The sequence below is a fragment of the Lysobacter hankyongensis genome (genome assembly GCF_039543145.1).
Taxonomy (GTDB): domain Bacteria; phylum Pseudomonadota; class Gammaproteobacteria; order Xanthomonadales; family Xanthomonadaceae; genus Lysobacter_I; species Lysobacter_I hankyongensis.
The window spans coordinates 285776-330867 of the sequence record NZ_BAABJE010000017.1 but is presented as its reverse complement, the minus strand read 5'-3'; the positions used below and the strand labels follow the sequence as shown (position 1 = coordinate 330867).

The 45092-nt window shown below is 67.8% G+C and carries 41 protein-coding genes and 1 pseudogene (1 of these 42 cut by a window edge); 30 read left to right on the top strand and 12 right to left on the bottom strand.

Translation table 11 applies throughout. From position 1 onward, the window contains the following. Nucleotides 1-278: 278 nt before the first annotated feature. Both ABD974_RS16620 and ABD974_RS16615 read right to left on the bottom strand, forming a co-directional pair. Nucleotides 279-827, bottom strand: a complete 549-nt coding sequence (locus ABD974_RS16620; protein WP_345304449.1) for an SRPBCC family protein — start codon at nucleotides 825-827, stop codon at nucleotides 279-281. Further along, entirely contained in the window at nucleotides 824-1189 is a 366-nt protein-coding gene (locus ABD974_RS16615; protein WP_345304448.1) for an ArsR/SmtB family transcription factor, read from the bottom strand. Before ABD974_RS16615 ends, ABD974_RS16620 begins: the two co-directional genes overlap by 4 nt. 344 nt (nucleotides 1190-1533) lie before the next feature. Between ABD974_RS16615 and mraZ the strand changes: the two genes are divergently transcribed. The 15 genes from mraZ to lpxC all read left to right on the top strand — a co-directional run bounded on the left by mraZ (nucleotide 1534) and on the right by lpxC (nucleotide 18670). Continuing rightward, a complete protein-coding gene (mraZ, locus tag ABD974_RS16610) occupies nucleotides 1534-1980 on the top strand; it encodes a division/cell wall cluster transcriptional repressor MraZ (RefSeq protein WP_345304461.1) in 447 nt (148 codons plus the stop codon). Between the two features lie 71 nt (nucleotides 1981-2051). Then, nucleotides 2052-2954, top strand: a complete 903-nt coding sequence (gene rsmH, locus ABD974_RS16605; RefSeq protein WP_425562724.1) for a 16S rRNA (cytosine(1402)-N(4))-methyltransferase RsmH — start codon at nucleotides 2052-2054, stop codon at nucleotides 2952-2954. Beyond that, on the top strand, nucleotides 2951-3217 hold the full coding sequence (gene ftsL, locus ABD974_RS16600) for a cell division protein FtsL (protein WP_345304446.1): 267 nt from the start codon (nucleotides 2951-2953) through the stop codon (nucleotides 3215-3217). Before rsmH ends, ftsL begins: the two co-directional genes overlap by 4 nt. After that, the gene (locus tag ABD974_RS16595) at nucleotides 3214-5103 is read left to right on the top strand and encodes a peptidoglycan D,D-transpeptidase FtsI family protein (protein WP_345304445.1); all 1890 of its coding nucleotides are present in this window, start codon (nucleotides 3214-3216) and stop codon (nucleotides 5101-5103) included. The genes ftsL and ABD974_RS16595 overlap by 4 nt, the downstream gene beginning before the upstream one ends. An 8-nt stretch (nucleotides 5104-5111) precedes the next feature. Next, nucleotides 5112-6599: a UDP-N-acetylmuramoyl-L-alanyl-D-glutamate--2,6-diaminopimelate ligase gene (locus ABD974_RS16590; protein ID WP_345304460.1), complete on the top strand. Its 1488-nt coding sequence runs from the start codon at nucleotides 5112-5114 to the stop codon at nucleotides 6597-6599. Then, on the top strand, nucleotides 6590-8014 hold the full coding sequence (locus tag ABD974_RS16585) for a UDP-N-acetylmuramoyl-tripeptide--D-alanyl-D-alanine ligase (RefSeq protein ID WP_345304444.1): 1425 nt from the start codon (nucleotides 6590-6592) through the stop codon (nucleotides 8012-8014). Before ABD974_RS16590 ends, ABD974_RS16585 begins: the two co-directional genes overlap by 10 nt. Then, complete coding sequence (gene mraY / locus ABD974_RS16580; RefSeq protein ID WP_345304443.1) at nucleotides 8004-9101, top strand: phospho-N-acetylmuramoyl-pentapeptide-transferase; 1098 nt, start codon at nucleotides 8004-8006, stop codon at nucleotides 9099-9101. The genes ABD974_RS16585 and mraY overlap by 11 nt, the downstream gene beginning before the upstream one ends. After that, nucleotides 9101-10429 carry a putative lipid II flippase FtsW gene (ftsW, locus tag ABD974_RS16575; RefSeq protein WP_345304442.1) on the top strand — a complete coding sequence of 443 codons (1329 nt, stop codon included), beginning with the start codon at nucleotides 9101-9103 and terminating at the stop codon, nucleotides 10427-10429. Before mraY ends, ftsW begins: the two co-directional genes overlap by 1 nt. Next, on the top strand, nucleotides 10426-11526 hold the full coding sequence (murG, locus tag ABD974_RS16570) for an undecaprenyldiphospho-muramoylpentapeptide beta-N-acetylglucosaminyltransferase (protein WP_345304441.1): 1101 nt from the start codon (nucleotides 10426-10428) through the stop codon (nucleotides 11524-11526). Before ftsW ends, murG begins: the two co-directional genes overlap by 4 nt. Continuing rightward, nucleotides 11523-12971: a UDP-N-acetylmuramate--L-alanine ligase gene (murC, locus tag ABD974_RS16565; protein ID WP_345304440.1), complete on the top strand. Its 1449-nt coding sequence runs from the start codon at nucleotides 11523-11525 to the stop codon at nucleotides 12969-12971. The genes murG and murC overlap by 4 nt, the downstream gene beginning before the upstream one ends. Then, complete coding sequence (locus ABD974_RS16560; protein ID WP_345304439.1) at nucleotides 12968-13951, top strand: D-alanine--D-alanine ligase; 984 nt, start codon at nucleotides 12968-12970, stop codon at nucleotides 13949-13951. Before murC ends, ABD974_RS16560 begins: the two co-directional genes overlap by 4 nt. After that, nucleotides 13948-14688, top strand: coding sequence for a cell division protein FtsQ/DivIB (locus tag ABD974_RS16555; RefSeq protein ID WP_345304438.1), 741 nt, complete (start codon nucleotides 13948-13950; stop codon nucleotides 14686-14688). The genes ABD974_RS16560 and ABD974_RS16555 overlap by 4 nt, the downstream gene beginning before the upstream one ends. Continuing rightward, complete coding sequence (gene ftsA, locus ABD974_RS16550; protein ID WP_345304437.1) at nucleotides 14685-15920, top strand: cell division protein FtsA; 1236 nt, start codon at nucleotides 14685-14687, stop codon at nucleotides 15918-15920. The genes ABD974_RS16555 and ftsA overlap by 4 nt, the downstream gene beginning before the upstream one ends. Nucleotides 15921-16148: 228 nt before the next feature. Then, a complete protein-coding gene (gene ftsZ, locus ABD974_RS16545; RefSeq protein ID WP_345304436.1) occupies nucleotides 16149-17384 on the top strand; it encodes a cell division protein FtsZ in 1236 nt (411 codons plus the stop codon). A gap of 377 nt (nucleotides 17385-17761) precedes the next feature. Continuing rightward, a complete protein-coding gene (gene lpxC, locus ABD974_RS16540) occupies nucleotides 17762-18670 on the top strand; it encodes a UDP-3-O-acyl-N-acetylglucosamine deacetylase (RefSeq protein WP_345304435.1) in 909 nt (302 codons plus the stop codon). 205 nt (nucleotides 18671-18875) lie between these two features. Here the strand turns inward: lpxC and ABD974_RS16535 are convergent, their stop codons facing one another. After that, nucleotides 18876-19349: a DciA family protein gene (locus ABD974_RS16535; protein WP_345304459.1), complete on the bottom strand. Its 474-nt coding sequence runs from the start codon at nucleotides 19347-19349 to the stop codon at nucleotides 18876-18878. 145 nt (nucleotides 19350-19494) lie between these two features. Here ABD974_RS16535 and ABD974_RS16530 point away from each other — a divergent pair, with 145 nt between their 5' ends. The 5 genes from ABD974_RS16530 (at nucleotide 19495) to ABD974_RS16510 (ending at nucleotide 26769) form a co-directional block, all read left to right on the top strand. Continuing rightward, entirely contained in the window at nucleotides 19495-20358 is an 864-nt protein-coding gene (locus ABD974_RS16530; protein WP_425562723.1) for a M23 family metallopeptidase, read from the top strand. A 157-nt stretch (nucleotides 20359-20515) separates the two neighbouring features. Further along, nucleotides 20516-23239, top strand: coding sequence for a preprotein translocase subunit SecA (gene secA / locus ABD974_RS16525; RefSeq protein ID WP_345304434.1), 2724 nt, complete (start codon nucleotides 20516-20518; stop codon nucleotides 23237-23239). A 159-nt stretch (nucleotides 23240-23398) separates the two neighbouring features. After that, nucleotides 23399-24373 (top strand): Nudix family hydrolase, encoded by a 975-nt coding sequence (locus ABD974_RS16520; RefSeq protein WP_345304433.1) that lies wholly within the window; start codon nucleotides 23399-23401, stop codon nucleotides 24371-24373. Nucleotides 24374-24667: 294 nt separating this feature from the next. Next, nucleotides 24668-26158, top strand: coding sequence for a tyrosinase family protein (locus ABD974_RS16515; RefSeq protein ID WP_345304432.1), 1491 nt, complete (start codon nucleotides 24668-24670; stop codon nucleotides 26156-26158). Between the two features lie 116 nt (nucleotides 26159-26274). After that, a complete protein-coding gene (locus ABD974_RS16510; protein ID WP_345304431.1) occupies nucleotides 26275-26769 on the top strand; it encodes a hypothetical protein in 495 nt (164 codons plus the stop codon). 339 nt (nucleotides 26770-27108) lie between these two features. On the opposite strand, the gene ABD974_RS16505 is transcribed toward ABD974_RS16510, so the two are convergent. Continuing rightward, the gene (locus ABD974_RS16505; RefSeq protein ID WP_345304430.1) at nucleotides 27109-29106 is read right to left on the bottom strand and encodes a prolyl oligopeptidase family serine peptidase; all 1998 of its coding nucleotides are present in this window, start codon (nucleotides 29104-29106) and stop codon (nucleotides 27109-27111) included. A 161-nt stretch (nucleotides 29107-29267) separates the two neighbouring features. Between ABD974_RS16505 and ABD974_RS16500 the strand changes: the two genes are divergently transcribed. Together ABD974_RS16500 and ABD974_RS16495 are read left to right on the top strand one after the other, a co-directional pair. Further along, nucleotides 29268-30563, top strand: a complete 1296-nt coding sequence (locus ABD974_RS16500; RefSeq protein ID WP_345304429.1) for a hypothetical protein — start codon at nucleotides 29268-29270, stop codon at nucleotides 30561-30563. Between the two features lie 180 nt (nucleotides 30564-30743). Further along, nucleotides 30744-31856 (top strand): dipeptidase, encoded by a 1113-nt coding sequence (locus tag ABD974_RS16495; RefSeq protein ID WP_345304428.1) that lies wholly within the window; start codon nucleotides 30744-30746, stop codon nucleotides 31854-31856. A 69-nt stretch (nucleotides 31857-31925) separates the two neighbouring features. On the opposite strand, the gene ABD974_RS16490 is transcribed toward ABD974_RS16495, so the two are convergent. Then, nucleotides 31926-32495, bottom strand: a complete 570-nt coding sequence (locus ABD974_RS16490) for a hypothetical protein (RefSeq protein ID WP_345304427.1) — start codon at nucleotides 32493-32495, stop codon at nucleotides 31926-31928. A gap of 71 nt (nucleotides 32496-32566) precedes the next feature. After that, nucleotides 32567-34108, bottom strand: coding sequence for a thiol-activated cytolysin family protein (locus tag ABD974_RS16485; RefSeq protein WP_345304426.1), 1542 nt, complete (start codon nucleotides 34106-34108; stop codon nucleotides 32567-32569). A 179-nt stretch (nucleotides 34109-34287) separates the two neighbouring features. On the opposite strand from ABD974_RS16485, the gene ABD974_RS16480 reads away from it, so the two are divergent. Continuing rightward, a complete protein-coding gene (locus ABD974_RS16480; RefSeq protein ID WP_345304425.1) occupies nucleotides 34288-35145 on the top strand; it encodes a hypothetical protein in 858 nt (285 codons plus the stop codon). 28 nt (nucleotides 35146-35173) lie between these two features. On the opposite strand, the gene dnaG is transcribed toward ABD974_RS16480, so the two are convergent. Continuing rightward, on the bottom strand, nucleotides 35174-36841 hold the full coding sequence (gene dnaG, locus ABD974_RS16475; protein WP_345304457.1) for a DNA primase: 1668 nt from the start codon (nucleotides 36839-36841) through the stop codon (nucleotides 35174-35176). Between dnaG and ABD974_RS16470 the strand changes: the two genes are divergently transcribed. Further along, the gene (locus tag ABD974_RS16470; protein WP_345304424.1) at nucleotides 36753-38924 is read left to right on the top strand and encodes a S41 family peptidase; all 2172 of its coding nucleotides are present in this window, start codon (nucleotides 36753-36755) and stop codon (nucleotides 38922-38924) included. The two genes, dnaG and ABD974_RS16470, sit on opposite strands and share 89 nt — an antisense overlap. 119 nt (nucleotides 38925-39043) lie before the next feature. Here ABD974_RS16470 and ABD974_RS19535 read toward each other — a convergent pair. The 4 genes and pseudogenes from ABD974_RS19535 to rpsU all read right to left on the bottom strand — a co-directional run. Further along, a pseudogene (locus tag ABD974_RS19535) lies at nucleotides 39044-39142 on the bottom strand (SEC-C metal-binding domain-containing protein); the annotation flags it as partial. A 125-nt stretch (nucleotides 39143-39267) separates the two neighbouring features. After that, on the bottom strand, nucleotides 39268-39774 hold the full coding sequence (locus ABD974_RS16465; RefSeq protein WP_345304423.1) for a GNAT family N-acetyltransferase: 507 nt from the start codon (nucleotides 39772-39774) through the stop codon (nucleotides 39268-39270). 11 nt (nucleotides 39775-39785) lie between these two features. Next, nucleotides 39786-40232 (bottom strand): GatB/YqeY domain-containing protein, encoded by a 447-nt coding sequence (locus ABD974_RS16460; protein WP_345304422.1) that lies wholly within the window; start codon nucleotides 40230-40232, stop codon nucleotides 39786-39788. 172 nt (nucleotides 40233-40404) lie between these two features. Continuing rightward, nucleotides 40405-40620, bottom strand: coding sequence for a 30S ribosomal protein S21 (gene rpsU, locus ABD974_RS16455; RefSeq protein ID WP_345304421.1), 216 nt, complete (start codon nucleotides 40618-40620; stop codon nucleotides 40405-40407). 199 nt (nucleotides 40621-40819) lie between these two features. Between rpsU and tsaD the strand changes: the two genes are divergently transcribed. From tsaD to ABD974_RS16435, 4 genes are all read left to right on the top strand, one after another. Continuing rightward, nucleotides 40820-41848, top strand: coding sequence for a tRNA (adenosine(37)-N6)-threonylcarbamoyltransferase complex transferase subunit TsaD (tsaD, locus tag ABD974_RS16450; protein WP_345304420.1), 1029 nt, complete (start codon nucleotides 40820-40822; stop codon nucleotides 41846-41848). Between the two features lie 70 nt (nucleotides 41849-41918). Then, entirely contained in the window at nucleotides 41919-42272 is a 354-nt protein-coding gene (gene folB / locus ABD974_RS16445; RefSeq protein WP_345304419.1) for a dihydroneopterin aldolase, read from the top strand. A 14-nt stretch (nucleotides 42273-42286) separates the two neighbouring features. Beyond that, complete coding sequence (folK, locus tag ABD974_RS16440) at nucleotides 42287-42784, top strand: 2-amino-4-hydroxy-6-hydroxymethyldihydropteridine diphosphokinase (protein WP_345304418.1); 498 nt, start codon at nucleotides 42287-42289, stop codon at nucleotides 42782-42784. Nucleotides 42785-42940: 156 nt separating this feature from the next. Next, a complete protein-coding gene (locus tag ABD974_RS16435) occupies nucleotides 42941-43774 on the top strand; it encodes a DUF6159 family protein (protein ID WP_345304417.1) in 834 nt (277 codons plus the stop codon). Between the two features lie 76 nt (nucleotides 43775-43850). Here the strand turns inward: ABD974_RS16435 and ABD974_RS16430 are convergent, their stop codons facing one another. Next, on the bottom strand, nucleotides 43851-44591 hold the full coding sequence (locus ABD974_RS16430) for a pteridine reductase (RefSeq protein WP_345304416.1): 741 nt from the start codon (nucleotides 44589-44591) through the stop codon (nucleotides 43851-43853). A 98-nt stretch (nucleotides 44592-44689) separates the two neighbouring features. On the opposite strand from ABD974_RS16430, the gene ABD974_RS16425 reads away from it, so the two are divergent. Both ABD974_RS16425 and ABD974_RS16420 read left to right on the top strand, forming a co-directional pair. Further along, nucleotides 44690-44830, top strand: a complete 141-nt coding sequence (locus ABD974_RS16425; RefSeq protein WP_345304415.1) for a DUF3149 domain-containing protein — start codon at nucleotides 44690-44692, stop codon at nucleotides 44828-44830. A gap of 56 nt (nucleotides 44831-44886) precedes the next feature. Beyond that, on the top strand, nucleotides 44887-45092 hold the beginning of the coding sequence (locus ABD974_RS16420) for a class I SAM-dependent methyltransferase (RefSeq protein ID WP_345304414.1). The gene runs 979 nt beyond the window's last position; only the first 206 of its 1185 coding nucleotides appear in the window; its start codon is at nucleotides 44887-44889; its stop codon lies off the right edge, out of view.

The window sequence follows — 45092 nt, the reverse complement described above, 5'->3', positions numbered from 1 at the left end:
TTCGCGGTGCGCCGCACGGCCTCACGGGCGCAAGTCCAGAGGGAGACGATGCCGCGGCCCGTGCGCTCCGGGTAGGTTGCTTGAGCGTATCGGCGACGATGCGCCTAGAGGAATGACTGTCCACGACAGAACCCGGCTTATCGATCGGCTCTGCCTTGATTCTTCAACGTCTGGCCCGGGACTTCCGGGCCAGACGTTCTTCGCGGCGCGCCGCACGGCCTCACGGGCGCAAATCCAGAGGGAGACGATGCCGCGGGCCCGTGTGCTCCGCGGCCGGATTAATCGAGGCCGAGTTTCTCGGCGTATTCCGCTTCCAGCTGCGTGTGCGTGCGCCAGAACGGGCGTGGGGCGCGGCCGGCAAGCCGGTCTTCGAGAATGCCCAGATGCGTATGCCAGCCGCCGGCGACGCTGAGCAGTTCGTGCGCCTGCAGGCGGCGATGGATGAGCACGAGGCGGACCTTGTCGCCCTCGGCGGTGAGTTCGAAGCTCACTTCGGAATCCTCTTCCTCGATCTCGCCGGGCAGATCCGTCCACGTGTAACTCAGCCGGTGCGGTGGCTCGCAGCGGGTGATCCGGCCGAACATGCTGCCGGTGTTCTCGTAATCGCGATACTTCTCCGGCGCGGGGTCGTCGCCTTCGGCGAGTTCCGCGTTGCGGAAATGCAGGGCGACATCCCCGCCGGCGTCCGACGCCATCGGGCCTGCGGCCAGCCACTGCGCCCGCTTGTCGGATTCGGTGAGGAAGGCCCAGACGCGTTCGATCGGACCCGGCAGCAGACGTTCGAAACGGATCGTATCGTCGGCGATCAGGGTGCCATGGTCGTTCATCGCGGAAACTCCTTGTCGGTCGTGGCGGGCAGGTTCGCATCGGCGGCCAGCAATGCCTGAAGGGCATCGAGGCGGGTGTTCCAGAACGCGGCGTAGCGACGCAGCCAGGCATCGGCGTCGGCCAGCGGGGCGGCGTCGAGCGCGCAGCGGTGCGTGCGGCCCGAGACCGTGCGCTTCACCAGGCCGGCGCGTTCCAGGGTTTTGATGTGCTTCGAGGCCGCCGCCAGGCTGATCCGGTGCGGGGCGGCCAGCTCGCCCACGCTGCGTTCCCCCTGGCTGAGGTCGGCCAGCATCGCCCGGCGTGTCGGGTCGGCGAGGGCCTGGAAGACCCGGTCGAGATGCTGCGGCTGATATTCAATCATGTGGTTGAATATCGTGGGTGCTTCATCAATTGTCAACCAGTCGGTTGAATTTCATGCGCGAGCGCCCCAGGCACACCTGAAGCGTCCTTGCGGAGCCCGGGCCCGGGTCGTTCAAGGGCTGAAATCTCAAAATTTGAGACGAAACAGAGGGTTGTGGATAAACCTTGAACTATTCTGTGAACATTGCCGCAAGTCATTGACGCGCCTAGTGAAATTCGGTGCATAAAGTTGTTGACAACCCTGTGCGCCGCTCCTAATGTGGCGACTCGTGGGAAAACCGGGCAATTAGTGGTTTTTCCGAGTTGACCAAGCCCGCTGAAGACGGGCACAACCGGGCAGGCAACGTGTTTCAAGGTGAGACCGCCATCACGATCGACGACAAGGGCCGGCTGGCGATCCCGACCAGCTATCGGGACTTGATCGCGCGGGTGTGCGAGAGCCGGCTGGTCATCACCTACAACCCGTTCGAAGCCGGTTCGCTCTACCTCTACCCCCAGCCGGTCTGGGAGAAGGTGCGGGACCAGGTCAACGCGTTGCCGCGCACCAAGAGCGTCAGCCGCAGTCTGCAGCTGAAGCTGGTGGGTGCGGCCACGTTCGTCGAACCCGACGGCAGCGGCCGCATCGGCGTTCCGGCGAGCCACCGCAGCGCGGTGGGCATCGACAAGCGCGCCGTGCTGCTGGGCATGGGCGACAAGTTCGAATTGTGGAGCGAGCAGGCGCACCACGCGCAGATCCGCATGACGCTGAGCGATGCGGATCTCGGCGAGGCGATGCTCGATCTGCAGCTGTGACCGCGGGTGGCGCGGGTCCGGTGCCCGCCCACCTGCCGGTGCTGCATTCGCCAGTGCTGCATTTGCCGGTGATGTTCGTGCAGGTCATGGACGGGCTGCGGATTCGGAAGGATGGAACGTATCTCGATGGCACCTTCGGGCGTGGCGGTCATGCCCGTGGCGTGCTGGAACGCCTGAACGACGGAGGCCGATTGCTGCTGATGGACAAGGATCCCGAAGCGATCCGCGTCGCCGAACGCGAGTTCGGCGCGGACGCGCGCGTCGCGATCCATCGCGGCAGTTTCATCGATCTCGCGCACTGGGATCTGGCGCAGCAGGGCCTCGACGGCATCCTCTTCGACCTCGGTGTGTCCTCGCCGCAGCTGGACGTGGCCGAGCGCGGCTTCAGTTTCGGCAAGGACGGCCCGCTGGACATGCGCATGGACCCGGAGTCCGGCGAAAGCGCGGCGCAGTGGCTGGCGCGCGCCGACGAGCGCGAGATCGCCGATGTGCTGTGGACCTGGGGCGAAGAAAAGCAGAGCCGGCGCATCGCCCGCGCGATCGTCGCCCGTCGCGGCGCCGAACCGCTGACCCGGACGGCGCAGTTGGCCGAACTGATCGCCTCGGTAGTGCCGCGCGGCGCGCAGAAGATCCATCCCGCAACCCGCAGCTTCCAGGCGATCCGCATCTTCATCAACCGCGAACTCGACGACCTCGAACGCGGGCTCGACGCCGCCTACGCGGCGCTGAAGCCCGGCGGCCGGCTCGCGGTGATCAGCTTCCATTCGCTGGAAGACCGCATCGTCAAGCGTTTCATCGCCGCGCGCGCCAAGGCGCCGCCGACCAATCGCCGCATGCCGGTCGAGATCGCGTTCACGCCGACGCTGCGCATGATCGGCGACGCGCAGAAGGCGACCGAAGAGGAGACCGCCGCCAACCCGCGCGCGCGCAGCGCCGTGCTGCGCGTGGCCGAAAAGATCGGCGGTGACGCATGAGCCTGCGCGTGATCGTCGCCGTGCTGGTGCTGGCATCGCTGGTCTCCGCGATCGGTGTGGTCCATGCCCGCTATCGCCATCGCCAGTTGTTCATCGAGCTGTCGCGGCTGGAGAAGGCGCGCGACGCGCTCAACATCGAATTCAGCCGGCTGCAGTTGGAGCAGGCGACCTGGGCGGAAAGCAACCGCATCGACAAGGTCGCGCGCGAGCGTCTCGGCATGAAGACGCCGGAGCCGGGCGATATCGTGGTGCTGCGCCCATGAGTCGACTCCTCGAACGTTTGGCCGACTGGCGCAAGCGCGGCAACGATCGCCGCAGCCCGGGCTCGCGGGCGCGCGCGCAGTTCAACCTGCGCGGCCGGCTGATGCTGGTCTCCGGCGCGCTCGGCGTGTGCGCGCTGGCGCTGGTGGCGCGCGCGGTCGATCTGCAGCTGGTGCGCAACGAGTTCTACCAGAAGCAGGGCGACGAACGCTTCCTGCGCGAGATCGAGATTCCGACCAGCCGCGGCATGATCACCGATCGCAACGGCGAGCCGCTGGCGGTGTCGACGCCGGTGGAATCGATCACTGCCAATCCGAAGGAACTGCTGAAGTATCCGAACCGCGTACCGCAGCTGGCGGCGGCGCTGGGCGTCGACGCCGAGACGCTCGCCCGCAAGCTGACCCAGCGCGCCGACAAGGAGTTCGTGTATCTCAAGCGCCGCATCAATCCGGCCGAGGCACGCCGGATTCTGGCGCTGAACGTGCCGGGCGTGTCCTCGCAGCGCGAATATCGCCGCTTCTATCCGCAGGGCGAGGCGATCGCGCATGTGCTCGGCTTCACCAACATCGACGATCGTGGCCAGGAAGGCCTGGAACTGGCGTTCGACGAGACGCTGGCGGGCCGTCCCGGCGCGAAGCGCGTGATCCGCGACAACCGAGGCCGGATCGTCGAGGAAGTCGACCTGATCCGCCCGGCCGAGCCGGGGCAGAACATCACCCTCACCATCGATCGCCGGATCCAGTTCCTGGCCTATCGCGAGCTGAAGCGCGCGCTGCAGGAAACCCGCGCCGTCAGCGGTTCGGTCGTGGTGCTCGACGTCGCGACCGGCGAAGTGCTGGCGATGGCCAACCTGCCGTCGTTCAATCCCAACGCGGTGAGCGTGGGCAACCGCGATGCGCATCGCAACCGCGCGGTGACCGACGTGATCGAGCCCGGATCGACCATGAAGCCGCTGACCGTGGCGGCGGCGCTGGAATCCGGCGTCATCACGCCGCAGTCGGTCTTCGACACCAACCCCGGCTGGATGCCCAACGGTCGTTGGCGGACCACCGACACCCACAACTACGGCGTGCTCGATACCACCGGCGTGATCCGCAAGAGTTCCAACGTCGGTTCGGCCAAGATCGTGCAGCGCCTCGAAAAGGCGCAGTTCCACGGTTTTCTCAGCCGCTTCGGCTACGGTCGCGTCACCGGCAGCGGTTTTCCGGGCGAAAGCCCGGGCAATCTGCCGAAGCCGGAATTCTGGAGCGGCACCACCAAGCAGACGATGTCCTACGGCTACGGCATGAACGCGACGCCGCTGCAGATCGCGCGCGTCTACGCCACGCTGGGCAACGGCGGGCGCGCGGTGGTGCCGACCTTCATCAAGGGCGAAGCCGGCGAAAGCGCGCAGGTGCTGGATCCGAAGATCGCGAACGAAGTGCTGCGGATGATGCAGACCGTGACCGAACCGGGCGGCACCGCGACCCAGGCCGCGATCCTCGGTTATCACGTCGCCGGCAAGACCGGCACCGCGCGCATTTCCTACAACGGCGGCTATTCGCGGCGCTACAACGCGTTCTTCGCTGGTCTGGTGCCGGTGGACAACCCGCGCTTCTCGATGGTCGTGGTGCTGAAGGATCCGGACCCCACGCTCGGCTACACCGGCGGTCTGGTCTCCGCGCCGGTGTTCCGCAACGTGATGGAAGGCGCGCTGCGCCTGATGGACGTGCCGCCGGACGACATCGACACCTGGCTCGCGGCGCAGGCCGCCGCCGATGCTAGGCGCAGCCGTCAGGCGGGCGCGACGGTCGCCATGCCGCGCGCCGCCGTGCCCGCGGCGATGCCCACGGTCGCCGCGCCGCCGGTCGCCCTCGATGCGCTGCCGCCCGCGGGAGGTTCGCGATGAGCCGGCGCATGCGTCTCGCCGAACTCCTGCCGGATGTCGCCGGCGTGCCGCAGGACCTGCAGATCTCCGGGCTGGTGCAGGACAGTCGCGCGATCCGTGCGGGCGACGCCTTCGTCGCGATCGCCGGCTTCGGTGCGCACGGCCTGAAATTCGTCGCCCAGGCCGAGGCCGCCGGCGCGTCCGCGATCCTGTTCGAACCGCCGCTGCCCGACGAATTCGCAGCGAGCGCATCGGCCACCGCTCACATGACTGCGGTGCCGATGATCGCGGTGCCCGGCCTGCGCGCGCGTCTCGGTGCGATGGCCGACGCCTTCCACGGCGCACCGACCCGCGCGATGACCACGGTCGGCGTCACCGGCACCAACGGCAAAACGTCGACGGTGCAAATGCTGGCGCAGGCGTGGACGCTGCGCGGTTGTCGCGCCGGCACCATCGGCACGCTCGGCGCCGGGCTGTACGGCGAGGCGGTGCCGACCGGCTTTACCACGCCGCTGGTGCTGCAACTCCACGCGCTGCTCGCGCATCTGCGCGACCAGGGCGCCGAAGCGGTGGCGATGGAAGTCAGCTCGCACGCGCTCGATCAGGGCCGCGTCGACGGCGTGCATTTCCGGGTCGGTGCGTTCACCAATCTCACCCGCGATCATCTCGACTACCACGGCACCATGGATGCGTATGGCGCGGCCAAGGCGAAGCTGTTCGCATGGCCCGGGCTGGACGCGGCGGTGATCAATCTCGACGACGCCTTCGGCGAGCGCGTGCACGGTGCGCTGCCGGCATCGGTGCGCGCGGTCGGCGTCAGTTCGCGCGGACATGCCGCCGCCGCGGTGCGCGCCGAAGACATCGCGCTCGATATCGCCGGCATCCGCTTCGCGCTGCGCATCGGCGATGCGCGCCATCCGGTGCGTTCCCCGCTGCTCGGCCGGTTCTACGTCGACAACCTGCTGACGGTGGCCGGTACGCTGCATGCGCTGGGCGAATCGCCGGCGGACATCGCCGACGTGCTGTCGCGGCTGCATCCGGTGAACGGCCGCATGAACCGTCTCGGCGGCGAGCGCGGCCGGCCGCTGGTCGTCGTCGATTACGCGCACACGCCCGATGCGCTGGAACAGGCGCTGTCGGCGCTGCGTGCGCATGCCACGGGTCGCGTGATCTGCGTGTTCGGCTGCGGCGGCGACCGCGATCGCGGCAAGCGCCCGCAGATGGCGGCGATCGCCGAAGCGCATGCCGACGCGGTGATCGTGACCGACGACAATCCGCGCACCGAGAACGGCGACGCGATCGTCGCCGACATCCTCGCGGGCTTCGCCCATCCCGATGCGGTCGCGATCCGCCGCGATCGCGCCGCGGCCATCGCCCAGGCGATCGGCATGGCGGTCGACGGCGACATCGTGCTGATCGCCGGCAAGGGCCACGAACCGTATCAGGAGATCGACGGCGTGCAGCATCCCTTCGACGACACCGCCACCGCGCGGACGGTGCTGGAGGCGTGCGCATGACGCCGCTCTCGCTCGCGCGGATCGCAAGGGCCGTCAACGGCCGCCTCGTCGGCGTCGACCTGCAGGTTGACGTGCTGGTCACCGACACCCGCAAACTCGACGCCGCCGATACCGCCGCGGCGCTGTTCGTCGCGCTGAAGGGCGAAAACTTCGACGGCAACGATTACGTCGAACGTGCGGCCGCGCTCGGCGCTCGTGCCGCGTTGGTCTCGCGCGAGATCGATGGCCTCGCCATTCCGCAGATCGTGGTCGCGAACACCGAACTCGCGCTGGCCCAACTGGCCACCGCGCTGCAGCGCGAGCGCGCGATCAAGGTCGTCGCGGTCACCGGCAGCAACGGCAAGACCAGCGTGAAGACGCTGATCACTGCGATCCTGCAGGGCGCCGGCAAGACCTACGCGACGCCCGGCAACCGCAACAACGAGATCGGCATGCCGCTGGCGGTGATCGAGACGCCCGACGACGCCGCATTCGCGGTGTACGAAATGGGCACGGGCAAGCCCGGCGACATCGCCTATCTCACCGCGATCGCGCCGCCGGACGTGGCTCTGGTCAACAACGTCGCGCCCGCGCATCTCGAACGCATGGGCAGTCTGCTGGAGATCGCCAACACCAAGGCCGCGGTCTACGACGACCTGCGCAGCGGCGGCGCGGCGGCGATCAACGCCGACGACGCCTTCGCGCCGTATTTCGCGGAGCGCGCGCACGGCCATCGCCTGATCCGCTTCGGCCTCGAGGCCGATGCCGACGTGACCGCGCGCGACATCGCGCTCGATGCCGAGGGTTCGCGCTTCATCCTGGTCACGCCGGAAGGCGAGGCGCCGGTGACGCTGTCGATGCCGGGCCGTCACAACGTGCTCAACGCGCTGGCCGCGACCGCGCTGGCGATGGGCGCGGGGGTGTCGCTGGCGACGATCGCGGCTGGACTCAACGCCGCGCAGCCGGTCGCCGGTCGTCTCAATCTGCATCGCCTGCCGGGTGGCGCGACGTTGATCGACGACAGCTACAACGCGAACCCCGGTTCGCTGAAGGCGGCGATCGACACGCTGGCCGCGGCCGGCGGCGACGCCTGGCTGGTGCTCGGCGACATGCGCGAACTGGGCGACGATGCCGCCGCGCTGCACGCCGAAGTGGGGCGTCGCGCGAAGGCCTCGGGGATCGCGCGGCTGTACGCGCTCGGCGCGCTCAGCGCCGCGGCGGCCGACGCGTTCGGCGACGGCGCGCGGGTGTTCGACACCCACGCCGCGCTCGTCGCCGCGCTGCGCAACGATATCGACGGAAAGGAGGCCCCCGGCGCGCTGCGCGTGCTGGTGAAGGGGTCGCGCGGCAGCGCGATGGACAGGATCGTGAAAGACATGCTAGCCGACGGCGTCCATGCCGATCGCGCGGGCGGGGGAGAAACGCATGCTGCTTGAGTTGACGCGCTGGCTGGAACAACTGCAGAGCCTGTTCGGGCTGTTCGGCTACCTGACGTTCCGCGGGATCCTCGCGGCGCTGACCGCGCTCGGGCTGTCGCTGTGGTGGGGGCCGGCGGTGATCGCGCGTCTCGCCACGCTCAAGGGCGGTCAGCCGATCCGCAAGGACGGCCCGCAGTCGCATTTCTCCAAGGCCGGCACGCCGACCATGGGCGGTGCGCTGATCCTGCTGACCGTGATCGCGTCGGTGCTGCTGTGGGGCGATCTGCGCAACCGTTATGTCTGGCTGGTGCTGGCGGTGATGGTCGCGTTCGGCTGGATCGGCTGGTGGGACGACTGGATCAAGATCGTCAAGCGCGATCCCAACGGCATGAAGTCGCGCACGAAGTACGCGCTGCAGTCGCTGTTCGGCCTCGCGGCCGGCCTGTTCCTGTATTTCACCGCCGACGCGCAGTCGGCCACGACCCTGTACATCCCGTTCTTCAAGAACGTGGCGCTGCCGCTGGTCGGCATCGGCGGCACGATCTTCTTCGTCGGCGTCGCCTATTTCTGGATCGTGGGCTTCTCCAACGCGGTGAACCTGACCGACGGTCTCGACGGTCTCGCGATCATGCCCACCGTGCTCGTCGCCTGCGCGCTGGGCGTGTTCGCCTACGCCACCGGCAACGTGAAGTTCGCGACCTACCTGCAGATCCCGATCGTGCCGGGCGCGGGCGAACTGGTGATCATCTGCGCGGCGATCGCCGGCGCCGGGCTCGGCTTCCTGTGGTTCAACACCTATCCGGCGATGGTGTTCATGGGCGACATCGGCGCGCTGGCGCTGGGTGCCGTGCTCGGCACGATCGCCGTGATCGTGCGCCAGGAACTGGTGCTGGTGCTGATGGGCGGCATCTTCGTGATCGAAACCCTGTCGGTGATGATCCAGGTCGTCTCGTTCAAGCTCACCGGCAAGCGCGTGTTCCGGATGGCGCCGATCCATCACCACTTCGAACTGAAGGGCTGGCCGGAGCCGCGCGTGATCGTGCGCTTCTGGATCATCTCGGTGATCCTCGTCCTCGTCGGCCTCGCCACGTTGAAGATCCGCTGATGACGAACTGGCCCGCCCTTCCGCGCTTCGGTCTCGGCCATCAGGCCACGCGTCTCGACGCGTTGCCCGGCCGCTACGACCCGTGGCTGCTCGGCACGTCGATCGCGCTGGCGTGTTTCGGCGTGGTGATGGTGGCGTCCAGTTCGATCGCGATCGGCGAGGGCCTCGATGTCGGCCCGTACTACTTCCTCATCAAACATCTGATGTTCCTGACGATGGGCGTGGCCCTCGCCGGTCTGCTGATGCGCACCGAACTCAAGACCATCGAGCAGCAGGACCGCCTGCTGCTGGTGATGTGCTTCGTGCTGCTGATCCTGGTGTTCGTGCCCGGCATCGGCAAGACCGTGAACGGCGCGCGCCGCTGGCTGAACTTCGGAATCATGGGCTTCCAGGCGGTGGAAGCGGTGAAGGTGATGTACGTCGTGTGGCTCGCGAGCTATCTGGTGCGCTTCCGCGACGAAGTCAACGCGACCTGGCGCGCGATGCTCAAGCCTCTGGGCGTCGCCATCGCCCTGGTGGTGCTGCTGATCAGACAGCCGGACTTCGGTTCGCTGTCGCTGATCCTCGCGATCACCGCCGGCATGCTGGTGCTCGGCGGCGTGCATCTGCCGCGGATGTTCGGGCCGGTGCTGGTTGGCCTGCCGCTGCTCGCGATCATCGCGATCGCCGAACCGTATCGCTGGCGGCGCTTCACCTCGTTCTGGGACCCGTGGGCGGATCCGTTCGACAGCGGTTACCAATTGACCAATGCGCTGATGGCGATCGGTCGCGGCGAGTGGTTCGGCGTCGGCCTCGGCGGTTCGGTGCAGAAGCTGTCGTACCTGCCCGAAGCGCATACCGACTTCATCCTCGCGGTGATCGCCGAGGAGCTGGGTTTCGTCGGCGTCTGCCTGGTCATCGCGCTGTTCGCGCTGCTGGTCGGCCGCGCGTTCTGGATCGGCCTGAAATGCGTCGAGATGCGCCGTCATTTCGCTGGCTACTGCGCGTTCGGCGTCGCGCTGTCGCTGGGCCTGCAGAGCTTCGTGTCGATCGGCGTGAATCTCGGCCTGCTGCCGACCAAGGGCCTGACCCTGCCGCTGATTTCCTCCGGCGGTTCGAGCGTCCTCGGCACCTGCGCCGCGCTGGGCCTGCTGCTGCGCGTGTCCTACGAACTCGATCGCGCCGAGCGCCAGGTCGCGCGCCTGCGCGGCGAATCGGCGCAGGTGTCCGGCGGCGTGCCGCCCACCGCGCAGCCGGTGCCGACGACGACCGCGCCGACGCTGGGCAACGTGCGTGGCACCAGCCGTCTGCGCGACCGCGTCGAGCCGACCTTCGGGAGGAGCGCATGAGCGCTGAACCGAACGCCATCGCGAATGGCACCGCGCCGGTGATGATCCTCGCCGGCGGCACCGGCGGACACATTTTCCCCGGCCTCGCGGTCGCCGCCGCGCTGCGCGCGCGCGGCGTGCCGGTGGTCTGGCTGGGCGCGGAAGGCGGCATGGAAACGCGACTGGTGCCGCAGCACGGGATCGAGATCGAGACGATCGCGATCTCCGGCGTGCGCGGCAAGGGCCTGGGCACGCTGCTGCGCGCGCCGCTGCGCGTGCTGGCGGCGATCCGCGCCGCTGCGAAGGTGCTGGGCGCGCGCAAGCCGCGCGCGGTGGTGAGCTTCGGCGGCTTCGCGGCCGGCCCGGGCGGGATCGCGTCGGTGCTCGCCGGCATTCCGCTGCTGGTGCACGAACAGAATCGCGCGCCGGGCATGACCAATCGCGTGCTCGCGACATTCGCGCGCCGCGTGCTCTGCGGCTTCCCCGACGCGTTCCCCGGCAAGGAAACGGTCGTCGGCAATCCGGTGCGCGACGTGATCGCGGCCATCGCGCCGCCGGCCGCGCGTTTCGAAGGTCGCGACGAAGGTCTGCGCCTGCTGGTGTTGGGCGGCAGCCAGGGCGCGCGCGCATTGAACGATGCGGTACCGCAGGCGCTGCGCCAGTTGCAGGGCGCGGGCATCGACGTGCGCCACCAGTGCGGCGAGAAGATGCGCGACGCGGCGGTCGCGGCTTACGCGCAGGCCGGCGTCGCGGCGTCGGTCGAACCGTTCATCGCCGACATGGCCGCGGCCTATGCCTGGGCCGATCTCGTGGTCTGTCGCGCTGGCGCGCTGACCATCGCCGAAGTCTGCGCCGCGGGCGTCGGCAGCATCCTGGTGCCCCTGCCCACCGCGGTCGACGACCACCAGACCAAGAACGCGCAGTACGTCGTGCAGCGTCGCGCCGGTGTGCTGCTGAAGCAGGACGCGGACCTGGCCGACAAGCTCGCGATGGAACTGCGCAATCTCGTCATCGATCCGACGAAACGCCTGTTCATGGCCGAAGCGGCGCGCACGCTGGCCAGGGTCGACGCCGCCGAACGCGTCGCCGACGCAGTGCTCGAGGAGGCACGCGCATGATCCGTCGACTGCTCGACATCAAGGACGTTTCGAAAGCCTTTCCGCGGGTGCACTTCGTCGGTATCGGCGGCGTGGGCATGAGCGGCATCGCGGAAGTGCTGTGCACGCTGGGTTATCAGGTGTCCGGCTCGGACAACGCCGACAATGCGACCACGCGCCGGCTGGCGTCGCTCGGCGCCACCGTCTGCCGCGGTCATGCGGCCGCGAACGTGCTCGGCGCCGACTGCGTGGTCGTGTCCAGTGCGATCAAGCGCGACAACCCCGAATGGATGGAGGCGCAGGCGCAGCGCATCCCGGTGGTGCCGCGCGCCGAGATGCTGGCCGAACTGATGCGTTTCCGTCGCGGCATCGCGATCGCCGGCACCCACGGCAAGACCACGACCACGTCGCTCAGCGCGAGCGTGCTGGGCGAGGGCGGGCTCGATCCGACCTTCGTCATTGGCGGCCAGTTGCTGGCCGCGGGCGCCAATGCGCGCCTGGGCAGCGGCGAATGGCTGGTGGCCGAGGCCGACGAAAGCGATGGCAGCTTCCTGCGCCTGAATCCGCTGATCGCGGTCGTGACCAACATCGACGCCGATCACCTCGAGAACTACGGTGGCGATTTCGCCCGGGTGAAGGCGGCGTTCTCGGAATTCCTGCATAGGCTTCCGTTCTACGGCCTCGCGGTGCTGTGCATCGACGACGCCGAAGTCGCCGCGCTCGCGGCCGACATGCCGCGACACGTGGTCACCTACGGCCTCGCCGCGCACGCCGACGTGCGCGCCGAAGACGTCGAGCAGGCCGGCCCGGCGATGCGCTTCACCCTGTGCCTGCCCGACGGTTCGCGCACGCCGGTGACGCTGGCGCTGCCCGGCCGCCACAACGTGCAGAACGCGCTCGCCGCCGCGACCATCGGTTGGCAGCTCGGCGTCGCGCCGGACACCATCGCCCGCGCGCTGGAGAAGTTCGCCGGCATCGGCCGTCGCTTCAATCTGCTCGCCGAACCGCGCACGGCGCAGGGCGCGAAGGTGCAGCTGGTCGACGATTACGGCCATCACCCCAAGGAACTCGAAGCGGTGTTCCAGGCCGCGCGCGGCGGTTGGCCGGATCGCCGGCTGGTGGTCGCGTTCCAGCCGCATCGCTACAGCCGGACGCGCGATCTGTTCGATGACTTCGCCGCGGTCCTGTCGAGTGTCGATGCGCTGGTGTTGACCGAGGTCTATCCCGCGGGCGAAGCCCCGATCGCGGGCGCCGATGCCAAGTCGCTGGCGCGCAGCATCCGCGCGCGCGGCCGCATCGACCCGGTCGTGGTCGGCAGCGCCGGCGAACTCTCTTCCGTGCTGCCGGACGTGCTGCGCGACGGCGACCTGCTGCTGATGATGGGCGCGGGCGACATCGGCGCTGCCGCGCAGCAGATCGCCACCCAGGGATTCCCCCAGAGCCTTTCCGAGGACGCCACGTCGTGACCGCCGCTGCGCCACAGCCCCGTTTCCAGGATCCCGCCGTGTTCGGCCGCGTCGCCGTGCTCATGGGCGGCACCAGCGCCGAGCGCGAAGTCTCGCTCGAATCCGGCCGCAACGTGCTCGACGCGCTGCGCGCGCGCGGCATCGATGCGCATGCGGTGGACGGCATCCCGGCGCTGATCGCCGCGCTCATGGACAAGCGTTACGAGCGCGTCTTCAACATCCTCCACGGCAACAGGGGCGGCGGCGAGGATGGCGTGCTGCAGGGTGCGCTGGAGGCGCTCGGCGTGCCCTACACCGGTTCGGGCGTGCTCGGATCGGCGCTGAGCATGGACAAGATCCGCACCAAGCAGGTGTGGATGAGCGAAGGGCTGCCGACACCGAAATTCGAGCGCCTGCGCCCCGGCGCGGACATGCGCGCGGCCGCGCGCGCGCTGGGCCTGCCGGTGTTCGTCAAACCGTCGTGCGAAGGCTCCAGCGTCGGCGTCTTCCGCATCCTCGCCGAGTCCGATCTCGATGCCGCGGAAGCCTTCGCCGCCAGCTATGCGGGCGAGTTGCTGATGGAACAGATGGTGATCGGCGAGGAATTCACCGTCGGCATCTTCGGCGACCTCGCGCTGCCGTCGATCCGGATCGTGCCGGCGGGCGAGTGGTACGACTATCACGCCAAGTACATCGCCGACGACACCCAGTATCTCTGTCCGGGCCTCGAAGGCGACGACGAAACCGCGATCCGCGATCTCGCGCTGCGCGCGTTCCGCGCCGCCGCCTGCAGCGGCTGGGGCCGCGTCGACGTCATGCGCGATCGCCGCCTCGGCCTGCAGCTCATCGAGATCAATACCGCGCCGGGCATGACCAGCCATTCGCTGGTGCCGAAGGCCGCACGCCAGATCGGCATCGATTTCGAAACCCTGTGCTGGCTGGTGCTGGAAAACACCCTCGCGGACAAGACGCTTGCGGATGCTGAGGTGCGCAGGGAATGAGCGCCTTCCTGCGACTGATGGCGTGGCTGCTGGCGCTGGCGCTGGTGGTGTTGCCGGTGGTGGCGGTGATCCGCGGCTGGGTCGGCGCGGATCGCTGGCCGCTGCGCACGGTGCTGGTGAACGGGCAACTCACCCGTGTCACCGACGCGCAGATCGTATCGGCCGTCTATCCGCACGCGCAGCGCGGTTTCTTCGCCGTGCGTCTCGAGGACGCGCAGGGCGCGGTGGCGCGGTTGCCGTGGATCGAACACGCGGAAGTGCGCAAGCAGTGGCCGGACAAGCTCGTGGTGACGGTGGTCGAACACCGTCCGTTCGCATGGTGGGGCCGCGATCGCCTGCTGTCCGAGCGCGGCAGGATCATTCCGGCGAAGGGCGTGGCCGTGCCGAAGGGCCTGCCGCGTTTCGATGGACCGGAAGCGCGCAGCGGCGATCTGGTGCGTCTGTACAACGAAGCGCGGGCGATGTTCGCTGCCGGCGGTCTCGATGTGCGCTCGCTGACGATCGACGATCGCGGCAGCTGGTCGATGACCCTGTCGAACGGCGCCGAAGTGCTGCTCGGCCGCGACGACGCCAGGCTGCGGCTGCAGCGGTTCGCCCGCCTGCTGCCGCAGTTGCCGGCGCAGGACGACCGCACGCTGCAGCGCGCCGATCTTCGTTACACCAATGGGTTTGCGCTCAGCTGGCAGGGGCTTACCCCCGAGCCCACCGGCTCGACGCATGTGCAGGACAAGACATGAACCGCAAAGGCGACAAATCGCTGATCGTCGGCCTCGACATCGGCACATCGAAGGTGGTGACGCTGGTCGGTGAATATTCGCCGGGCAACCCCATCGAAGTCATCGGCATCGGCACGCACGAATCGCGCGGGCTGAAGCGCGGCGTGGTCGTGGACATCGAATCGACCGTGCAGTCGATCCAGCGTGCGGTCGAAGAAGCCGAACTGATGGCCGGTTGCGAGATCCGCTCGGTGTACGCGTCGATCTCGGGCAACCACGTGCAGTGCCGCAATTCGCCGGGCATCGTGCCGATCCGCGACGGCGAGGTCAGCTACATGGATCTCGATCGCGTGCTGGAGGCGGCGAAGGCCGTGGCCATTCCGGCGGACCAGAAGATCCTGCACGCGATTCCGCGCGATTACGTGCTCGACGACTCGCAGGAAGGCATCCGCAACCCGGTCGGCATGACCGGCGTGCGCCTCGAAGTGCACGCGCATCTCGTGGTCTGCGCACAGTCGGCGGCGGCGAACATCAGCAAGTGCGTGCAGCGCTGCGGCCTGCAGGTGGACGATCTGATCTTCTCCTCGCTGGCGTCCAGCACCGCGGTGCTGACCAGCGACGAGCGCGAACTCGGCGTGGTGCTGGTCGATATCGGCGCCGGCACCACCGACATCGCGGTGTTCGTGCACGGCGCGATCTGCCACACCGCTTCGCTGCCGATTGCCGGCGACCACGTCACCAACGACATCGCGCACATGCTGCGCACGCCGACGCCGGAAGCGGAGCAGATCAAGGTCCGCTACGCGTGTGCGCTGGCGCAGCTGGCCACCGCCGAGGAAAGCATCCAGGTGCCCAGCGTCGGCGATCGCCCGCCGCGGCGGCTGCCGCGGCATGCGCTGGCGCAGGCGGTGCAGGGGCGCTACGAGGAAATCTTCGAGATGGTGCAGGCCGAACTGCGCCGTTCCGGCTTCGAGGAAATGGTGCGCGCCGGCATGGTGCTCACCGGCGGCGCCTCGAAGATGGAAGGCGTGATCGAACTGGCCGAGGAAATGCTGCAGATGCCGGTGCGCGTCGGCATCCCGCAGCACGTCAGCGGTCTGGGCGAGGTCGTCGGCAATCCGGTCCACGCCACCGGCGTCGGCCTGTTGCTGATGGGCAGCCAGATCGAACATCCGCGACGCCCGGTGATTCCCGCCGGTCGCGCGGTCGGCGTGTTCAACAAATTCAGGAACTGGTTCAAGGGCGAGTTTTAAGTATCAATGCGCGGGATTGGGCTTCCAGCCGCAACTCGCGCGCGAACGATTCCGGCGAAGCCGGATTCGTTCGCCGGTTCGAGCAGGCCGCTCGTACCGACGGCACAGGCATGTGCCGGAAAAGCGATTCTGGCCTGATTTTCGGATGTCGACGCGGCTGAAAAAAGTTTCAAGGCAACACCGATCAGACAACAACGGCAACACATATAACTAGACGAGGACACGGCAATGGCATATTTCGAACTGGTAGAGAAGATGGCGCCGAATGCGGTCATCAAGGTCGTGGGCGTGGGCGGCGGCGGCGGCAACGCCGTGGCGCACATGGTCAACGGCAGCATCGAAGGCGTCGAGTTCATCACCGCGAACACCGATTCGCAGGCGATCAAGAACTGCGGCGCGAAACTGCAGCTCCAGCTCGGCGGCAACGTCACCAAGGGCCTGGGCGCGGGCGCGAATCCGGAAGTCGGTCGCCAGGCCGCGCTGGAAGACCGCGAACGCATCATGGATGCGCTGCAGGGCGCCGACATGGTGTTCATCACCGCCGGCATGGGCGGCGGCACCGGCACCGGCGCCGCGCCGGTCGTCGCGCAGCTGGCGAAGGAGATGGGCATCCTGACCGTCGCCGTCGTCACCAAGCCGTTCCCGTTCGAAGGCCGCCGCCGCATGCAGGTCGCGCTCAAGGGCATCGAGGAGCTGTCGCAGCACTGCGATTCGCTGATCACGATTCCGAACGAGAAGCTGATCACCGTGCTGGGCCGCAACGCCACCATGATCCAGGCGTTCCGCGCCGCCAACGACGTGCTGCAGGGCGCGGTGCAGGGCATCGCCGACCTGATCGTGCGTCCGGGCCTGATCAACGTCGACTTCGCCGACGTGCGCACCGTGATGAGCGAGATGGGCCTCGCCATGATGGGCACCGGCACCGCGCGCGGCGACGATCGTGCGCAGGCCGCCGCCGAAGGCGCGATCAACAATCCGCTGCTCGACGACGTCAACCTGGCGGGCGCCAACGGCATCCTGGTCAACATCACCGCTGGCCCGGACTTCACCATGGCCGAGTTCGACGAAGTGGGCCGCACGATCGAGAATTTCGCCTCGGAAGACGCGACGGTCGTGATCGGCACCGTGCTCGATCCGGACATGCAGGACGAGGTGAAGGTGACCGTGGTCGCCACCGGCCTGAACCGCGCCGTCGCCCGCCAGGCCGTGCGCACGCAGGACCGCGACGAAGGCTTCGCCCCGGCGCGCCGTCCGCAGGTGCAGTTGATCAACACCCAGGGCCGTCGCGACGGCAGCACCGGGATGATGATCGACGAGCCCGCCGCGTTCACCCCGGGCGCCGGCATCGCCGCCAACCTGCGGGGCCGCGGTGTGTCCGACGGTTCGACTCCGCCCGCCGCAGACTTCGGCAGCGACAGCAGCTATCTGGATATTCCGGCATTCCTGCGTCGTCAGGCCGATTGATGCCGTCCATGGCGCAGCATGACGGGTTTCGGGTCGTCCGGCCCGCACATCCGTGTGCGGGCGTTCGGCGATGCGCGAGGCGGTGCCTCGCGACCGCATCGCCTCACCCGGCATTCCTGCGTCGTCAGGCCGATTGATCCGCAAGGCGTTCGATCCAACGCGGTATCGCGCCGCGCCGGTGTGTCCCCGGCGCAGCGCAGCACGACTTTCCTGCCGGGTCCACGGGCCCGGCAGGCTTTCTCCGTCCCGCCGCCATGCACCCATGTTGCGCTGCGGGAACAGTGCGTCGCTTCCGTTCAGGTTCAGCTGCGCGCGTGCTAATCTCGCCTCCGATTACGCTGAAACACCGGTATTTCCGGCACGTCCGACCTCCGAACATGGCCCAGCAACGCACCCTCCAGAACACCATCCGCGCCACCGGCGTGGGGCTGCACAGCGGCGAAAAGGTGTACCTGACCCTGCGTCCGGCCCCGGTCGACACCGGCATCGTGTTCCGCCGCGTGGACCTGCAGCCGGTTGTCGAGATCGCGGCCCGCGCCGATTACGTCAGCGAAACCGTGCTGTGCACCGGCCTGTCGCACGATGGCGGCAAGGCGATGACGGTGGAGCATCTGATGTCCGCGCTCGCCGGTCTGGGCGTCGACAACATCTATGTCGATCTCTCCGCGCCCGAAGTGCCGATCATGGACGGCTCATCCGGCCCGTTCGTGTTTCTGCTGCAGTCGGCCGGCATCGTCGAACAGAACGCACCCAAGCGCTTCATCCGCATCCTCAAGCCCGTGGAAGTGCGCGACGGCGACAAGATCGCCCGTTTCGAGCCCTACGACGGCTTCCGCCTCGGTTTCACCGTGGAATTCGATCATCCGGCGATTCCCGCCTCGCGCTCGCGTGCGGTGGTCGAATTCTCGACCGAGAACTACATCCGCGAAGTCAGCCGTGCCCGCACCTTCGGATTCATGCGCGATCTCGAGTTCATGCGCGAGCGCAACCTCGGCCTCGGCGGCTCGATGGACAACGCCATCGTGCTCGACGAGTTCCGCGTGCTCAACGACGACGGCCTGCGCTATGCCGACGAATTCGTCCGTCACAAGATCCTCGATGCGGTGGGCGACCTGTATCTCGCCGGGCATCCGATCCTCGGTGCCTACGAGGGTTTCAAGTCCGGCCACGCCCTCAACAACAAGCTCGTCCGTGCGCTGCTCGCCGAACGGTCGGCGTGGGAAGAAGTGGTCTTCGAGCGCGACGAACCGGTCCCGGTCGTCTTCGGGACCCCGCAACTGGCGTGAGCCCCTCGACCCGGATCGTCCGGGTCCCGACAGTCCGAACGCGGCGGGCGGATTGCCCGATCCGTGAACCCCGACCGTGCGTTTTACCAAAACTTAACGAAAAAGCCCCGGCTTCTTAACCCGCCCCGATCCCCCGGTCGGTACGATGCCCCCTTCGCGCTTGTCGGACCGCCCCCAAAACGGAGGCAGGACCGGCGAGCGGACATCAGGAAGGGTCCCCCCGCGTCGAGTCGTCGCGGGGTGCGAGCGCGGTCGCGAAGGCTTCGCGTGCGGCCGCGGAGAGGGGAGGGGCAGTGACGGCAGTCGAAGTTCCGGGGGGTTGTGGCCGCATCGCCTGCGGCCCGGTCGCGGTCTTCACCACCAGATCGGTTGCTTCCAGCCCGAAGGAACGGGCCGCGTCGAGGATGTCGGTCGCCGCAAGCCGCAGTCGGGCATGCCAGACCGGTGCATCCACCAGGTAAACGAGTCTTCCGCGATCGACGTTCGCAAGCCGCGCATGCGCGGCGAGCGCAGGCGGAAGGCAGGGACGAAGTTGCTGATCCAGCGCTTCCAGCCACAGCGCCCGGCGAAGAAAGTGATCGCCCGGGCCGCTGGCCTCGTCGCCCATCAGGGCGTCGATGGCGACCTGCGGTCCTGCGGGACGGCCGGGCGGAGGCGGAATGGGTCGCGAACGAGACATTGAACCCATGACTGTACACAGCTTCATCCAGATTGCGCAGCGTCACGCCACCGTCGCCGCCCACGCCGTTCAGACGACCGCCGTGCATGCGTGGGAATCGCTGCGTCCGCGTGCGATCCGCGCCGCCGAGCTCGGCGCCACCGCGATGCGCGAGAAACCCGGTTATGCCGCCGTCGCGCTGCTGATGGCCGGTGCGCTGCTCGGAACCACCGGTCAGGTCTGGCTGCGCGATGCGGCATCGGTCCGTCTTCAGGCGGAGGTCGTCGCCCAGCGCGACAGCCTCGCCGCGACCCGGCTCGAAGCGCAGCGCGAAGTGAACGCGCTCGCCGCGCGTCTCGGCGAGCTGCAGGCCGAGGCCAGCCGTCTCAACGCGCTCGGCGAGCGGCTCACCCGTGTCGCCCAGCTCGGCGACGGCGAATTCGATTTCGACAAGCCGGTCGGCGTCGGTGGTGCCGGCCCGGTCCGCGACATGCCGGCCCAAGAACTGCGCAAGGGCCTCGCCGGTCTGGACGCGCAGCTCCGCCATTCGGGCAGCCAGCTGTCGGTACTCGAAGCGCTGCTGTTCAACCGTGAGCTCGACAAGAGCACGATGCCCACCGGGCACCCCATCGCGGACAGCTATATCACCTCCGGTTTCGGCTATCGCGCCGATCCGCTGGGCGGCGGCAGCCAGTACCACAAGGGCGTCGATTTCGAAGCCAACACCGGCGATCCGGTGCTGTCGGTCGCCGATGGCGTCGTGACCTTTTCCGGCGTCCGCAACGGTTACGGCAACGTGGTCGAGGTCGATCACGGCAACGGCTACGTCACCCGCTACGCGCACAATTCCCGTCTCGTCGGTCAGGTGGGCGACCTCGTCCGTCGCGGCCAGGAGATCGCCAAGGCCGGCTCCACCGGTCGCTCGACCGGCGCGCACGTGCATTTCGAGGTCTGGGAAAACGGCGCGGTGGTCAATCCGCACCAGTTCCTGGGCGAAGTCCAGCCGGCGAAGCCCGCCGGCAAGGGCTGATCGCGGGGACCTGCCGCGCCGGGGGGCTTGATACCCCCGCGGGGCGGCACCAAGTACAATCCCGTGTTGCGGAGGGGCGCACTGCGCCCCTTTTTGTTGCGGACGCCCGCCGGACCGGCGGCCTCCGCCCGATTCCCCTTTCGATCATTCCCAACCCATGCTCAATCGCCTGTTGACCAGTATCTTCGGCAGCCGCAACGATCGTCTCGTCAAGCAGCTCGGCGGCATCGTCAAGAAGATCAACGCCCTCGAACCGCAGATGCAGGCGCTGTCAGACGCCGAGCTCCAGGCGAAAACGCCCGAGTTCAGGGAACGCATCGCCAACGGCGAGTCGCTCGACAAACTCCTGCCCGAAGCGTTCGCGGTCTGCCGCGAAGCCTCGAAGCGCGTGCTGGGGATGCGCCATTACGACGTCCAGCTGATCGGCGGCATGGTGCTGCACCTCGGCAAGATCGCCGAAATGCGCACCGGCGAAGGCAAGACCTTGGTCGCGACCCTGCCGGTGTACCTCAATGCCCTCGAAGGCAAGGGCGTTCACGTGGTCACCGTCAACGACTATCTCGCCAAGCGCGACTCGGCGTGGATGGGCAAGCTCTACAGCTGGCTGGGCCTGTCGGTGGGCGTGGTCTATCCGGGCATGAATCACGGCGACAAGGCCGCAGCCTACGGGTCGGACATCACCTACGGCACCAACAACGAATTCGGCTTCGATTACCTGCGCGACAACATGGCGCTGTCGAAGGAAGACCGCCACCAGCGCGGCCTGCATTACGCGATCGTCGACGAAGTCGACTCGATCCTGATCGACGAAGCGCGCACACCGCTGATCATTTCCGGCCCGGCCGACGAGTCGCCGGAACTCTACGTCAAGGTCAACCGCGTTGTCCCGCAGCTCAAGCGGCAGGAAGTGGAGGACGGCGTCGGCGATTTCTGGGTCGACGAGAAGAGCAAGCAGGTGCATCTGTCCGAAGCCGGCCAGGAGCACGCCGAAGACCTGCTGCGTCGCGGCGGCATCATCGACGCCGAAGACGGCCTGTACGCCGCGCACAACATCCATGTGGTGCATCATCTCAACGCCGCGATGCGCGCGCACGCGCTGTTCCAGCGCGACGTCGACTACATCGTGCGCGACGGCGAAGTGGTGATCGTCGACGAATTCACCGGCCGCACCCTGCCGGGCCGCCGCTGGTCCGACGGCCTGCACCAGGCGGTCGAAGCGAAGGAAGGCGTGCCGGTGCAGCGCGAGAACCAGACGCTCGCCAGCATCACCTTCCAGAACCTGTTCCGCATGTACAAGAAGCTGTCGGGCATGACCGGCACCGCGGACACCGAAGCCTACGAATTCCAGAACATCTACGCGCTGGAAGTGGTGGTGATCCCGACCCATCGCCCGATGGTGCGAAAGGACCATCCGGACGCGGTGTTCCTCAACAAGGCCGGAAAGTACCGCGCGGTGATCAACGAGATCAAGGACGCCAACGCCAAGCGCCAGCCGGTGCTGGTCGGCACCACGTCGATCGAAGTCTCGGAAATGCTGTCGCAGCAGCTCAAGGACGCGGGCATCACCCACGAGGTGCTGAACGCGAAGCAGCACGAGCGGGAAGCGCACATCGTCGCCCAGGCCGGTCGTCCGGACGCGGTCACCATCGCGACCAACATGGCCGGCCGCGGCACCGACATCGTGCTCGGCGGTTCGCTGGAAGCCGAGCTGGCCGCGCTCGAGGCCGAGCACGGCGGCGAGCTGGACGAAGTCACCCGCGCGCGGGTCAAGGCCGAATGGCAGCAGCGCCACGACGCGGTGAAGGCGAGCGGCGGCCTGCACATCATCGGCACCGAACGCCACGAATCGCGCCGCATCGACAACCAGCTGCGCGGCCGTTCCGGCCGTCAGGGCGATCCGGGTTCTTCGCGCTTCTACCTGTCGCTCGAAGACAGCCTGATGCGCATCTTCGCGGCCGACTGGGTGCAGCGGATGATGGCGCGGATGGGCCTGAAGGAAGACGACATCATCGAAAGCCCGCTGGTGACCAAGCAGATCGCCGGCGCGCAGCGCAAGGTCGAAGCCCACAACTTCGACATCCGCAAGAATCTCCTCGACTTCGACGACGTTAACAACGACCAGCGCAAGGTCATCTACCGGCAGCGCGACGAGTTGCTGGAAGCCGAGAGCGTCAAGGACAACATCGACGGCATCCGCGCCGACGTGGTCGCCGACCTCGTCGAGCGTTTCGTGCCGCCGAGTTCGATCGACGAGCAGTGGGACCTGCAGGGCCTGCAGGCCGAGCTGGCCGCCGAGTTCAACCTGCAGTTGCCGGTCGCCGATCACGTCAAGAGCCGCACCGAGATCGACGCCGAAGGCATCGCCGCCTACGTGCAGGACGCGGTCGCGCGGATGTTCGAGGAGAAGGAAGTGGCGGTCGGCGGCGAGACCATGCGCATGCTCGAGAAGCACATCATGCTGACCGTGCTCGATCAGAGCTGGAAGGAGCACCTCGGCCGCATGGACTATCTGCGCCAGGGCATCCATCTGCGCGGGTATGCGCAGAAGCAGCCGAAGCAGGAATACAAGAAGGAAGCGTTCGAACTCTTCAGCGAAATGCTGGAGAAGGTGAAGCGCGAAGTGGTGTCGCTGCTCGCCCGCGTGCGCATCCGCACCGAGGCCGAGATCGCGCAGGCCGAAGCCGCCGAGCGCGCCCGCGCCGAAGCGGTCGCGCGGCAGATGCAGTTCCAGCATGCCGACATGGGCGGCTACGGGACCGACGAGGAAGCCGCCGATCCCGAATACCAGGATCCGTCCGAGGTACCGAAGGTCGGGCGCAACGATCCGTGCCCCTGCGGTTCCGGCAAGAAGTACAAGCACTGCCACGGCCAGTTGGCGTAAGCCGCCCGGCGCGCCGACACGACCCACGAAACGCCCGCGGCCACGCGGGCGTTTCCGTTTTCGGGCGGCACGTTCCGGCGGCGCGCTTCGCGCTTGCCCGCGCTCCTGTCCGGCGGTACAACAGCGGGCATCGATCGAACGCACGGCGTCTTTTCCGACATGAGCGACAGCGACCGAAGTCGAAACGGCAAGCACATCCACGTCGTCGCCGGCGTGATCGTCGATGCGCGCGATCGCATCCTGCTGGCGCGCCGCACCGAGGGCCGCGATCTCGCCGGGCTCTGGGAATTTCCCGGCGGCAAGGTCGACCCGGGCGAAACGCCCGAGGCGGCGCTGGTGCGCGAACTGCGCGAGGAGCTCGGCATCGAGGCGCGCGTCGGCACGCCGGTGATCGCGGTTCCGCAGCAGTACCCGCACAAACGCCTGCGGCTGGACGTGCGCCGCATCGACGCCTGGACCGGTACGGTGAAAGGCCTCGATGGCCAGGCGCTGGTCTGGGTACCGTCGCACAAGCTTGCGAGCTATGCGATGCCCGACGCCGATCGCCCGGTGGTCGCGGCATTGCAGGATCCCGATCGCTACCTGATCACGCCGGAGCCGGGCGAAGACGCCGCGCGCTGGCTCGCGGCGCTGCGCGCGGCGCTCGACGCCGGCGTGCGCCGCGTGCAACTGCGCGCGCCCGCATTCGCGGTGGGCGATCCGGGGCGTTGGCGCACGCTCGTGGAACGCGCGCTCGCGCATGTCCGCGACACCGGCGCCGAGGCGCTGATCAACGATGACGTGGCGATGGCGGAAGCGTTCGGCATCGGCGTGCATCTGCGCGCGCCGCGATTGCGCACGCTGTCGTCGCGTCCGCTGCCGAAGACGCAGCTCGTGATCGCGTCCTGCCACGATCTCGAAGAATTGCGCCTCGCGCAGTCCATCGGCTGCGATGCCGCGGTACTCGGGCCGGTGCTGCCGACCGCCTCGCACCCCGGCGCGCCCGGCATCGGCTGGGAGCGGTTCGTCGAACTGCGCGAGCAGGTGGCGCTGCCGATCTACGCGCTCGGCGGCATGGCCGTCGGCGACGTCGCGCTCGCACGCAGCCACGGCGCGCAGGGCATCGCCGCGATCCGGGGGCTGTGGCCGGGCTGAGCGTTGCGGTGCACCATGGATGCCGGGCGATCCGGACAAGCTCTCCGCTGCCGTCCGTTGGAGGTACAGTGTCGATCGCGACGGGGCCTGTCATATCCGACAGGCGACCGTCGCCGGGGGAGCGGGGCACCATGCCGCGAGGGCGCCACGACAGCGTGGCGCCGCACTGCGATTCTGGATGTGCTTCACCTGGATGTGTTTCACAAGGAGGGCGCCCGGGACGGCGGCAGATCACGACCGCTCGGCCCATGCGCTCGAACGATCACGCGACGCAAGCGCGAATGGGAGAGGGTCATGATCACACGCAGGGAATTGCTCAAGGCGGGCCTGACGGCAGGTGCCGTATCGGTGTTTTCGGGAACGGTCGGCGGCCTGTCCGCCTTCGCGCAAAGCGGTCCGGTGATGCGGCGCAGTTTGCACGGCATGGCGCTGGACGATCCCGATCTCGCGGCCTATCGCGATTTCGTCGGCCTGATGCTGGCGAAGGACCAGAACGACCCGGTCAGCTGGCTGCAGTATTCGCTGATGCACGGTCGCTACGGCGGCAACTACCGCTATTGCCCGCACGGCGACTGGTACTTCCTGCCGTGGCACCGCGAGTTCGTGCTGATGTACGAGCGTGCGGTGCGCGCGCTGACCGGCCACACTGCGTTCGCGATGCCGTACTGGGACTGGACCGTCGATCGCACGATGCCGCAGGCCTTCACCGATCCGACCTACAACGGCAAGCCGAATCCGCTCTACGTCCCCAACCGCACGCTCAATACCTCCAACTGGCCGCTGCCGGACGCCTGGGTGTCGCAGAAGGTGCTCGACGAGAAGGTCTATTCGCAGACCAACTTCCAGCTGTTCGGCACCAGCAAGAACCCGAAGCAGGACAGCCTCGACATGGCCTGGGTCGTGCGCGGCGGCGGCGTGCAGGGATTCCTCGAAGGCACGCCGCACAATCTGATCCACAACTCCATCGGCGCCTTCATGCCGAGCGCGGGTTCGCCGCGCGATCCGATCTTCATGATGCATCACGGCAACATCGATCGGATCTGGGCCAACTGGAACGCGCTGGGGCGGAGCAACACCGACGACATGTCGCCGACGGACCGCAATCTGTGGATGAACATGTATTTCAAGGACAACTACCTGACGCCGACCGGCCAGACCTACGGCGCCTATCCGCGGGACCTGCAGGACATCCGTGCGCTGGGCTATACCTATCCGGGACTGCCGACGCCGGACAACGCGATGCCCGACGAATCGCGCGACGCGCGATTGCTCTCGCTGCTGTCGGCCGACACGACCCTGGAAAACCTGCGCGTGCTGCCCGCCGCGAACACCGAGGCGGCCACGCTGCGCGCGCCGCTGGTGCGACGCGTGCGCATGCCGTCCACGTTGAAGAGTCAGGTGCTGGCGCCGATGGGAGCCGCCAGGGACGACGCGGAAGTGTTCGCGCTGATCCGCGACATGGAGGTCGGCCCGGACGTGTCGTCGGTCCGCGTCTTCGTCAATGCCGATGCGCTGACGCCGCAGACGCCGGACACCGATCCGCATTTCGCGGGCGAGATCGGTTTCCTCGCGCATCCGGACAGCGGCGAAGGCCACGAGGCGCACGGCAAGGCGCCGCCGTCGGCGATGATCGATCTCACCTCGACGGTGCGCGATCTGGCCGGACGCGGCCTGCTCAAGGACGATCGCATCTCGGTGCACCTGATTCCCGTCCTGCGCGATGGCGCGCGGGATGGCGCGGGCGCACGCGTGGTGCCGGCCTCGATCGAGATCGTCGTGGCTTGAGTGCGGTAGGAACCGATCCGACCCGCTGAATCGTCGCTGTCCGTCGGCCGGTGTCGCGCAACATCGGCCGGCGGCTGCGGTCGATGATGGCGTCAGCGAAACACGCGGAGGTCGCCATGCGCTTGTCCGGTCTGCCGTCGTTGCCCTTCGGCGCAGCGGCCGTGTGCGTCGCGATGCTGTGCGTCGCGACGGCCTGCGCATCCGCGCAGTCGCGGGTGCGCGCGGCGGATGCGTCGGCGTTCCCGCTGCGCCTGTGCCTGTCCCCGGACGCGGCGACCCGCGCGGGTCTGTCGCGCGGCGATGTCGGGCTCGAGGTGGCGCTGCGCCATCGCGTGCCGCAGCTGCGATACACCCCGGCCTTCCGCGTTTTCGCGGTGCAGGCGAACGGTGTGCGGCAGGAGATCCACGCCTTCGGCATGCAGCCGGACATCGTCGAACGCGGACGCCCGGTGACGCAGCGGTTCGCGGTCGATCTGCGCGGACACGCGCTGACGCCCGATGCCCGCGGCCGGATCTGTTTCGAGATCGAACGCGCCGACGGGTCGCCCGGTGAGGCGGCTCCCCCTGCGATGGATGTGTCGATCGGCTGGCGTTCGTCGCGCGTGCCGTAACGCTCGCGCATGAAGATGCGCGCATCGCATCGAAGCGCCCGGGTCGCGCATCGCGCGACCCGGGGCGAAGCGATCAATCGTCGGAATTCAGCAGATTCTGCTGCCGCGCCCGCCGCGTCCACGCGTGGCGACGATGCTGATCGCGTCGCCACGCGTGGGGTTGATGAATCGCCGGGGCTGTTGATGGCGTACGTCAGACGAAGCGATCAATCGTCGGAATTCAGCAGGTTCTGCTGCCGCGCCCGCCGCGTCCACGCGCGACGACGATGCTGATCGCGTCGCCACGCGTGGGGTTGATGAATCGCCGGGGCTGTTGATGGCGTACGTCAGACGAAGCGATCAATCGTCGGAATTCAGCAGGTTCTGCTGCCAGAACAAAACACTCGCCGCGCCGAAGTAATCGTTGTTGCTCTTCTTGCGGAAGCCATGGCCTTCGTCGGCGTAGAGCAGATACCACACCGGCTGACCGTTGGCGCGCACCGCCTTCACGATCTGCTCGGCCTCGGTGTACGGCACGCGGGGATCGTTGCGGCCCTGGGCGACGAACAGTTTGGCCTGGATCTTCGCGGCGTTGTTGAGCGGCGAAATCCGCTCGAAGATCTCCGCCATCTTCGGGTCGCGCTCGTCGCCGTATTCCACGCGGCGCAGGTCGCGACGATAGCTCTCGGTATTCTTCAGGAAGGTGCCGAAGTGCGAGATGCCGACCACGTCGATGCCGGCGCGGATGCGGTCGCTGTAATGCACCAGCGAGGCCAGCACCATGTACCCACCGTAGCTGCCGCCGACCACGCCGACGCGCGAGGCGTCGAGTTCGGGCTGCTGCGCGATCCAGTCGAGCAGGGCGCCGATGTCCTTGACCGAATCCTCGCGCTTTTCGGCGTTGTCCAGCGACAGCCAGGTCTTGCCGTAGCCGGTGGAGCCGCGCACGTTCGGCACCAGCATCGCCACGCCGAGTTCGTTCGCCATGAACTGCGCGGTGGGGTTGAAGGTCGGCAGCGACTGCCCTTCCGGGCCGCCGTGGATGTTGATCACGACCGGCAGTTTGCGACCCGCCGGCACGTTGGCGGGGCGATAGTAGAACGCCGGGATGGTGCGTCGCCTGCCGTCGACGTTGTCGAAGGTGGGATACCGGATCAGCGTCGGTGCGACGAACTTCGAGGCGTCCAGGCCGCCGACTTCGCTCTGCGTCCAGCGCGCCATCGTCGCCTTCGGCAGATCGATCACGAACACGTCGCTGGGCGAGGTCGCGCTGTTGATGCTGAGCGCGAGACGATTGCCGTCGGCCGAAAACGCGCCGGCGCCGAATACGCCGACCGGCAGCACCGGCAGCTTCACTTCACGATACGACGGCAGCGCGAGCACGCGCAGCCGGCTGATGCCGTCCTCGTTGGTGACGTAGGCCAGATGACGACCATCGTCGGCCAGCGAGAAGCCTTCCACGTCCCAGGCGATGCCCTTGCTGATCACGCTGAGCTTGCCGGTGGCCGGGTCGTGATGGCGCAGGGTCTTGAACTCCTGCGCCACGCCGTCGAGCGGTTCGTCGGAGATGAAATACACCGACTTGCCGTCGTGGCTGTAGGCGAAGCCGCCGAACGACGCCTTGCCGCCATCGACCGGGAACATCGTCAGCGCACCGGTCTCCAGGTTCACTTCGCCCGGATACGATTCCGCCGCCGACACGCCCTTCATTACCAGCAGCGTCTTGTTGTCCGGCGAGAAATCCATCGCGCTCCAACTGCCGCCGGCGGTGACCACGGCCCGGGCCTGCCCGCTGGCGACATCGCGCACCCACACGTCGGTGTCGGTGCCGTTGCGCGCGGTGCTGCGATAGGCCATCCATTTGCCGTCGCGCGAGAACAGCGCGCCCGAATTCTGCGTGCGCTTGCCGTCGGTGAGCAGGCGCACGTCGCGGCTGGCGTTGTCGAACCAGTACAACTGCGAGAATTCATCGCCGCCCTTGTCCTTCGAGAACACGAAACCGTCCAGCGACGATTCCACCGGCGCGGGCGAGACGCCGCCGACCGGTTCGGAATAGAACGTCAGCTGTTCGCGCATGCCCATCGGCTGGCAGACGCGGTGGACCTGGTTGGTCTCCGCGAAGCGCGTGCCGATCAGCAGGCAACCGTTCTTCGTCCAGCCGGCCACGCCGGCGCCGCGGGTGTTCTGGTAGCGATTGAGCCGTTCGAGCAGTTCGGGCGGAATCGCGGGAATGTTCTCGCTGATGCGGTTGCCGACCTCCTGGCGCACGACCGCGGGCGGCGATGTCGTCTGGGCGAGGGCGGGCAGGATGCAGACGGTGCCGAGCAGCGCGGCGGCAAGGGTGGTGCGATGCGACATGGTCGGATCTCGTTGTGGAGCGCTCCGCGAGCATAGCCGCTGCGGCCACGGGCCGGCTTGGCCGAAAGTCACGGGTCCGGCCGGACCGTCCGGACCGGCGCTTGAAAGCGGACCGGAAGGCCGCAGATCGCGGGTTCGGCACAACGACTCCGGGGGATGGCATGGCGATCGTCGAAACGCAGCCGGTGGCGGCACACGACCCGGTCGCGACGGCCGCGACCCTCAATGGCGGCTGCGAATGCATCCGGCTCGATCGCGATGCGCTGCGCAGCGCGCTCGCCGACGATCTCCAGGACGCGGAATCGCTCGCCACGCCTGGGCCCGGGCCGGGTGGCCTGTTCTCGGATGTGGCGCTGTTCGTGCCCGAGGCCGAGTTGTCGGCGATGGTCGGGATCATGCGGGCCATCGAGGCGGTCGCCGCGCTGCCGGCCTATCGCAGGGCGGTGCTCGCCGATGCCTCCGAGATCGCCCGCGCCGCACCCGGCCCCGTCGGTGCGTTGATGGGATACGACTTCCATCTCGGGCCCGATGGTCCCCGATTGATCGAGGTGAACACCAATGCCGGCGGCGCCTTTCTCAACGCCCGTCTGCTCGCCGCGCAGCGGGCCTGCTGCGCCATGTTCGAGCCCGCGATGACGCCGGCCGTCGCCCGCGATCCCGAATCCGCGCTGGTCGACATGTTCCGCAGCGAATGGGCCCTGCAGCGCGGTGACGTTCCGTTGTCGCGGGTCGCGATCGTCGACGACGATCCGCCCGGCCAGTACCTCTACCCCGACATGCGCCTGGCGGCATGCCTGTTGCGTCGCCACGGCATCGATGCGGTGATCGTGGACGCCGCGACGCTGACGTACGCCCATGGACGACTTCGTGCCGGCGATCTGCCGATCGACCTGGTCTACAACCGCCTGGTCGACTTCATGCTCGATCGGCCGGAGCACGCCGCGCTGCATGCGGCCTACCGCGACGGTGCCGTGGTGCTGACGCCGCACCCGCACGCGCACGCGCTGTTGGCGGACAAACGCAATCTGACGCTGTTGTCCGACCCCGCGCGCCTGCGCGCCCTGGGCGCGGACCAGGACCTCGTCGCGCGGTTGCAGCACGGGATTCCGCGCACGGTCGCGGTGACCGCGGATGCCGCGGAGCGCCTGTGGGCGGAGCGCAGGACGCTGTTCTTCAAGCCTGCGTGCGGCTACGGCAGCAAGGCGACCTACCGTGGCGACAAACTCACCCGCGGAGTCTGGTCCACGATCCTGGGCGGTGACTACGTGGCGCAGACGATCGCCGCCCTGGGCGAACGCTTCGTGAAGGTGGACGGCGAACGCATGCCGCTGAAGACGGATCTGCGCCTGTATGCCTACGCCGGCGAACCGCTGCTGGTGGCGGCCCGTTTGTATCGCGGCCAGACCACCAATTTCCGTACGCCGGGCGGCGGTTTCGCTCCGGTGTTCCGCACCTGAACGTGATTCGTCCGCGGTCGGGTGGGCATGATACGCAGCGCGCCGTGATACAAAGCCCGGGAATGCGGAGTGGAACAACGAACGGCGTCGCGGCGGCCACTGCGGCCGCCGTCGCCATGCGGAGGAGGCGATATGCCGGGGCGTCGTGAAGCGTTGAAAGGATTGGGGTCGGCGGCGTTGATGTTGTCTCTGGCGCCCGGGGCCGCGTTCGCGGGTGGTCCGGCGCGCGGGCGTGCGGGTTCCGCACCGGCATGGCCGCTGTATCGCGACACGATCGCCATCGACGGTGCCGGCGGCACCGGTCTGCTGTGGTTCGAGGACGATGCGGCCGCGACCGCGGCGGAACTCGATGCGATCCGCGCCTCCGGATTGACCGCGGCCGTGCTCACGATCGCGCCGTCCGGCCGCTTCTGGCTGGACGATGCCGCGTTCGAAAAGACCCGGGCCACGCTGGCGAAGTGGGACGCGATCGTCGCCCGCCATCCCGCGCATCTGCTGGCGGTGCGTACCGCCGCCGATCTGGAACGCGCACGGCGCGAGCGCAGGCTCGGCCTGATCTACACCTTCCAGGGCACCGAATCGCTGGGCGAGGATGCGGACCGCATCGCGCTGTTCCGCGGACTGGGCGTGCGCGTGATCCAGCTCACCCACAATCGCCGCAACCTCGTCGGCGACGGCTGCATGGAGCCGGGCAACGCCGGGCTGAGCAATTTCGGCCGCGAGGTCGTCGCGCGTCTCAATGCGGAGAAGATCGTGGTCGACGTCGCCCACGGTTCCGCGCGCACCATGGCCGAAGGCATCGCCGCGTCCACCGCGCCGCCGCTGATCAGCCACACCGGCTGCCGCGCGCTCGCCGATCTGCCGCGCAACACCGACGATGCGACGCTGCGTGCGCTGGCGGAGAAGGGCGGCGTCGCCGGCATCATCTTCTGGCCGTATCTGCGCACCGATACCCAGCCGATGGCCGAGGACGTGATCCGCCACATCGAGCACGCGATCGATGTGTGCGGCGAGGACCATGTCGGCATCGGCACCGATGCCGGCGTCGCGCCGGTGGCGCGCACGCCCGAATTCGAAAAGGACAATCGCGAGTGGGTCGCCGGCGCGGTCGAGGATGGCGTGTTCGAACGCGGGCGTCCGCCGGATCTCTACACTTTCATTCCGGATCTCAACACCGCCGATCGTTTCGACACGCTGGCGATGCTGCTGTCGAAGCGCGGGCATTCCGATGCGCGCATCGACAAGATCCTCGGCGGAAATTTCGCGCGGGTGATGCGGGACGTCTGGGGCTGATCCCGAGCGGCCCCTTCGGCCGCGAGGCGACGCCGGAGGGCATCGCCCCGCGATGCCGATGCGGATCGCTCAATATCCCGCGCGGACCCAGCCCTGCTCGAACGGATATTCGTGCTTGTCCTTCTTGTCGAAGACGTAGACCCGGCCGTATCGCAGCGTCTGTTGCCCGTTGCCGATGTTCTCCATCGTCCTTTCGCCGTAGCGCAGGATGCCGCGCGGTCCGTAGACGACGATCCCGGGCATCCGCTCTCTCAGACGCATGCTCAACTGCTGTGTGAAGGTGGGCGAGAATCGCGTGTTCCGCTGGTCCTGCAATCCCGAATTGCACGCGGCGACCCATAGTTCGCGGGTGCCGGCCGCTTCGATGCCGAGCGCGAACAGATCGGCCGCGACCTGGTCGGCATCGAGTCCGCTGAAGGTTTTCGCGCTGCCGTGCGCATTGATGACGAGGATGCCGGCGTCGCCGCTCATGTCGCCGAGCGTGGTTCCCTGTTTCAGGGCCATCGCCATGGCATGCGTCTGCGTGTCTTTTTTCTCCGGAGCGAACTCCGGCCATTGCTTGAACGCGAAGAAATGACTGCGCAGTGCGGCGAGTCGCGCGAATCGGCTCAGGTTCTCGTCGTCATCGAGATTGTGCATGGGCTTTCCATAGAACAGAAGCATGTGGTGTCTCCTTGGGGTCGATGTGTGGCGTCGGGGTGAGAAGGCGGTCAGGGGCAATTCTGGTCGACCGTGCGGTGATGCACGGCGCCGGCGATCCGGAAGCACCTGTTCGTCGGCGCCTTCAGCTCGGTATTGATCGTTTCCGCCCACCGGTTCCATGCCAGCCCCGTGTAGGCGTAGGCGCGGATGCGGATGCCTTCGGCATCGCCCGGGAAATGCCGGGTGTGGGTCCAGCCGGCGGTCTGGGAACCCGAGCGCCACTGTCTTTCGACCGGTGCGCCGGAGTCGTCGAATTCCCGCCAGTCGATCTCGAACCGCGCCACGTAGGCGCCGTCGTGGCGAAGCCGGATGTAGGCGTTCTGACGTCGCGTGCAAGACCACTCCGTATGATCGGCGGTGAATCGCATCGCGGCGATCGCGTGGTCGCGGAGGAAGGTCACGGTGTAGGAAATGGGGACGCCGGGGTTCGCGCGCCCGAACGTGGCGCCGGAACGGATCGCGCGCTGCAGGCCGGCCATGCCGGTGACCGCCGCCGCATCCTGTGCGTTGCCGCCGATCGCGAGTACCGTGATGCGCGCGTTCTGTGCGAGGTTCTGATAACGGCTGGCCACATCGGCATTGACGGACGTATCCTGGCCCGACGCATAGCGGAGCGCGCCGTCGATCTCGATGTCGCTCACGCTGTTCTCGGTGTCGATGCGGATCAGCAGCAGCCGCCCGTAATCGACGGAGCGCACGAACCCGGGCGGGTTGTCGTTGTCGATCTGCTGGCGCAGCGATGCCAGCGTCACCTGCGGCGCGAACACCGCCGACGGCGCTTTGGGAAGGTCGGCGATCGCGCTGTAATAGATCTGGCGGAACAGCGCGATGTGGGTTTTGGTCTCGCGCTCGTGCGCGCCGCGGATGTTGGCGGTGAAGGAATTGTTGATCCACTGCGCATTGAGTCCCAGCGAGGCGGCCACCTGTTCGCGGCTGTAGGCGCGCTGCGTATTCAGCGTATGCCGTGCCGGTGCGTTGAAGCCATGCGTGGGCTGCGCGTCGATCCAGTCGATCAGGATGTTGTCGATCGCGGACTGGACATTGGAAAACGACGGCTGTTCGACCCGGGTTCCCGCATGGCGTTGTCCGGGAAGATCGAGCCGGAGGGTCACCGGCGCGCGCGGCGCGGGGAGCGCCTGCGGCCGTCCTTCCACCAGCGCGTCATTCACCCGCACCAGCGCGCCCGGGTAGATCGTGCCTGCGGTCGGAGAAAGGATGGAGATGTCGTTGGTCTCTCCGCTCGCATTGCGCTGCGTGGCCTTGCAGATCGTGACGCCGTTGCCGTCATCGCGTCGCGCGGGCAAGGCCTGGGTCGCGTCGGACGCATGCGCCGAAAGGATGCGCCGTGCGTCGAAGTCCATGGTCCGGACGAAACGATCGATATCGCTCCGGTCTTCCGCGCCGCTGGATGCCAGTGGCGCCAGCGCAGCGGAGAGCAATATCGCCGAGGCCAGTCGTCGCAGCGCGATGCCGCGGTTGCGGACAGCAGCGGCATCATGCAAAGTCCGGGCCGATTCGTACGGCGCGGTTCGAATGGAATCCATCTTCATTTGCGAAGGTCCTTCCGTTGGGGTCATGAGTGCCTCGTCCGCGAAGGGACGAGTGCGCGATGTCCGCGGTCACGTCGGCGTTCGTTCGCTCCGGTGCCCGCGGAATTCATGTTCGAAAGACCGCTCTCGTCCTGCAAGTCCAAATTCCGCATGCATCCTGCAGGGGGTTGGCGGCGCGCGTGACCGATGACGAGCGATACCTGCGCGCCTGCATGCGTTACACCGATCAGGTCTACCGGATGTTCATCGGGGCGCGCCTGATCAACAAAGTCTTCGCCCGCGTCTTCCAGTCGCACGCGATGGGGCGCCTGGTGATCGCGCACTTCGAAGCCGAAGCCCGGACCGATGCGCGCAGGCCCACCGTCGCATGGCTGCAGGCGCAGACGGGTTGCGGGCGCACGCTCGCGGCCTTCATCGGTATCGCGAAAGTGTTCGGGTTGGTGGTGTCCGCGGCGAATCCGGTCGATCGCCGCGAGAAATATCTCATCCCGGGTCGGCCCGTCGTCGAAGGTTTGCGCGACTGGCTCGCGCATCATTTCGTCTTCGCGGAGGCGATCGGGATCCTGCCGACGGGCAGCGCGGATCGCCTGCATCGCGATGCCGACTATTTCGAGCGCTTCGTCAGATCATCGTTGCCCGTGATCGACGGTATCGCCGGGAATCGACGCCGTTTCGGCCGATGGCAGTGGTTCGAGGATCGCGAGTGCGGTCTTCGCATTGCATATGCCTATCTGAATGCGCACTGCGCCGCGTGCCTGCGTGTCTCGCCGTGCGTGGATGCGCCGATATGGTTCGAGATCAGCGGTGAGCGCGTCGCCCAGTCGCTCGGGGTATCGAAGTCGCATGTGCGCAACGTCATCAATGGCGCCGAGGACCGAGGTATCCTCGACCACGATCTGCGCCGTCGGCGCGCGCGATTCTCCGTCGATTTCCTCGCGGAAGCCCGCGGCAGTCTGCATGCCCTGCTGCGTTCGATGGCCGATGCGCACCAGCGCGCCGAACGTCTGCCGCGGAGGACACGAGGCCCCCGCGGTTGAGGCCCGGCGCTGTCTTCGGCGACGGCGATTACTGCCGGGGTCGCACCTTCTCGAGCAGCAGGGCGCGAAGTTCCGCCTTGTCGTCGTCGTCGAGGCCGACCTCACGCTGCTTGGCCTGCAGTTCGTCGATCCGCTGCTGCACGGTCTGCCGTTCCAGCTGCGCCATGGCGTCGAGGAATTCCTCCTGCCACTTCGCTTCCTCGCCGGGCATGTCCTGCGAGGCGAGTTTCTGCAATGCCGCGAGTTCCTCGCGATCGGCGAAGTGTTCGAGCACGCCGCCGGTGGTGATTTCCGGGCGTGCGCGCACCAGCGACACCAGTTCGGCCAGCAGCGGAATGCCGGGCTGGCGCAGGGCGCTGAAGCCGTCGGGCGGCGCGAGATCCAGCGCCAGCGCCGGGCGTTGCAGCAGCAGCGCGATCGCGCCGCGCACGAGGCTGCGCTTCTGGGTCTGCTGGGGCTGCAGGCGCGCACGCGCCGGCGATGGCGGCGTGGCGTTGTCGCGCGCGCCGACGCCGGTGAGTTCGGTCAGGCGCTGGCGCATCAGATCGCCGAACGCGCCGTCGGGAATCTGCGCGAGCAATGGCTTCGCGCGTTCGGCCAGACGCGCCTTGCCGTCCAGCGTGCCGAGATTCACGTCCTTCGCCAGTTCGTCGAAGAAGAACGTCGACAGCGGCGTGGCGTCGCGCAGGCGCGCATTGAAGCCTTCGCGGCCTTCGCTGCGCACCAGCGTGTCCGGATCTTCGCCGTCGGGCAGGAACAGGAAGAACGCCTGGCGTCCGTCCTTCATCCGCGGCAGCACCGATTCCATCGCCTTGCCGGCGGCGCGGCGCCCGGCGGCGTCGCCGTCAAAGCAGAAATACACGTCGGGCGCGTTGCGGAACAGCAGTTCGGCGTGATCGGGCGTGGTCGCGGTGCCCAGGGTCGCCACCGCCTGCGCGATGCCGTGCTGGAACAGCGCGATCACGTCCATGTAGCCTTCGACCACGATCAGGCGTTCGATCTTCGAATTCGCCTGTCGCACCTGCCACAGGCCGTAGAGTTCGCGGCCCTTGTGGAACAGCGCGGTCTCCGGCGAGTTGAGATATTTCGGGCCGTCGTCCTTCTGCAGCACGCGACCGCCGAACGCGATCGTGCGCCCGCGCCGGTCGTGGATCGGGAACATCACCCGGTCGCGGAACTTGTCGTATACATGGCCCTTGTCGTTCTTCGAGAACAGGCCGACGCGTTCCAGCAGTTTCATCCGGCGTTCGTCGGTGCCGAGCGCATCGCGCAGCGCCGAGAATCCGTCCGGCGCGTAACCGAGCCCGAACTGCGCGCGGATTTCCGCGCTCACGCCGCGACGCTCGAAATACGCCAGCGCCTTCGGTGTCGCCGCGAGCTGGCGCTGGAAGAACGCGTTCGCGGCTTCCAGTGCGGCGTACTGGTCGATGCTGTCGGGATTGACGTTGCGCTGCTGGGTGTCGCGCGGGATCTCCATCCCTACGCGCTTGGCCAGTTCGTCCACCGCGTCGAGGAATTCGAGGCGGTCGTAATTCATCAGGAAGCTGATCGCGGTGCCGTGCGCGCCGCAGCCGAAGCAGTGGTAGAACTGCTTCGTCGGCGAGACCGTGAACGAGGGCGAGCGTTCGTCGTGGAAGGGGCAGCGCGCGGAATATTCCCGGCCCTGGCGCTTCAGGGGCACGCGCGACCCGATCAGCTCGACGATATCGGTGCGAGCGAGCAGGTCGTCGATGAACGCGTCGGGGATGCGGGCCATGTGCGGGTCGGAAGCGGGCTCCGGCAGTGTATCAGGGGGCGATGTCTCATCCGGGTGTCCGGGCGGGTGCCGGCCCCCGGTGTGCCCCGGGATCAGGGAACGTCGTGGTGCGTCGATCGATCGACGCGAACTTTCATCGTTCGCGATAGTCTGTGCCCGGATCTCAGCCACGGAAGAATCGTCCATGTCGTCAATGTCCCGGATCGCCTCGGCGTCCGCCCGTTCGTCGGTACGGTTTCAAGCCCGGATCGTCCGGAGCCTGCGACCGCTCGCCTGCGCGGCGCTGCTTGCCGGCGCCGCTGCGGGCCACGTTCACGCGCAGTCGACGGCGTCGTCTCCTTCGGCGGAGCTGTACGAGAAGGTGTCGGTCAATCGCAATCGCCACTCGGACGTCATCTGGGGCGACAATCCGGCATCCGTGGAAGACATCCGCGACATCATCCGCACGCTCGAATCCGATCTGACGGCGATGGAGGAGCCGTTGCCGAGGGAACTCGCCGAAGGCAACGTCTATCTGCGGTATCGCCGCTACAACATTCTCGTGGATCTGGTGCGGCTGCATGCCCGCATCGGCGAGAGCGATCGCGCGCTGGCGCGCTGGCGCGAACTGATGACGTTCCAATGGTCGGCCCTGCCCGGGGCGCTGCAGAAGACGGCCGACGGGACGGGAACGGGCATCGGCGACGTCGCGATCCGGTCGCTGAAGGAACTGCCCGGCTATGCGGAAATCGCAAGGCAGCAGCGGGTCGCCGAATGGTGGTCGAACGCGCCGTCGCTCCGCACCGCGCACCGCGCGCAACTGCCTGTCGACGAGCGGATCGCGGGCGTTTCGCTGATCTGGAGCAAGGCCCGCGATGGTTTCGCGTGGTTCGATCACGTGCCCGACCTCGACTGGGATCGGGCGTATCGCGAGACCTTGACCGAGGCGATCGCCGCACCGGACACGCTCGCCTATTACCGGGTGCTGGAACGCTTCGTGGCACGCCTGCAGGATGGGCATTCGAATGTCTATCTGCCGGAGCCGCTGCGCTCGCATCAGGCACGTCCCGGGCTGCGCACGCGCATGGTCGAGGGCAAGGTGGTGGTGGTCTCGATCGCGGACGCGGGGCTGGTGGAGGCGGGTCTGAAGGTCGGCGACGAGTTGCTGGCGATCGACGGGCAGCCGGTCCGCGACTATGCCGAACGCACCATCCGGCCCTACGTCGGGGCGTCCACCCCGCAGGATATGGCGGTACGCATGTTCGAATATCGATTGCTCGCCGGCGAAGAGGCGAAGCCGGCGGCACTGCGATTCTCCGGCGCGAACGGCCGAACGTTCGACGTCGCCGCGCCGCGATCCGGCTATCGCACCGGACCGAAACCCGCTGACGTGCCGTTGTTCCGCCTGCGCGACGACGGCATCGCGGTCCTGCGTGCGACCCAGTTCGAAAACGATGCGTCCGCGCGCGCTCTGGGCGAATCCTTCGAGCGGATGGGCAACGCCAGGGGGCTGATCGTCGATCTGAGAGGGAACGGCGGCGGAAACACGTCGTATGGGCTGAAGATCCTGGCGCATCTCACCCGCGAGCGCATCCCGTCGATGCGCTCCTACTATCGCGAAAACGTACCCTTCGACGCCGCGTCGAGCAGTGTCCCTTCTGACACCTGGCGCAGGATCCTCGAATCGGACAGCGCGTCCACCGAAACGCGGCAGTTCGATGGGCCGGTCGTCGTGTTGATCGATGCACGCACGTTTTCCGCAGCCGAAGACACCGCTGCGATCTTCAGGCTGATGCGACGCGGGACCATCATCGGCATGCCCAGCGGCGGCAGCACCGGGCAGCCGTTGCTGTTCGACCTGCCCGGCGGCGGCAAGGCGCGCATCTGCGTCAAGCGCGACACCTATCCGGATGGCACCACGTTCGTCGGCAGCGGCGTGCAGCCGGACATCGAAGTCGCCGAAACGATCGAGGACATCCGAACTGGGCGCGATGGCGCGCTTGATCGTGCCGTCGCCGAGATCCTCGGATCGGGTCCGCGCTGAGCGCATCGTTCCCGGACAGCGAAACGCCCCGGACCTGCCGGGGCGTTTCGCGTTTCAGTCCCTGAAAAAAGTCGTGCCGTTCGACGCCTTCGTAACGGCCGCTGCCGAGGCAGCAGTGTTTTGAACCTCCGGAGCGAGCCGCACGGACAGGGATCGTTGCGTCCCAGTTTCTCGACGAGTTCCTTGGCGCCGTGGACGAAGCGACGGCCGCGTTTCACCCGGGTTTCGGAGGGGAAGCCTCTGCGGCGCTTACGGGTGACCTCGAAAGCACGGGTCGTGGAAGGGGCTGCGTTTCATGTGACACCTCCTGCAACGGCGGCCCGGGATGGGCCGCGGAAAACGATCAGGATTCGCGATCCTGCGCGGCCAGCGCTTTCAGCGCATCGCCGCCGACGCGCTGCACGGTCCATGCGTCCATACCGGCCGCGCCGAGGCTGCGATAGAAGTCGATGGCGGGGGTGTTCCAGTCCAGCACCGACCATTCGAAGCGGCCGCAGTCGCGTTCCAGTGCGATCCGCGCCAGCCGCACCATCAGCCGCTTGCCCAGGCCGAGGCCGCGGAACGCCGGGCGCACGAACAGATCTTCGAGATACAGCCCCGGCTTGCCGACGAACGTGGAAAAGTTGTGGAAGAACAGGGCGAAGCCGGCAGGCTCGCCGTCGACTTCGGCGATCAGCGCCTCTGCGTACGGACGCTCGCCGAAGAGATGCGCGGCGAGGCTGGCTTCGTCGGCCACCGCCTCGTGGACGAGCTTTTCGTATTCGGCCAGCTCGCGGATGAAGGCGAGGATCTGCCCGGCGTCCTCGCGGACGGCCGGGCGGATGACGATGACGGGCGGGGCGGCGGACATCGGCGCGATGCTCAGCCGGCGAGGCGCTGCTTGATCAGCTTCGAGACTTCGCCCATGTCCGCCTGGCCGGCCAGGCGCGGCTTGAGCACGCCCATCAGCTTGCCCATGTCGGCCGGGCTCGATGCCCCGGTTTCGGCGACAGCAGCCTCGATCGCGGCGCGGATCTCGGCTTCGCCCATCTTCGCCGGCAGGTACAGTTCGATGATCGCCATTTCGGCGCGTTCGACCGCGGCCAGATCCTCGCGGCCGGCCTTGTCGTACTGCTCGATCGAATCCTTGCGCTGCTTGACCATCTTCTCGAGGACGGCGAGGACGCGGGCGTCGTCCATCTCGACGCGTTCGTCGACTTCCTTCTGCTTGATCGCGGCGTTGATCAGGCGGATGGTGCCGAGGCGGTCCTTTTCGCCGGCCTTCATCGCGGTCTTCATGTCGTCGGTGAGGCGTTGCTTGAGGCTCATGGTGTCGCTCCGTGGTGCGCGGCCCGCGGCGTGCGGACCGGATGGGTGATGTCGGGGAAACGATCTGCGGGAAGCGGAAAACACAAAAAGCCGGCTGCGCAGAGCGCGGCCGGCTTCGGGATTCGCTGTAGGCCGCGACCCGGGGGTCGCGCAGGAATCGGGCGTACTGGGGTCAGTACAGACGCTGACGCTTGGTGGCGTCGCGCGAGGTGCGGCGCGCCTGACGCTTCACCGCGGCGGCCGCCTTGCGCTTGCGTTCCTGGGTCGGCTTTTCGTAGAACTCGCGCTTGCGGACTTCGGCGAGGACGCCGGCTTTTTCGCAGGTGCGCTTGAAGCGACGCAGGGCAAACTCGAACGGCTCGTTTTCGCGGACTTTGACGCTGGGCATGTGGGATCTCGGGATTTTTGGAGAAACCGGCCGTCCGGCCGGGCTCTGGCGAAGGGACTCGCACCACCCGGTCCGTCCGGGCGAGCCGCGCATGATAACGGCCCGAATCCCGCGGGGCAAGCCGAGGCGGAGGGTGGCGGGGCGGGCAGGGTAAGCTATGCGGCTTGCCCGTGCCCTCAGCCGCCCCCATCCCACCTCCGTGAACGTCCTCGGCATCGAAACCAGCTGCGACGAGACCGGCGTGGCCGTCTACGACACGGCCCGTCCTGGCGCGGCCGGGCTGCGCGCGCACGCGGTCTACAGCCAGATCGCCCTGCATGCCGAATACGGCGGGGTTGTGCCCGAACTGGCCAGCCGCGATCACGTCCGCAAGCTGTTGCCCCTGATCCGCCAGACCCTGGCCGACGCCGGGCTGGGGGTCCGCGACCTCGACGGGGTGGCCTACACCGCCGGCCCCGGGCTGGTCGGGGCGCTGCTGGTCGGCGCCGGCGTGGCGCGGGCGCTGGCCTGGGCCCTGGATCTGCCGGCGATCGGGGTGCACCACATGGAGGGCCATCTGCTGGCGCCGCTGATGGAGGACGACCCGCCCGAACCGCCGTTCGTGGCCCTGCTGGTCTCGGGCGGCCACAGCCAGTTGGTGGCGGTGGACGCCATCGGGCGCTACCGGCTGCTCGGCGACACGCTCGACGATGCCGCCGGCGAGGCTTTCGACAAGAGCGCCAAGCTGATGGGTCTGCCGTATCCGGGCGGCCCGCAGCTCGCCGCGCTCGCGCAGACCGGCACGCCGGGTCGATTCCGGTTCCCGCGGCCGATGACCGACCGCCCGGGACTGGATTTCAGCTTCAGCGGCCTGAAGACCCAGGTGTTGCTGGCCTGGCGCGATTCGGACCAGAGCGACACGACCCGCGCGGATATCGCCCGCAGCTTCGAGGACGCCGTCGTGGACACGCTGGCGATCAAATGCGAACGCGCGCTGGACGCCGCCGGTTCGAAGGTGCTGGTGGTCGCCGGTGGCGTCGGCGCCAACCGGCGCCTGCGCGAGCGCCTGCACGCGATGGTGGCGAAGCGCGGCGGCCGGGTCTGCTTTCCGCGTCCTGAGCTGTGCACCGACAACGGCGCGATGATCGCCTTCGCCGGAGCGCTTCGCCTGCAGGCCGGCCAGCGCAGCGATGCGTCGGTGCACGTCGCGCCGCGCTGGGACATGGCGACGCTCGATCCGGTGGCCTGATCGCGAGCCTCCGCCGCTTCCGCGGAAGCTTCGGTTACGATGCACGCCTCTCGTTCTCCTCCGCACGGCCATGGACAAAGTCTTCATCGAAGCGCTCGAGATCGAGACGCTGATCGGCATCTACGACTGGGAGCGGCGCATCCGCCAGCCGCTGCAGTTCGACATCGAGATGGCATTCGACAACCACAGGCCCGCGGCCACCGACGACATCGCCGACACCCTGGATTACAAGGCGGTCAGCAAGCGATTGATCGAATATGTGTCGCAGTCGTCGTTCGGGCTGGTCGAAACCCTGGCCGAGCGCTGCGCCGGGATCATCCTCGACGAATTCGCGGTCTCGCACGTGCGCCTGAAGCTGAGCAAGCCCGGCGCGGTGCGCGGCGCGCGCGCGGTAGGCGTGATGATCGAACGCAGCAGGGCCTGAGGGCGTCGGCGGACATGGGCAAGGCGTACCTGAGTCTCGGCAGCAATCTCGCACCCGAGGACAATCTGCGTTCGGCGTTCGCCGCGCTGCGAGAACGTTTCGGCGACATCGTCGCTTCGGCCGTCTATCGCTTCCCGGCGGTGGGATTCGACGGTCCGGATTTCCTCAATGCGGCGGCGGCGATCGACAGCGATCTGGATCCGTTCGCGCTCAACGACTGGTTGCACGCGCTGGAAGATGCGCACGGCCGCGACCGCAGCGGTCCGCGCTTCGGCAATCGGCCGCTGGACATCGATATCGTGCTCTACGACGACCGGGTGCTGGACGGGCCCGGGCATCTGCAGCTGCCGCGCGACGATCTGAAGCATGCGTTCGTGCTGATGCCGCTGGCGGAGATCGCGCCGGACCTCGTCGAGCCGCGCAGCGGACGCACGCTGGCGGCGCTGTGGGCGGCATCGCCCGAACGCGACGTGCGGTTCGCGCATGTCTTCGATCCGGATGCCGGCGGCTGACGCGCCGCGCATGTCGGCGCTGGAATGACGGCTTTGGAATGACGGCTTTGAAATGACGCTCCTCACCCGCGACGGGTGACTTCCAGCGCTTGCGGGAGACGCAGTCGCGACCGACGATGACGACTCCACACACCGTGTCCGGGGAGGGCGCAGGCGATGTTCGAGAAATTTTCGCGGAGTTGGGGTCTGGTCAAGGCGAGCGCGTCGGTGCTCCGCGCCGACAAGGAGCTGATGCTGTTCCCGATCCTGTCCTCGCTGGCCACGCTGGTGGTGCTGGCGACGTTCGCGCTGCCGGCGTTCACGCTGAAGTTGTTCGCGGGCGAATCGCAGGTGCTCGCCGCGGTGTTCGCCTTCGTGTTCTATTTCTGCCAGTACAGCGTGATCGTGTTCTTCAACAGCGCGCTCGTGGCCGCCGCCACGATCCGGCTGGAGGGCGGCGATCCGACCTTCTCCGACGGCATCCGCGCGGCGAAGGCGCGCCTGCCGGCGATTCTCGGCTATGCGGCCATCGCCGCCACGGTCGGCGTGATCCTGCAGGCGCTGAAGGATCGCGACAACAACATCATCGTGCGCATGATCGGCAGCGGCCTGGGCATGGCCTGGACGCTGGCGACGTTCCTCGTCGTGCCGGTACTGGTGAACCGGGATATCGGCCCGGTCGACGCGCTCAAGGAAAGCGTGTCGCTGCTCAAGAAGACCTGGGGCGAGAACGCGATCGGCAACGTCGGCATCGGCGCCGCGTTCGGCCTGATCACGACCCTCGTGGTGCTGTTGGGCGTCGGTGCGACCTTCCTCGCCTGGCAGGCGTCGGTGACCGCCGCGATCGTGGTCGCCGCGCTGTTCGTGATCGGCGTGCTGGTGCTGGGCGTCACCCAGTCGGCGCTGAGCGGCATCTATTCCGCCGCCCTGTACCGCTATGCGGTGTCGCACGAAGCGCCGGCGGAGTTTCGCGGCATGGCGCTGGAATCGGCGTTCGCGCCGAAGCGCTGAACCCCGCGACCCGGGAAGGCAGGCGATCCGTCCGGCATGCGTCGGACGGATCGTCTCCAGCCATCAGCATCAGCCATCAGCCGTCGAGCAGGCGGCCGCCGTCGACGCGGATCGTCTGTCCGGTGGTGTAGGTCGCGTCCTGCAGCAGCCAGCGCGCGGCTTCCGCGATCTCCGCTTCGCTGCCGATCCGGCCCAGCGGCGTCTTCGCCAGCAAGGCGGCTTTCGCCGCGTCGGGCTTGCCTTCCTCGGGCCACAGGATCGCGCCGGGCGCGATCGCGTTCACGCGCACCTCCGGGGCGAGTTCGAGCGCCAGCGCGCGGGTGCCGGCGAGCAGGGCGGCTTTGCTCATGCCATAGACGATGTGATCGCGCAGCGGCCGTTCGGCGTAGATGTCGACCAGATTCACGATGCCGCCGCGCGCGGCTTTGAGGTGCGGTGTGGCCGCCTGGGCGAGGATCAGCGGCGCGCGGGCGTTGATCAGGAACTGCGCGTCCCAGTCCGCGGGCGTGATCGTGCCCAGCGGTGTCGGGGTGAAGGCGGAGGCGTTGTTCACCAGTGCATCGAGCCGGCCGAAGCGGCCCACCGTCCGCGCCACCAGTTCCGGCAGGCGGTCGTAGTCGGCCAGCTCCGCCTGCAGCGTGATGACGCTGCCCGGGCGCTCGGCGTCCAGCGCTGCGGCCAATGCCGCCATCTCGTCCGCGGAGTGGCGGTAGTGCAGGGCGAGATCGTAGCCGGCCGCGTGCAGTCGGCGGGCGATGGCGGCGCCGAGCCGGCGGGCGGCGCCGGTGACCAGTGCGGCAGGACGGGAAGCGGGCATGGCGGGGTCCGGTGATCGTTGCGAAGTCATTTGACCATAATCAAGCCGTGCCCCGGCCCGCGGCGCATGCTTGCGCCAGTCCACAGCGGAGCAGCGCAATGCACCCGATCGTTTCTGAACTCTTCACCCAGCCGGTGGGCTGGATGACGCTCGGTGGCCTCGGCTTCATCGTCCTGATGGGCGGCTACATCTGGTGGTTCGCGAGGAAGAAGATCCGCGAAGAAGAAGCCGCGAAATAGGCCCTTCCGCCGCGGAGGATTCGTTATCCTGTGCGGCCCCGCAACGGAGCTGCCGCATGACGTACGACGACGATCTGGACCCGGACGCCAAAGCCCACAGCGAACGCCTGGCGGCGCTGATCCGGGATCAGATCGCGAGCAACGGCGGCGCGCTTCCGTTCTGGCGTTTCATGGAACTGGCGCTGTATGCGCCGGGCTTGGGGTATTACAGCGCCGGCGCCACCAAACTCGGGGAAGGCGGCGATTTCGTCACCGCGCCAGA

Coding starts and splice junctions, on each gene's coding strand:
- ABD974_RS16620 (WP_345304449.1), bottom strand. CDS start 827: ATGAACGACCATGGCACCCTGATCGCCGACGATACGATCCGTTTCGAA.
- ABD974_RS16615 (WP_345304448.1), bottom strand. CDS start 1,189: ATGATTGAATATCAGCCGCAGCATCTCGACCGGGTCTTCCAGGCCCTC.
- rsmH (WP_425562724.1), top strand. CDS start 2,052: ATGTTCGTGCAGGTCATGGACGGGCTGCGGATTCGGAAGGATGGAACG.
- ftsL (WP_345304446.1), top strand. CDS start 2,951: ATGAGCCTGCGCGTGATCGTCGCCGTGCTGGTGCTGGCATCGCTGGTC.
- ABD974_RS16595 (WP_345304445.1), top strand. CDS start 3,214: ATGAGTCGACTCCTCGAACGTTTGGCCGACTGGCGCAAGCGCGGCAAC.
- ABD974_RS16590 (WP_345304460.1), top strand. CDS start 5,112: ATGCGTCTCGCCGAACTCCTGCCGGATGTCGCCGGCGTGCCGCAGGAC.
- mraY (WP_345304443.1), top strand. CDS start 8,004: ATGCTGCTTGAGTTGACGCGCTGGCTGGAACAACTGCAGAGCCTGTTC.
- ftsW (WP_345304442.1), top strand. CDS start 9,101: ATGACGAACTGGCCCGCCCTTCCGCGCTTCGGTCTCGGCCATCAGGCC.
- murG (WP_345304441.1), top strand. CDS start 10,426: ATGAGCGCTGAACCGAACGCCATCGCGAATGGCACCGCGCCGGTGATG.
- murC (WP_345304440.1), top strand. CDS start 11,523: ATGATCCGTCGACTGCTCGACATCAAGGACGTTTCGAAAGCCTTTCCG.
- ABD974_RS16555 (WP_345304438.1), top strand. CDS start 13,948: ATGAGCGCCTTCCTGCGACTGATGGCGTGGCTGCTGGCGCTGGCGCTG.
- ftsA (WP_345304437.1), top strand. CDS start 14,685: ATGAACCGCAAAGGCGACAAATCGCTGATCGTCGGCCTCGACATCGGC.
- ftsZ (WP_345304436.1), top strand. CDS start 16,149: ATGGCATATTTCGAACTGGTAGAGAAGATGGCGCCGAATGCGGTCATC.
- lpxC (WP_345304435.1), top strand. CDS start 17,762: ATGGCCCAGCAACGCACCCTCCAGAACACCATCCGCGCCACCGGCGTG.
- ABD974_RS16535 (WP_345304459.1), bottom strand. CDS start 19,349: ATGTCTCGTTCGCGACCCATTCCGCCTCCGCCCGGCCGTCCCGCAGGA.
- ABD974_RS16530 (WP_425562723.1), top strand. CDS start 19,495: ATGCGCGAGAAACCCGGTTATGCCGCCGTCGCGCTGCTGATGGCCGGT.
- secA (WP_345304434.1), top strand. CDS start 20,516: ATGCTCAATCGCCTGTTGACCAGTATCTTCGGCAGCCGCAACGATCGT.
- ABD974_RS16520 (WP_345304433.1), top strand. CDS start 23,399: ATGAGCGACAGCGACCGAAGTCGAAACGGCAAGCACATCCACGTCGTC.
- ABD974_RS16515 (WP_345304432.1), top strand. CDS start 24,668: ATGATCACACGCAGGGAATTGCTCAAGGCGGGCCTGACGGCAGGTGCC.
- ABD974_RS16510 (WP_345304431.1), top strand. CDS start 26,275: ATGCGCTTGTCCGGTCTGCCGTCGTTGCCCTTCGGCGCAGCGGCCGTG.
- ABD974_RS16505 (WP_345304430.1), bottom strand. CDS start 29,106: ATGTCGCATCGCACCACCCTTGCCGCCGCGCTGCTCGGCACCGTCTGC.
- ABD974_RS16500 (WP_345304429.1), top strand. CDS start 29,268: ATGGCGATCGTCGAAACGCAGCCGGTGGCGGCACACGACCCGGTCGCG.
- ABD974_RS16495 (WP_345304428.1), top strand. CDS start 30,744: ATGTTGTCTCTGGCGCCCGGGGCCGCGTTCGCGGGTGGTCCGGCGCGC.
- ABD974_RS16490 (WP_345304427.1), bottom strand. CDS start 32,495: ATGCACAATCTCGATGACGACGAGAACCTGAGCCGATTCGCGCGACTC.
- ABD974_RS16485 (WP_345304426.1), bottom strand. CDS start 34,108: ATGAAGATGGATTCCATTCGAACCGCGCCGTACGAATCGGCCCGGACT.
- ABD974_RS16465 (WP_345304423.1), bottom strand. CDS start 39,774: ATGTCCGCCGCCCCGCCCGTCATCGTCATCCGCCCGGCCGTCCGCGAG.
- ABD974_RS16460 (WP_345304422.1), bottom strand. CDS start 40,232: ATGAGCCTCAAGCAACGCCTCACCGACGACATGAAGACCGCGATGAAG.
- rpsU (WP_345304421.1), bottom strand. CDS start 40,620: ATGCCCAGCGTCAAAGTCCGCGAAAACGAGCCGTTCGAGTTTGCCCTG.
- folB (WP_345304419.1), top strand. CDS start 41,919: ATGGACAAAGTCTTCATCGAAGCGCTCGAGATCGAGACGCTGATCGGC.
- folK (WP_345304418.1), top strand. CDS start 42,287: ATGGGCAAGGCGTACCTGAGTCTCGGCAGCAATCTCGCACCCGAGGAC.
- ABD974_RS16435 (WP_345304417.1), top strand. CDS start 42,941: ATGTTCGAGAAATTTTCGCGGAGTTGGGGTCTGGTCAAGGCGAGCGCG.
- ABD974_RS16430 (WP_345304416.1), bottom strand. CDS start 44,591: ATGCCCGCTTCCCGTCCTGCCGCACTGGTCACCGGCGCCGCCCGCCGG.
- ABD974_RS16425 (WP_345304415.1), top strand. CDS start 44,690: ATGCACCCGATCGTTTCTGAACTCTTCACCCAGCCGGTGGGCTGGATG.